The organism is Pseudomonas sp. P42 (assembly GCF_017973755.1).
Lineage (GTDB): Bacteria > Pseudomonadota > Gammaproteobacteria > Pseudomonadales > Pseudomonadaceae > Aquipseudomonas > Aquipseudomonas iridis.
Map to the genome: position 1 here is coordinate 453,757 of NZ_JACOPU010000001.1, position 55,890 is coordinate 509,646.

Below are 55,890 nucleotides of genomic sequence, written 5' to 3' on the forward strand. Positions count from 1 at the left end.
TTCATGGAGGCCGCCGGCCTGAAGAACGGCCTGCTGATCACCGCCGATCCGTATTCAAAAATCGTTGACCCGGAAGACCGCAACACCACCATGCTGTTCGGTGATGCGGCCACCGCGACCTGGATGGGTGAAAATCCGACCTGGGCGCTGGGCAAGGCCAAGTTCGGCACTGACGGTTCCGGCGCGCCACACCTGAAAGTCACCGATGGTGTGTTCTTCATGAACGGTCGTCAGGTGTTCAACTTTGCGCTGCTCAAAGTCCCGGCGCACTTGCACGAGTTGCTCGATGATTCCGGCCTCAACGCTGATGACATCGACGCCTTCTGCATTCACCAGGGCAGTGCGGCGATTGTCGATGCCGTGGCGCGACGCTTTGAAGGTGAGCCTGAGAAGTTCATCAAGGACATGGTCGAGACCGGCAACACCGTGTCGTCGAGTATTCCGCTGCTACTGGAAAAGCACGTAATCGATTCCGCCTGGCAGCGCGTCGCGCTCAGTGGTTTCGGTGTCGGTCTGTCGTGGGGCTCGGCGATCATCTTCCGCCCCTGAGCCTGATTAAAAACGGCGGATACAAAAATAGCGTTCAAGGTTAACCTTGAACGCTATTTTTTTGCCTGAAACGGAGCGCGAGGCGCCATGAGCGAGTTTTTCCAGGCCAACGCCGAAGTCCTTCAGCGCCGCTGGCCGGCGCTGTTCGAGCGCTTGATGGCCGAAGACAGTGCGGCGGTTCAGGCTGAGTTGGTGCAGGGGCTGGGTTCGACTCTGAGCGTCAATGGCGTTCAACTCACCAGTCGCCATGACCGTACTCACGAAGCTCGTGTTCAGGCAGTCAGCTTGGCGGATAAAGCGCAATTGCATGTCTACGGCACCGGCCTAGGCGATTTGCCTGCGGTGTTGCTGGAGCGCGCCGGGCTTGAGCGGTTGTATGTGCATATTCTCAATGGCGCTCTGTTTGCGCTGGTCGTGCAGTTGCTTGATCAGCGCCAGTGGCTGGACGATCCGCGCGTGGAACTGTTTTACGCCGGTGATCTGTCTGATATCTGCACGCCGTTTTTTGCCCTGCCGGCCGAGATGCTGCTGGCTGATGACTTCAACGCAAAGATCCGTGATCGACTGGTCAGTGAAGTGCACCTGAGCTTCAACAATCGTGAATTCGATCCGCGGTCGCCGGTCATTCAGCAACGCTTGCAGGATTGCTTGCCAATGCTGCTGGGCGATGACGATGTGGCGCAACTGTTCGGCACTTGCGTCGACCGGGACGTCTACGTGATCGCCACGGGGCCGACGCTGGAGGGGCATTTTGAACGGCTGGCGAAAGTGCGGGCTCAGGCGCAGCGTCCGCTGTTCATCTGTGTCGACACCGCTTATCGACCGCTGCGTGAGCACGGTGTGGTGCCGGATCTGGTGGTGAGCATCGATCAGCTCATCAGCTTCCGTCATCTGCCATTTGAACAGTCCGAAGGCATTCCTCTGGTCTATTTGCCGATGAGCGACCCCGAGGTTTTGCGCGCCTGGAAGGGCAAGCGCTACGGCGGCTATTCCGCCAGCCCGGTTTATGCCGCATTGCGCGAGGAATATCCGCGAGGCGAACTGCATGTCGGCGGCAGTGTGATTCATCCGGCGGTGGACCTTGCCGTGAAAATGGGCGCGACGCGCATCACTCTGTTTGGCGCCGACTTCGCCTTCCCGATGAACAAGACCCATGCTGGCTGGAATGACGGTGAACTTGGGCCGAGTGTGAATCAGGCGCGGCATTGGGTGCGTGACGGGCATGGTCAGCGCGTCAGCACACAACTGAACTTCCGTGGCTATTTATGTGTTCTGGAACGCTACATCGCCGCCCATCCCCAGGTTGAGTTTTTCAATAGCAGCAGAGCGGGCGCGCTGATCGCCGGCACACAATTCAATCAGGAGTTTGTGCAATGACGGCAATGGCGCAATGCATCAACGAGTGCCGCGAGTGCGCAAGTCTGTTTCGACTGGGACGTGACGTCGAGGCGGCGCTAAGCATGGTCGAGGTCTTCGAGGGTGCGCAGCAGTTACTGCAGTCCGCGCCTGCGGATGTCCAGCAGATGTGGGCGCAGGTGCTGACGCAAATGCTCGATTGTCAGGAGCGCCAGGACTGGTTGGGGCTGGCGGACTCCATGGAGTACGAACTGATCGAACTGCTGACGGCCATGCCAGCCTGAGGGCGGGCAACCGCGCTGGCCCGCAGGTTTGCGCAGTGGTCGGTTTTATGGCGTCATTTTTTCGAAAGTGAGGGGCGGCTAAGCCTTTGTTTTCTCTGGGGTGGCAGGGTGATGGCAAATATTTTTTAAAAAGCCCTCAAGCAACCTGCATTCCCGACGATAACTATTACGAAGGTTCTCTAGGCCATACCCGGCGGTTGCCAGGGCCGGAAGCCGCAGTACCCAACCAACGAGGAATTCGTCATGGCTTTAACAGTAAACACCAACACCACATCGTTGAACGTTCAGAAAAACCTGAACAAAGCTTCCGACGCTCTGTCGACTTCGATGCAGCGCCTGTCTTCCGGCCTGAAAATCAACAGCGCTAAAGACGACGCCGCTGGCCTGCAGATCTCCACCCGTATGCAATCGCAAATCCGCGGTGGCAACCAGGCTATCCAGAACGCCAACGACGGTATCTCCGTTGCTCAGACCGCTGAAGGCGCTCTGCAAGCTACTACCGACATCCTGCAGCGTATGCGTGAACTGGCTGTTAAAGCACGTACCGGCACCAACGGCACTGCTGACCAGAAAGCAACCAACCTTGAATTCGCCGATATGTCCGACGAAATCAGCCGTATCGCTGCTTCCACCAACCTGAACGGCAAAAACCTGCTGGACGGTTCGGCTGGTACTGTGACTCTGCAAGTTGGCGCAAACACTGGTACTGCCAACCACATCGACCTGGTACTGAGCTCCAAGTTCGACGCCGTGAGCCTGTCCGTAGACAAAGGTACTCTGGCTCTGACCGGTACTGACGCTGCTACCGCCGGTACCAATATCGACGCCGCTATCACTGCAATCGACGCTGCTATCGCTGCGATCGGTGATACCCGTGCCAGCCTGGGTGCTTCGCAAAACCGTCTGACCAGCACCATCTCCAACCTGCAGAACATCGTTGAGAACACCACTGCTGCACAGGGTCGTGTACAAGACACCGACTTCGCCGCAGAAACTGCTAACCTGACCAAGCAGCAAACTCTGCAGCAGGCTTCGACCTCCGTTCTGGCTCAAGCCAACCAACTGCCTTCCGCTGTACTGAAACTGCTTCAGTAATATCGGAACAAGTTTGGGCGGGGGAGTGCGCTAGTCGTGCTCTCTCGCCTTTTTACGTCAGGAGGTGATGAGCATGGACATGAGCGTGAAGCTTAACCTGTCTTATCCGGCTCCCAAGCCAGTAACGCCGGTTGCTGACAAACCGTCAGAGAGGCCTGAAGTTACCAAGGCTGAAGCTCCGGTCGCTGCCAAGAGTCAGGATACGGACGATGCCAAGTTGAAACTGGCAGTGCAGGAGATCGAGAAGTTTGTTCAATCGATCAAGCGCAATCTGGAGTTCTCCATCGATGAGCATTCCGGGAAGGTCATCGTCAAGGTGATCGCAAGCGAGACGGGTGAAATCGTTCGACAGATTCCCTCCGCAGAAGCCCTCAAGCTGGCAGACAGCCTCGCCAACGCAAGTCATGTGTTGTTCGACGCCAAGGCCTGATAGCTGGCATGAATAATGTTTGTACGTTCTCAAGATGCGTGTAACGGTCAAAAGAATGGCAACAATCTGAAGGGAGATGCACATGGCAAGTCCAATTCTACCGGGTTCCGGACTGGGTTCCGGCCTGGACATCGGGGCGATCGTTACTGCGCTGGTCAACGCCGACAAGGCACCAAAGCAGACGCAAATCGATACCGCGACCAAAGCCAACACGCTGAAGATTTCCGGTATCGGTTCGTTGAAGAGCGCGCTGACCGCGTTCCAGACGGCAATGACCAATCTGGGCAGCAAGACCAATCCTGCATTTGCCGGCTTCACCGCGACTTCGGCCAATACCGCCGTTTTGAACGCCACCGCCGATAGCACCGCGGTTTCGGGTAATTACAGTGTTGTCGTGAATCAGCTGGCCACCGGCTCGAAAGTCGCCAGTGCCTCTTTTGCCGGCGGCGCCGCCAGTGCCATTCCGACTGGTACCCTGAAAATCAGTCAAAATGGCACTGATTACAATGTGGACATCCCGGCCAATGCCACCTTGCAGACCACCCGTGACGCCATCAACAAGGCTCAGGGCGCCAACGGCATCTCCGCCAACATTGTGACCGACAGCACCGGTGCTTCGCGTCTGGTGATCAGTTCGAACAAGACCGGCGAAGGTTCCGACCTCACCGTCAGCGGTATTGCCGGTCTGGAAATTGATGGCACCAAGCCGCTGGGGACTAGTCCTGCGGCAGGTGCTGCGGGCGCCGTCAACGGCGTTGCACAAGATGCCAAGCTGACCATCGACGGTCTTCAGGTCAGCAGCAAGAGCAATACGGTGACCGGTGCAATCAGTGGTCTGACGCTGAATCTGACAACGGTCAGCGCTGGCGCGCCAGCGGCGGGCACCCCGACTGTTATCGGCGTGGATGCCAACACCAAGGGTCTGCAGGCCTCGATTCAGTCGTTTGTCGACGCTTACAACACGTTGAAAACTACCATCGACACCTTGTCCAAGGCGACGCCGGACGAAGATGGCAAGCTGACCGTACAAGCGGCTTTCACTGGCGATGCGATGCCGCGTTCGCTGATTGCCAGCGTTCGTGCCGAGTTGACGGCGCCGGGTGCTGGTGGTCCGCTGGCCGTGCTGTCCCAGCTGGGTGTGATGACCGACCGCAACACCGGTAACCTGACGTTTGATACCAGCGCGTTCACCAAAACCATGGCCCAGCCAGGCATGACTGGCGAGGTTCAACAATTGTTCTCCGGCACCGACGACACCAATGGTCTGTTGGCGCGTATGAGCAAAGCGGTGGACCCGTACCTCAAGCCGCCAGCGGACGATAAGCTCGGCACCGGTTTGCTTGATCAGCGCATGGCGATTCTCACCAAGAACACACGCAACCTGACCAACCAGCAACTGGCGCTGGACTTGCGTGTCGCCAACCTGACCAAGGTGTTGACTGCCAAGTACAATGCCATGGACTTGCTGGTAGGGCAGATGAAGGCCACAGCCAGCAACATCACGTCATTCTTTAGTACGCTGAACGCTCAGCAATCCGCGAAGTAACAGGCAAGCACGACAAAAACCCGGCTACGCTTTATCGGCGTGTGCCGGGTTTTTGTCTTATTGATCTAAAGTTCTGTGACTCGTTGGCGATACACTGGTTATACGAGTCATTGTGGCAATGAGGTAGAACATGAACCCAATGTTAGCCCTTCGGCAATATCAGAAAGTCGGCGCGCATGCGCAGACGTCCGAAGCGAGTCCGCACCGTCTGGTGCAAATGCTGATGGAAGGCGGCCTGGAGCGCATCGCTCAGGCCAAAGGCGCCATCGAGCGCAAGGACATTTCTGCCAAATGCACGGCCATCAGCAAGGCCGTTGGCATTATCGGCGGCTTGTGTGAAGGCCTGGATCTGGAAAATAGTGCCGATTCGGTGGGTGAGCTCAACCAGCTTTACATCTACATGATGAAGCGACTTGCCGAAGCCAACGTCAAGAGTGATCCGCAGATTCTCGACGAAGTTGCCGGCCTGCTGCGCACCGTAAAAGAAGGCTGGGACGGCATCGCTCCATCAGGCCCCCAGTTCTAAGGAGATCACCATGAGTCTTGTATTGCAGCGAATTGCCGATACCCGTGAAGCATTGGTCAGTGCCTTGGCCGAGCGCAATTGGGAAGCCATTGGCGAGTTGGATCTGGCTTGCCGTTCCTGCATGGAAGACGTCTTGAGTGAGGCTTCGATGGACGAGGTCGCGTTGCGCGATAACCTTGAGGAGTTGCTCCATGTCTACAAGGAGCTTCTTGAGGTGGCCATGGGGGAGCGGCAGGCGATAGCCAACGAGATGTCGCAGATCACCCAAGCGCAGAAGGCGGCAAAGGTTTACCATCTGTTTGGCTAATTAACCTCCAGTTAATCCAGGCATGTGCGCCATAAATTTGACTGTGCACGGTTTTTTGACTTAACTAGTGGCTGTTTTCAGATTTCAGGCGTCTACAGGCACATGGTGTCCTGCAAGCGTGTCGCTTGCCCCATTTTTCGGGCATTGAGTTGACTAGGGAAGTTGCTATTGCATGTGGCGTGAAACCAAAATTCTGCTGATCGATGACGATAGCGTTCGCCGCCGCGACCTGGCGGTGATTCTAAATTTTCTCGGCGAAGAAAATTTACCCTGCGGCAGCCATGACTGGCAGCAGGCAGTCGGCTCTTTGTCGTCTAGTCGTGAGGTCATTTGCGTACTGATCGGGACTGTAAATGCTCCTGGCGCGCTTTTGGGCTTGCTAAAGACACTCTCAACCTGGGATGAGTTCCTTCCGGTTTTGTTAATGGGCGATAATTCTTCCATCGACTTGCCTGAAGACCAGCGTCGCCGAGTACTTTCGACCCTCGAAATGCCGCCCAGCTACAGCAAATTGCTCGACTCTCTGCACCGTGCCCAGGTCTATCGCGAGATGTACGACCAGGCCCGCGAGCGTGGCCGTCATCGCGAACCCAATCTGTTTCGCAGCCTCGTCGGCACCAGCCGGGCAATTCAGCACGTGCGTCAGATGATGCAGCAAGTGGCCGACACCGATGCCAGCGTGCTGATCCTCGGCGAGTCGGGCACCGGCAAGGAAGTGGTCGCGCGCAACCTGCATTACCACTCCAAGCGCCGCGACGGGCCATTCGTACCCGTCAACTGCGGGGCGATCCCGGCCGAGTTGCTGGAAAGCGAACTGTTCGGCCACGAGAAGGGCGCCTTCACTGGCGCCATCACCAGCCGAGCCGGCCGTTTTGAGCTGGCCAACGGCGGTACGCTGTTCCTCGACGAAATTGGCGACATGCCGCTGCCGATGCAGGTCAAACTGCTGCGCGTGCTGCAAGAGCGCACCTTCGAGCGCGTGGGTAGCAACAAGACCCAGAGTGTCGACGTGCGCATCATTGCCGCGACCCACAAGAATCTCGAAAGCATGATCGAGATCGGCACATTCCGCGAAGATCTCTACTACCGCTTGAACGTGTTCCCGATCGAGATGGCGCCGCTGCGCGAGCGTGTCGAAGACATCCCGCTGCTGATGAACGAACTGATCTCGCGCATGGAACACGAAAAGCGCGGTTCGATCCGTTTCAACTCGGCGGCAATCATGTCGCTGTGCCGTCACGGCTGGCCGGGCAACGTCCGCGAACTGGCCAACCTGGTGGAGCGCATGGCGATCATGCATCCGTACGGGGTGATCGGCGTGGTCGAGTTGCCGAAGAAATTCCGCTACGTCGACGACGAAGACGAGCAATTGGTCGACAGCCTGCGCAGCGATCTTGAAGAGCGCGTGGCAATCAACGGTCATACGCCGGACTTCACCGCCAACGCCATGTTGCCGCCGGAAGGCCTGGACCTGAAGGACTACCTCGGTGGTCTGGAACAGGGCCTGATTCAGCAGGCGCTGGACGATGCCAATGGTATTGTGGCGCGCGCGGCAGAGCGCTTGCGCATTCGGCGTACCACGCTCGTGGAGAAGATGCGCAAGTACGGCATGAGCCGGCGCGACGGTGACGAACAGGCGGAGGATTGACGCCTGTTTTTCAACTGCTTCATTTATAAGCAGTTTTTTTTAGGCACGGGTATTGCTACATCCCTCGCAACGTTCCGTTTAACTGACGGTCAGCCAAGCGAGAGAGCACAATGCCCCAAGCCGCCCAGATCTCTGCCTCCAATCCCGAGGGGCAACCTTCGTCCGTAGAGCAGGCAAGCCGCCAGGGTCTTGAGCAGGCTTTCGAGCTGTTCAGTCAGATGTCGAGCCAACTGACCGACTCCTACAGCATGCTTGAAGCGCGGGTCACCGAGCTTAAGGGTGAACTGGCCGTGGTCAGTGCCCAGCGCATGCAGGAGCTGGCGGAAAAAGAACGTCTGGCCAACCGTCTGCAAAATCTCCTTGATCTGTTACCCGGTGGCGTCATCGTAATTGATGGTCACGGCATCGTGCGCGAAGCCAATCCTGCCGCCATCGACTTGCTCGGTCTGCCGCTGGAGGGCGAGTTGTGGCGCCATGTCATCGCTCGCTGCTTCGCCCCGCGTGAAGACGACGGTCACGAAATCTCCTTGAAAAACGGTCGACGCCTGTCGATTGCCACGCGTTCGCTGGATGCCGAGCCTGGGCAATTGGTGTTGCTCAACGACCTGACAGAAACCCGTCATCTGCAAGATCAACTGGCGCGCCACGAACGTCTGTCCTCGCTGGGGCGAATGGTGGCCTCGCTGGCTCATCAGATCCGCACGCCATTGTCCGCCGCTTTGCTCTACGCCAGTCATTTGACTGAGCAGGAGTTGCCGGTTGCCACTCAGCAACGTTTCGCCGGGCGTCTTAAAGAGCGCCTGCACGAGCTGGAGCATCAGGTGCGCGACATGCTGGTGTTCGCTCGCGGCGAATTGCCGTTGACGGATCGCCTCACACCCAATGCCTTGATGCAGGCGCTGCAAGCTGCGGCCCTGACCCACGTACAGGATCTGCCGATTCGCTGGCAGTGCGACAGCCATGCCGGGGAGCTGCTGTGCAACCGTGACACATTGGTCGGCGCGCTTTTGAATCTGATCGAAAACGCGATTCAGGCCAGCGCCGGCGAGGTGCGCCTGAAAGTGCATTGCTACACCCGCGACAACACACTGCGTCTGTGCATCAGCGATTCCGGTAGCGGGATCGAGCCTGCGGTGCTGGCGCGACTCGGCGAGCCATTTTTTACCACGAAGGTCACCGGCACTGGCCTGGGCCTGACCGTGGTCAAAGCGGTGGCGCGAGCACATCAGGGAGAATTGCAGCTGCGCTCGCGAGTCGGGCGCGGCACGTGCGCGCAGGTGATCCTGCCGCTGTTTTGCGCTGTCCACGGAGCTGAGTAAAAGACATGGGCATCAAGGTTTTACTGGTCGAGGATGACCGTTCGTTGCGCGAAGCGCTGGCTGATACGTTGCTGTTGGCCGGCCATGATTACCACGCGGTCGGCAGCGCTGAAGAAGCGTTGACGGCGGTGGCGCGCGAAGCGTTCAGCCTGGTGATCAGTGACGTGAACATGCCCGGTATGGATGGTCATCAATTGCTCTCGTTGCTGCGAGTGCGTCAGCCGCAATTGCCGGTGTTGCTGATGACTGCCCACGGCGCCGTCGAGCGTGCCGTCGATGCGATGCGCCAGGGTGCTGCGGATTATCTGGTCAAGCCGTTCGAGCCCAAGGCCTTGCTCGATCTGGTGTCGCGACATGCGCTAGGCAGCATCGGTGCAACTGACGTCGAAGGCCCGATTGCGGTTGAGCCGGCCAGTGCCCAGCTTCTGGAGCTGTCGGCGCGAGTGGCCCGCAGTGATTCCACGGTGCTGATCTCCGGTGAGTCCGGTACCGGCAAGGAAGTGCTGGCGCGCTACATTCACCAGCAATCCCATCGTGCCACTCAACCGTTCATCGCAATCAATTGCGCCGCGATCCCCGACAACATGCTCGAAGCCACACTGTTCGGTCACGAAAAAGGCTCGTTCACCGGCGCCATCGCTGCGCAGCCGGGCAAGTTTGAGCAGGCGGATGGTGGCACCATTCTGCTCGACGAAATTTCCGAAATGCCTCTCGGCCTGCAAGCCAAGCTGCTGCGAGTGCTGCAAGAGCGTGAAGTCGAACGGGTCGGCGGGCGCAAGCCCATTACCCTTGATATCCGTGTGGTCGCCACGACCAACCGTGATCTGGCCGCAGAAGTGGCGGCAGGGCGCTTCCGTGAAGATCTTTTCTACCGTCTGTCGGTTTTCCCCCTGGCGTGGCGTCCACTTCGCGAGCGCACTGCCGATATCTTGCCGCTGGCTGAGCGGTTGCTGACCAAACACGTCAATAAAATGAAGCATGCAGCGGCGAAACTTTCGCTAGAGGCGCAAGCGTGCCTGACCGCGTACCCGTGGCCGGGCAATGTGCGTGAGCTGGATAACGCGATTCAGCGTGCGTTGATCTTGCAGCAGGGCGGCGTGATTCAGCCGCAGGATTTCTGCCTGGCCGGGCCGGTGATGTTTGCTGCGTTACCTGTGTCAGTGCCGACGCCTGCGGTCATTCGTGAGGTCGAAATCGATGCTGATTCGGCCGGTGCCTTGGGCGATGACCTGCGCCGCCGGGAGTTTCAGATGATCATCGACACCTTGCGCAGCGAGCGCGGCCGACGCAAGGAGGCCGCGGAAAAACTCGGCATCAGTCCGCGCACCCTACGCTACAAGCTGGCGCAAATGCGCGATGCCGGGATGGACGTCGAAGGTTATCTATTCGCCACTTGATCGCTGGCGCAATGTTTGAAAACGCTTTTCTGAAAGGGCCGGCCATGAGCTGGCACCCTTGTTGCTAATACCTGTGTACCCGCCGAGTGAGTGTCAAAAAATTGCGGGCCGCCCAAGAGAGTAGACCATGAGCCAAGGTATTGAATTCAATCGATTGATGATGGACATGAAGGCTATGAAAATAGACGCCATGTCTGCGCCGAAATCGACTGCCGCTGTCCCTGAATTGGCGGGCAGCAGCTTTTCCGACATGCTCGGTCAGGCGATCAACAAAGTCAGCAATACCCAGCAGGCGTCGACTCAGTTGGCCAACGCCTTTGAAGTGGGCAAGAGCGGCGTCGATCTGACGGACGTGATGATCGCTTCGCAAAAAGCCAGCGTGTCGTTCCAGGCTCTGACCCAGGTGCGCAACAAACTGGTTCAGGCTTATCAAGACATCATGCAGATGCCGGTATAAGGACGAGATTGAGTCATGGCAGAAGCAGTCGCCGATAACGTTCCGGCCAAGGCCACCCCGATAGACGGCAAACCGCCGTTGTTCGGCCTGTCCTTCCTGGAAAACCTCTCCGAGATGACCGTGCTGCGTCAGGTGGGCCTGTTGGTCGGCCTGGCTGCGAGCGTGGCGATTGGCTTTGCTGTGGTGCTGTGGTCGCAGCAGCCGGATTACCGTCCGTTGTATGGCAGCCTTGCCGGCCTGGACGCCAAGCAGGTCATGGAAACACTGGCCGCCGCCGACATCCCTTACAACGTCGAACCTAACTCCGGTGCCTTGCTGGTCAAGGCCGATGACTTGTCCCGTGCGCGGCTCAAGCTCGCAGCCGCTGGTGTCACTCCCAGCGACGGCAACATCGGTTATGAAATCCTCGACAAGGAACAGGGTCTGGGTACCAGCCAATTCATGGAGGCGACCCGTTACCGTCGCGGCCTCGAAGGTGAACTGGCGCGAACCATTTCCAGCCTGAACAACGTCAAGGGTGCCCGCGTGCACCTGGCGATTCCGAAGAGCTCGGTATTCGTTCGCGATGAGCGCAAGCCAAGTGCTTCTGTTCTGGTCGAGCTGTATTCCGGTCGTTCGCTGGAGCCGGGTCAGGTGGTAGCGATCATCAATCTGGTGGCGACTTCCGTACCAGAGTTGAGCAAATCGCAGATCACCGTCGTCGACCAGAAGGGCAACCTGCTCTCTGATCAGGCGGAAAACTCCGAAATGACCATGGCCGGCAAGCAGTTCGATTACAGCCGCCGCATGGAAAGCATGCTGACCCAGCGCGTCCACAACATTCTGCAACCGGTGCTGGGCAACGATCGCTACAAGGCTGAGGTTTCGGCCGATATCGATTTCAACGCCGTCGAGTCGACTGCCGAACAGTTCAACCCGGATCAACCGGCGTTGCGCAGCGAGCAGTCGGTCAGCGAGCAACGCACCGCCAGCAATGGCCCGCAAGGTGTGCCGGGTGCCTTGAGCAACCAGCCGCCGTCGCCGGCTTCGGCGCCGCAAACCACCGCGGGTGCAGCCGCTCCGGCCGCCATGGTGCAGCCAGGTCAGCCGCTGGTTGACGCCAACGGCCAGCAGATCATGGACCCGGCCACCGGGCAGCCGATGCTCGCGCCGTACCCTGCAGACAAGCGTCAACAATCCACCAAGAACTTCGAGCTCGATCGTTCCATCAGCCACACCAAGCAGCAGCAGGGTCGCCTGAATCGCCTGTCGGTGTCGGTAGTGGTCGACGATCAGGTCAAGGTCAACGCGGCCAACGGTGAAACCACCCGCGCGCCGTGGACCGCCGACGAACTGGGCCGCTTTACGCGTCTGGTGCAGGACGCGGTCGGCTTCGATGCCAGCCGTGGCGACAGCGTCAGCGTGATCAACATGCCGTTCTCCGCCGAGCGCGGTGAAGTGTTTGCCGAAATTCCGTTCTACTCCCAGCCTTGGTTCTGGGACATCGTCAAACAAGTGCTGGGTGTATTGTTCATCCTGGTGCTGGTGTTTGGTGTGCTGCGTCCGGTACTCAACAACATTACCGGCGGCGGCAAAGGCAAGGAGCTGGCCGGTTTGGGCAGCGACGTGGAACTCGGAGGCATGGGCGGCCTGGATGGCGAACTGTCCAACGACCGCGTGAGCCTCGGTGGTCCGCAGAGCATTCTGTTGCCGAGCCCGAGCGAGGGTTATGACGCGCAACTGAATGCAATCAAGAGCCTGGTGGCCGAAGATCCGGGTCGTGTGGCTCAGGTCGTGAAAGAGTGGATTAACGCAGATGAGTGATAACCGAGCCGCAACCGTCAAGCTGACCAAGGTCGACAAAGCTGCGATTCTGCTGCTGTCACTGGGTTCGACCGATGCTGCGCAAGTGCTGCGCCACATGGGCCCCAAAGAGGTTCAGCGTGTAGGTGTGGCCATGGCCCAAATGGGCAACGTCCATCGTGAGCAGGTCGAACAGGTCATGAGCGAGTTCGTCGACATCGTCGGCGACCAGACCAGCCTGGGCGTCGGTTCCGACGACTACGTGCGCAAAATGCTCACCCAGGCATTGGGCGAAGACAAGGCCAACGGCCTGATCGACCGCATCCTGCTCGGTGGCAACACCAGCGGTCTCGACAGCCTGAAATGGATGGAGCCGCGCGCCGTTGCCGACGTGATCCGTTACGAACACCCGCAGATTCAAGCGATCGTGGTCGCCTACCTCGACCCCGATCAGGCGGGTGAAGTGCTCGGCAACTTCGACCACAAGGTGCGTCTGGACATCATCCTGCGCGTCTCCTCGTTGAACACCGTGCAACCGGCGGCATTGAAAGAACTCAACCAGATTCTCGAGAAGCAGTTCTCCGGCAACTCGAATGCCTCGCGCACCACCCTGGGCGGCATCAAGCGTGCGGCCGACATCATGAACTTCCTCGACAGCTCGATCGAAGGCCAGCTCATGGACTCGATCCGCGAAGTCGACGAAGACCTGTCCGGTCAGATCGAAGACCTCATGTTCGTGTTCAACAACCTCGCCGATGTCGACGACCGCGGGATCCAGGCGCTGCTGCGCGAAGTGTCCTCCGACGTGCTGGTCCTGGCCCTCAAGGGTTCGGACGAAGGCGTCAAGGAGAAGATCTTCAAGAACATGTCCAAACGTGCCGCCGAACTGTTGCGCGACGACCTCGAGGCCAAAGGCCCGGTGCGCGTCAGCGACGTCGAAACCGCGCAGAAGGAAATCCTCACCATCGCCCGCCGTATGGCCGAAGCCGGAGAAATCGTGCTCGGTGGCAAGGGCGGCGAGGAAATGATCTAAGCCCATGGACAAGCACGACGACGATGTGACGGATCTGATCCGTGCCCGCGATGTCCGCGGTTTCGAGTCCTGGGCGATGCCCAGCTTCGATCCGCCAAAACCGGAACCCGAGCCTGAGCCAGAGCCCGAACCGCCGGAAATGGAAGAAGTGCCGCTGGAAGAAGTCCAGCCACTGACCCTGGAAGAACTCGAAAGCATCCGTCAGGAGGCTTATAACGAAGGCTTCGCGACCGGCGAAAAAGAAGGTTTTCACAGCACCACTTTGAAGGTGCGCCAAGAGGCTGAAGTCGCCTTGGCGGCGAAACTGGCCAGCCTTGAGCAATTGATGGCGAACCTGTTTGAGCCCATCGCCGAGCAAGACACACAGATCGAAAAATCGTTGGTTGATCTCGTTCAGCACATCACCAAGCAGGTGATCAAGCGCGAACTGTCCATCGATTCGAGCCAGATCGAACACGTCATGCGCGACGCCCTCAAGCTGTTGCCGCTGGGTGTCGACAATGTCCGCCTGTTCGTCAATCCGCAGGACTTCGAACAGGCCAAAGCCCTGCGCGAACGTCACGAAGAAACCTGGCGCATTGTCGAGGATGAAGCGCTGATGCCGGGCGGTTGCCGGGTTGAGACGGCGCACAGCCGCATCGATGCAAGCATTGAATCGCGTGTGACGCAGGTCATGGACAAACTGTTCAATCAGTTGCACGAACAGTCCCTGCACCCGGCGGCGGCGGACTTGAGTCTGGACATTGCCGAAGACGTCAAACCGGCTGCCGTGACTGACGAGCCGCTCGCGGACGCCGACGATGCGCCTTGAACGCACCAGCTTCGCCAAGCGCCTGAGCACTTACACCGAGGCTACTGAAATTGCCGGGGCGCCAATTCTTGAAGGTCGCCTGCTGCGCATGGTCGGCCTCACGCTGGAAGCCGAGGGCCTGCGCGCCGCCATGGGCACGCGCTGCCTGGTGATCAACGACGACAGCTACCATCCTTCGCAGGTGGAAGCCGAAGTCATGGGCTTCTCCGGCAGCAAAGTCTTTCTGATGCCGGTTGGCAGCGTCGCCGGTATTGCCCCGGGCGCCCGCGTGGTGCCTTTGGCCGATACCGGTCGCCTGCCGATGGGCATGAGCATGCTCGGTCGTGTGCTCGATGGCGCCGGTCGTGCGCTGGATGGCAAGGGCGGCATGAAAGCCGAAGACTGGGTGCCGATGGACGGCCCGACGATCAACCCGCTCAACCGTGACCCGATCAGCGAACCGCTGGACGTCGGCATCCGTTGCATCAACGGTTTGCTGACGGTCGGTCGTGGCCAGCGTCTGGGTCTGTTCGCCGGTACCGGTGTCGGTAAATCGGTGCTGCTGGGCATGATGACTCGCTTCACCGAGGCCGACATTATCGTCGTCGGCCTGATCGGTGAGCGGGGTCGGGAAGTGAAAGAATTCATCGAGCACAGCCTTGGTGAAGAAGGCCTCCAGCGCTCGGTGGTGGTCGCGTCGCCTGCGGACGACGCACCATTGATGCGTTTGCGCGCGGCGATGTACTGCACACGTATCGCCGAGTATTTTCGCGACAAGGGCAAGAACGTCCTGTTGCTGATGGATTCGCTGACCCGTTTCGCCCAGGCCCAGCGGGAAATCGCCTTGGCCATCGGCGAACCGCCAGCGACCAAGGGTTATCCGCCGTCGGTATTCGCCAAACTGCCGAAACTGGTGGAGCGCGCCGGTAATGCCGAGAAGGGCGGGGGTTCGATTACCGCGTTTTACACCGTGTTATCAGAAGGCGATGACCAGCAGGACCCGATTGCCGACTCGGCGCGGGGCGTGCTCGACGGTCACATCGTGCTGTCGCGGCGTCTGGCCGAGGAAGGTCACTACCCGGCCATCGATATCGAAGCGTCGATCAGCCGGGTAATGCCGGCGGTGGTCTCGGCCGAGCACATGCAGCGCGCGCAATATTTCAAGCAGCTGTGGTCGCGTTATCAGCAGAGTCGCGACTTGATCAGCGTCGGTGCCTATGTCGCCGGTGGCGACCGCGAGACCGACCTGGCGATTTCCCTGCAAGCGCAGTTGGTCAGGTATCAGCGTCAGGGGCTGAACGACAAAATCAACATGGGCGAAAGCCAGGCGTATCTCGAAACCCTGTTCGCCCCTGCGGCGGGCGGGTAACCGTTTATGGCCGTCAGCCGAGCCGCGCGCCTGGCGCCGGTGGTGGACATGGCCGAGAAGGCCGAGAAAACCGCCGTGCAGCGCCTTGGGTACTTTCAGGGTCAGGTCAAGGTCGCTGAAAGCAAACTTGCCGACCTGAACGCCTTTCGTCTGGATTACTCCGAGCAGTGGATCGTGCGCGGCAGCACTGGCGTGAGCGGGCAATGGTTGCTCGGCTTTCAGGGGTTTCTCGCGCAACTCGATACGGCTGTTGATCAGCAGCGCCAGAGCCTGGTCTGGCACCAGAACAATCTCGACAAGGCGCGTGACGAATGGCAGAAAGCGTTCGCCAAGGTCGAAGGCCTGCGCAAACTGGTCCAGCGGTATCGCGAAGAGGCGCAACGCCTGGAAGACAAGCGCGAGCAGAAGTTGCTGGATGAGTTGTCCCAGCGTTTGCCACGGCATGATCCGTTTTAAACCACTGCGATATCCCCTGTGGGAGCGAGCCTGCTCGCGAATGCAATCGGCCAGTTGGCTGAAATGTCGACTGACACGACGCCTTCGCGAGCAGGCTCGCTCCCACATTTGATCCTGCGTTGCACCTTGCCCCTGCGTCTACCAAGTGCTAAACCTTGTAGACGTTTGTTAATGACAAGGAAGCCAGTCAATGTCAGTCGTTACAGAAGTCTCTCCCGATGGTCACAAACTGACGATTTCAGTCAAAGGGCGGTTCGATTTCGGTCGTCATCAGGAGTTTCGCGAGTCCTACGAGCGACTCAATCAAAAGCCCGAGTCCATCGTGGTCGACCTGAAAGACGCCACTTACCTGGACAGTTCCGCGCTTGGGATGCTGCTGCTTTTGCGTGATCACGCTGGCGGAGACGACTCGCAGATCCGCGTCGTCAACTCTAACTCCGACGTGCGCAAAATCCTCGCCATCTCCAACTTCGACAAGCTCTTTGATATCAGTTGACGGCCATGCAGGCGCAAGAGCCGCTGATAATCCTGATCGCCGAAGACAGCGCCGCTGACCGGTTGCTGCTGTCGACTATCGTCCGCCGCCAAGGTCATGAGGTACTGACGGCGGCCAACGGGGCCGAAGCCGTCGATATATTTCGCCAGCAGCAACCGAGTCTGGTGCTGATGGACGCGATGATGCCGGTGATGGACGGCTTCGAGGCTGCGCGGCAGATCAAGGCGCTGGCCGGGGAAACGCTGGTGCCGATCATCTTCCTTACGTCGCTGACTGAAAGTGAAGCGCTGGCCCGTTGTCTGGAGGCTGGCGGCGACGACTTTCTGGCGAAGCCCTACAACCAGGTGATCCTTGCCGCCAAAATCAAGGCGATGGACCGCTTGCGCCGCTTGCAGGCCACGGTGTTGCAACAGCGCGACCTGATCGCCAAACATCACGACTACCTGCTTAATGAGCAACGTGTTGCCAAAGCGGTATTCGATAAAGTCGCGCATTCCGGTTGCTTGGGTGCGCCGAACATCCGTTATCTGCAATCCCCCTACGCGCTGTTCAATGGTGATTTGTTGCTGGCGGCGTACACACCGGCGGGCGACATGCACGTGCTGCTCGGCGATTTCACCGGGCACGGCTTGCCGGCTGCGGTGGGGGCCATGCCGTTGGCGGAGGTGTTTTACGGCATGACAGCCAAGGGTTACGGCTTGTCCGAAACCCTGCGCGAGATGAATGCCAAGCTCAAACGCATTCTGCCGGTAGACATGTTTTGCTGCGCGACGCTGCTGTCCCTGAGCTTTCAGCGGTGCTCGGTTGAGGTGTGGAACGGCGGCATGCCGGACGGTTATCTGCACCGGATCGCCAGCGGTGAACGCATACCGTTGACGGCAAGGCATTTGCCACTGGGTGTGCTCAGCCCGCAAGCATTTGATGACGGTACGCAGGTGCACCCGATGGCCGTTGGTGATCGGGTCTTTCTGTTGTCTGACGGGGTGATCGACACCAGCGATGCCAACGATCAATTGTTCGGTGTCGAGCGTTTACAGCAAGTATTTGCCGCCAACCGTGAGCCGGACCGGCTGTTCGAGGATATCGAGCGGGCGCTGCAGGATTTTCGCGGCGAGGCTCGCGACGATGTCAGCATGGTCGAGGTCAGTCTGCTGGAGCCTGAGCAGGTTCAGCCGCCGGCGCCCATGTATTCCGACAGCGGCCAATTGAGCCCGCTGGACTGGTCGGTGAGCTTCGAATTCCGTGGCGCTACGCTCAGGCGTTACAACCCTTTGCCCTACCTGCTGCAATTGCTGTTGGAAGTGCACGGCCTGCGCACGCAAAGCGGCGCGCTGTACAGTGTGCTCGCGGAGTTGTATTCCAATGCGTTGGAGCACGGGGTGCTGGGGCTCGATTCCAGCCTCAAGCGCGATGCCGCAGGGTTCGCCCGCTATTATGAACAGCGCAACGCGCGTCTGGAGGTCTTGCAGGACGGCTATGTGCGTGTGCATTTGCAGGTCAGGCCGCAAGGCGCGGGCGGCTGTCTGGTCATTCGTGTCGATGACAGCGGCAAGGGATTTGATGTGGCACGGGTGATGGAACGACCGCTGGACGGTGTCCGTTTGTCGGGGCGTGGTGTCAGCTTGGTCCGGCAATTGGGGCGCAACGCCCGTTGGTCGGACGAAGGTCGTAGTGCCCACGTGGAGTTTTTCTGGGAGGTTGAGGCATAATCCGCGCAATTCTTGATCAAGGAGTGAACAAGTGGCAGATAAACAAGTTGATCGCGAGGTACTCGATACCTTGCGCGAAGTGATGGAAGACAGTTATCCGGACCTGCTGGATACCTTCCTGAGCGATTCCGAAAGCCGTTTGCATGAGCTGCAAAAGACCGCTGATGCCAGGGTTCTTTCGGAGGTTGCGCACAGCTTCAAGGGCAGCGCCAGCAATATGGGGGCTGTTCGACTGGCAGCGCTGTGCCAGGAGCTTGAATCGGACGCAAAAAACAAGAGCCCGGCAGAAAACGTCAAACTGGTGGCTGAAATCAGCGGCGAATTTGCCAATGTGCGCCCTGTTTACGAAAACGAACGACAGCACATCCACCTCCACTGATTCTTCCGTTCGGCACTTTTCTCAAGTGTGGGGCAAATATGGCCCGGCGCTTGCTAATAACTCCATAACTGTACCTACGATCCAGTGCAGCGGAGACCGTTTCATGCCTGCGACCCCCAACATTCTTCTTCAGAACGCCGCCCAGGCCAAGGCTCAGGCCGCGTCTGCCAAATCGTCGGCAATGGCCGCAGACGCTGGGGAAAAGGCTTCAAGCTTCGCCAAAGTATTCGCCGATCAGGGCTCGAACAAGCCTGCGGTCTCTGCTGATAATTCGGTGAAATCGGGGCGCCACAAGGTTGCCGATACCGGTGGCAAAAAGGACGTCGGCACTGATCAGTCTGCCGCTCCCAAGCCGGTGGTTGCCGATAGCGGCAAGGCGTTGCCTGCTGATACAGCGGCATCGAGCGACGACAAGGCTGCCAGCGACGATGGCGCGCAGACGCCGGTAGCCGACGCCACTGTCGGTGACGCCGCAGTGGTTGACCCGGCCCTGGATCCGGCGTTGGCTGCCATCGTGCAGCCGGCCGTGACGGCGCCCGTCGTAGCGGCTCCAGCGGCCGCACCGGCCCAGGACGAAACTCCGGAAGTTGCCGTGCTGGCGAGTATGGTCAAAGACCCGGCGGCCAGCGCCGACAGCGATTTCGACCCTTCGGCCGATCCGCTTGATTCACTGCCTGCCGTGCGTATGGCGATGGAGCAGGGTGGTCATATTTCCGCCGCTAGTCAGGCGCAGCCCAAAGCTGCGCCAGCGCAGACCGACGGTGAATTGACCTCGGCGCAGACTTTTGCCGCGGGCATGGCAAGCATGCTCGACGTGCAGACCGACAAGGACAGCACCAGTCAGCAGGGCGGTGACAAAGCCTTCAGCGGTCTGCTCGATGACGGCCTCAAAGACCTCAAGTCCGCTACCAGCGATACCCGCGTCGATGACTTCGCTAACCGTCTGGCAGCGCTGACCCAGGCCGCTACACCGAAGACCGCGAACGCAGTGCCGGTCAATCAGCCGATTGCCATGCATCAGAGCGGCTGGACCGAAGAAGTGGTCAACCGCGTCATGTATCTGTCGAGCGTCAATCTCAAGGCGGCGGACATTCAGTTGCAGCCGGCCGAATTGGGTCGTCTGGATATCCGCGTAAACATGGTCCCGGACCAGCAAACCCAAGTGACGTTCATGAGTGCGCACCCGAGTGTGCGTGAAGCGCTCGATGGGCAGATGCATCGCCTGCGTGAGATGTTCAACCAGCAGGGCATGGGCCAGGTCGACGTCAATGTGTCCGACCAGAGCCGTGGCTGGCAGGGTCAGCAAGGTCAGGAACAGGCGCAACAAGGTCAGAGCGGGCGCACCAGCGCTGGCGGTGGTCGACTGGATTCGGCAGATGACGAACTGGCGGCTGCCGCTGTTGCTGAGGCAGCCGTTCAAACCACCAGCGTGATCGGTACCAGCGCAGTCGATTATTACGCCTGATAAAGCACTGATCGCCCTTGTGGGAGCGAGCCTGCTCGCGAATGCGGTTTAACATTCAACTTTTATGTCGACTGTTACATCGCTTTCGCGAGCAGGCTCGCTCCCACAGTTGTTTTATGGTGTCCGTCCTCCCCTCCAACACTTCTGGCATAACACTTGCTCTTGCCTTGCCGTGCGACTGTGAAAACCCGAATAGTGACGGATTATTGGCATGGCGAAGAGCGAAACAGCAGCAGTAAAAGACCCCGCAACCAAAGGCAAACTCAAGCTGATCATCGTGATCGTGCTGGCGTTGTTGTTGGCCATTGGTGCGTCCGTGGGGGCGACCTGGTTCTTCATGCACAGCGCTCAGAGCAAGCCTGCCGATGCCGCCCAAGCAGCGCCGGTCGGCAAGCAGCCGGCGATTTTCGAGCCGATGGCCCCCGCCTTTGTCGCCAACTACAACCAGAACGGCCGTCAGCGCTACATGCAAGTGAGCATCACCATGCTGGCGCGTAACCAGGCCGACCTGGAAGCGCTGAAAGTGCACATGCCGGTGATCCGCAACAATCTGGTAATGCTCTTCTCCGGTCAGGACTTCGCCACCTTGGCGACCCCGGTCGGCCAGGAAATGTTGCGCCAGAAGGCCACCGCCAGCGTCCAGGAAGTGGCGCAGAAAGAGCTGGGCAAAGTGGTGATCGAACAGTTGCTTTTCACTAATTTCGTACTGCAGTAGGAACACGACATGGCCGTGCAGGATCTGCTGTCCCAGGATGAAATCGATGCGCTGTTGCATGGCGTCGACGATGGTCTGGTACAGACCGATAACGCTGCCGAACCCGGCAGTGTCAAAAGCTACGACCTGACCAGCCAGGATCGCATCGTCCGTGGACGCATGCCGACTCTGGAAATGATCAACGAGCGTTTTGCCCGCTACACCCGCATCAGCATGTTCAACATGCTGCGCCGCTCGGCGGACGTTGCCGTCGGTGGCGTACAGGTGATGAAGTTCGGCGAATACGTGCACTCGTTGTATGTGCCGACCAGTCTCAACCTGGTCAAGATCAAACCCCTGCGCGGCACCGCGCTGTTCATCCTCGACGCCAAACTGGTGTTCAAACTGGTGGACAACTTCTTCGGCGGCGACGGCCGTCACGCCAAGATCGAAGGGCGTGAATTCACCCCGACCGAACTGCGCGTGGTGCGCATGGTGCTGGAGCAGGCCTTCGTCGATCTGAAAGAAGCCTGGCAAGCGATCATGGAAGTCAATTTCGAGTACATCAACTCGGAGGTGAACCCGGCCATGGCCAACATCGTCGGCCCGAGCGAAGCGATTGTGGTCTCCACCTTCCACATCGAACTCGATGGCGGTGGCGGCGACCTGCACGTGACCATGCCGTACTCGATGATCGAGCCGGTGCGGGAAATGCTCGACGCCGGTTTCCAGTCGGACCTCGACGATCAGGACGAGCGCTGGGTCAACGCCCTGCGCCAGGACGTGCTCGATGTCGACGTGCCGATCGGTGCCACCGTGGCCCGCCGCCAGTTGAAGTTGCGCGACATCCTGCACATGCAGCCGGGGGATGTGATCCCGGTCGAGATGCCGGACGAAATGATCATGCGCGCCAACGGCGTGCCGGCCTTCAAGGTCAAGATGGGCTCGCACAAAGGCAACCTCGCGTTGCAGGTGATCGAGCCGATCGAGCGTCGCTGAAGCAGCGCTTTTACCCCCACATTTAGCTGAATTTTTGCCCGCCGAGGACAAATGATGAACGACGATATTAACGCCCAGGACGATCAGGCACTGGCTGACGAATGGGCTGCTGCCCTGGAAGAGACCGGTGATGGTCAATCCGAAATCGACGCACTGCTGGCGGCCGACGCATCCAGCGGCTCGCGTCTGCCGATGGAAGAGTTCGGCAGCGTGCCGAAGAACAACGATCCAGTGACACTGGACGGCCCGAACCTGGACGTGATCCTCGACATCCCGGTGTCCATCTCGATGGAAGTCGGCAGCACCGACATCAACATCCGCAACCTGCTGCAACTCAACCAGGGTTCGGTGATCGAGCTTGATCGCCTGGCCGGTGAGCCGCTGGACGTGCTGGTCAACGGCACGCTGATCGCTCACGGCGAAGTAGTGGTGGTCAACGAGAAGTTCGGCATCCGCCTGACCGACGTGATCAGCCCAAGTGAACGCATCAAGAAGCTGCGCTGAGTGAAAAGGTTTCTCTGGGCTCTGCTGGCCTTGCCCCTGAGCGTGTTGGCCGCCGAACCGGTGGCTGGCCACGCCGCGCCTGCCGCTGCTACCGCACCGATGGTCAACAGTGGCGTGGCTGGGCAATTGACGCAGCTGGTGTTCGGCCTGCTGCTGGTGCTGGGGTTGATCTTCTTCCTCGCCTGGCTGTTGCGTCGGGTGCAGCAGGCGGGGCCTGCGGGCAAAGGGCAGGTGATCGAGCTGATTGGCTCGCGCGCGCTCGGCCCGCGTGACCGTCTGATGCTGGTGCAGGTCGGCAATGAGCAGATTCTGCTCGGCTTGAGCCCCGGCACCATTACCGCGCTGCACGTGCTCAAGGAACCGGTCGAGGTGCCGAGCACCAGCGAGAAAGCGACGCCGGAATTTGCCCAGCATCTGCTGAGGATTCTCGGCAAGGATCAGAAGGATAAGAAGTAATGGGTGCGCTACGCATCGTCTTGACGCTGGCCCTGATGCTGGCCGCGCCGCTGGCGTTCGCCGCCGATCCGTTGTCGATCCCGGCGATCACGCTGGGCACCAACGCCGACGGCGCGCAGGAGTATTCGGTCAGTCTGCAGATCCTGCTGATCATGACCGCGCTGAGTTTTATCCCGGCGGCGGTCATCCTGATGACCAGTTTCACGCGGATCATCATCGTCTTCTCTATCCTGCGTCAGGCCCTGGGCTTGCAGCAGACGCCGTCGAACCAGATCCTCACCGGCATGGCGCTGTTTCTGACGATGTTCATCATGGCGCCGGTGTTCGACCGGGTGAACAAAGATGCGCTGCAACCGTATCTGGCGGAGACACTTACCGCCCAGCAAGCGGTGGAAAAAGCCCAGGTGCCGATCAAGGACTTCATGCTCGCCCAGACGCGCACCAGTGATCTTGAGTTGTTCATGCGCCTGTCCAAGCGCACCGACATCGCCACCCCGGATCAGGCACCACTGACAATTCTGGTGCCGGCGTTCGTCACGTCCGAGCTGAAAACGGCGTTCCAGATCGGCTTCATGATCTTCATTCCGTTCCTGATCATCGACCTCGTCGTGGCCAGTGTGCTGATGGCGATGGGTATGATGATGCTCTCGCCGCTGATCATCTCGCTGCCGTTCAAGATCATGCTGTTCGTGCTGGTGGATGGCTGGGCGCTGATTATCGGCACCTTGGCCAGCAGTTTCGGAGGTGTCTCGCCATGACGCCGGAAGTCGCGGTCGATATCTTTCGTGAGGCGCTGTGGCTGACCACACTGATGGTCGCGATTCTGGTGGTGCCGAGCCTGTTGGTGGGCTTGCTGGTGGCGATGTTTCAGGCGGCCACGCAGATCAACGAACAGACCTTGAGCTTTCTGCCGCGTCTGCTGGTGATGCTGGTGACCCTGATCGTCGGTGGTCCGTGGATCGTGCAGACCTTCATGGAATACATCATCGAGCTGTACAAAAACATCCCGATGGTCATCGGCTAAGCCATGCAGTCGCTGCTTCAGCTGACCGACACCCAGATCAGTTCCTGGGTGGCGACGTTCATGTTGCCGCTGTTTCGCGTGGCCTCGATGCTGATGGTCATGCCGGTATTCGGCACGACCCTCATCCCGCGGCGCGTGCGCCTGTATTTCGCCGTCGCAATCACCGTGGTGATTGTCCCGGGCCTGCCGCCGATGCCGGCGGTGAGTCCGCTCGATCTCAGTGGCTTGCTGCTGATTGCCGAGCAGATTCTGATCGGCGCCGTGCTTGGCTTTTCCCTGCAGCTGTTTTTCCAGGCATTTGCCGTGGCCGGGCAGATTGTCGCGATCCAGATGGGCATGGGCTTCGCCTCGATGGTCGACCCGGCCAACGGCGTTTCGGTGGCGGTGATCGGGCAGTTCTTCACCATGCTCGTGACGTTGTTGTTCCTATCGATGAATGGCCATCTGGTGGTATTTGAAGTCCTCACCGAGAGCTTCACTACGTTGCCGGTGGGTAGCGGGTTGATGACCGCGCATTATTGGGAGCTGGCCGGCAAACTCGGCTGGGTCCTGGGGGCGGCGTTGCTGTTGGTGCTGCCGGCAGTGACCGCGTTGCTGGTGGTCAACATCGCTTTCGGCGTAATGACCCGCGCCGCGCCGCAACTGAACATTTTCTCCATCGGTTTTCCGCTGACCCTGGTGCTCGGGCTGTTCATCGTCTGGGTCGGTCTGGCGGATATTCTCAATCAGTATCAGCCGCTGGCCACCGAGGCCTTGCAGTTGCTACGCGAACTCGCACGGGCGCGCTGAGTCATGGCAGAGAGCGAAAGCGGTCAGGACAAAACAGAAGACCCCACGGAGAAACGTAAAAAGGACTCCCGTGAGAAGGGCGAGATTGCCCGCTCCAAAGAACTCAACACCCTTGCTGTAATGATGGCCGGTTCCGGCGCGCTGCTGGTGTTCGGCGGCATGCTTGCCGAAGACCTGATGGACCTGATGCGCCTGAACTTCACGCTGTCGCGCGAAGTGATCATGGACCAGGGCTCCATGGGCGCGTTTCTCTTGCAGTCAGGGAAACTCGCTTTGGTGGCGATTCAGCCGATCATGATCACGCTGCTGCTGGCCGCGCTGATCGGGCCGATTTCCCTCGGTGGCTGGCTGTTCGCAGCAGGCTCCATGGCGCCCAAGTTCAGCCGGATGAACCCGGGAGCCGGCCTGAAGCGGATGTTCTCGATGAAGGCCATCATCGAACTGCTCAAGGCGCTGGCCAAGTTTTTGATCACCTTGTCCGTGGCCTTGATGGTGTTGGCTGCGGACGTCGATGACTTGCTGCGTATTGCCCATGAGCCACTCGAGCTGGCGATCATTCACAGTGTGGTGCTGGTCGGCTGGAGCACGCTGTGGCTGGCCTGTGGCCTGATCATCATCGCGGCGGTCGATGTCCCGGTGCAGATCTGGGAGAGCATGAAAAAGCTCAAGATGACCAAGCAGGAAGTGCGCGACGAGCACAAGGATCAGGAAGGTCGCCCGGAGGTCAAACAGCGCATCCGCCAGACCCAGCGCGAAATGTCCCAGCGACGCATGATGGCTGCCATTCCCGACGCTGACGTGGTCATCACCAACCCGACCCACTACGCCGTGGCGCTGAAATACGATTCGGAAAAGGGCGGGGCGCCGATACTGCTGGCCAAGGGCAGTGATTTCCTGGCACTGAAGATCCGCGAAATTGCCGTGGCCAATAACGTCATGCTCCTCGAATCGCCGGGGTTGGCGCGTTCGATCTACTACTCGACCGAACTCGATCAGGAAATCCCTGGTGGACTTTACCTGGCCGTTGCCCAGGTATTGGCCTACGTCTATCAGATCCGCCAATACCAGGCGGGCAAGGGTAAGCGTCCGGATCCGCTCAAGGATGATTTGCCGATTCCGCCAGATCTGCGGCGCGATTCCTGACATTACTGTGATGAAACAAAAAAACCGCCGTCCCGATTGAAAGGAACGGCGGTTTTTTTATGCCTGAAGGCAGCTCCTACAGGGAAATATCTGTGTAATTAAACCCCGTGTTCAGGGCTCAGCCCGGCAATTGCGGATTATCCAGCACGCGATTCACCGCCAGCTCCCCAAGCATGATCAGTTGCGCAATCCCCAGCAGCGTCCTGCGCTGTGACGCTGGCAAGAGGCGGGCGAAGTCTTGGGCGATGGTTTTGGCCGAAGCGAGTGTTTCGCAGGCATCGACCAGCAGTTCCTCGTTTTTGAAATCGGCGGTAACGGCGTACATCCGGCGGGTTTGGCGGGGCGGTGGCGTGGAGCCGGGTGGGCAGAGGTAGTGATCGAGGGCGCGGTCGGCGGCGTCGTTGAGTTTTTTTGAATCGAGGGATTCGTAGGGAGAGGTGGGGTCGGTTTCGGGTGGGTTGGGTGTTGGTTTGATCATGGTGAAGCCTCTAGAGTAATGAAGCTGCCACTGTTCGCTGCTAACGAAAGGGGTGGCGGCTATACGCGGGTTAGCAGACCAGGACTCTAGAACCCGGCGCACCGAAGTGCCCCACGCAAAGCCGCCATAACGGCAACGGACTTGTGCGTCTAGAGAAAACCCAGGCTGCTAAACCCGATCACTGAGAAATCAGCGACGGCTCAACAATAGAGTCCACCCCCAAGGCGCACAAGCCGGCGGATTCTGGCGTAGCTGTAGGCAAAGGCGCAAGGATTCGTAGCCTGGAACCCGTGTCTGCAAGTGTCTTTTAAACACCTTCGTTTAAATCAAAGAATCGCGCCGGATTTTATGGCCCCTTCGCGAGCAGGCTCGTTCCCACGGTTGGAATGCATTCCACGCCCACATCTGGTTTTCATTTCATTCTCATAATTGGAATGCAGTTTCCTGTGGGAGTGAGCCTGCTCGCGAATGGGTAGTCCCGGTCAGTAAAAAACTCACGGTCAAAACCTCCCTGTTCGATCATTGGCAAAAGTTGGAAGGTTTCTTGCAATAGCCGCCGTACGTCCGTTCTGGGCGTCAAAAGTTTGCTTTAAAGGAACGGGGAAAACCGGTGGATCGCTCTCAGTTACTCAACAGTGCTCGCTCAAACGTTGCCGACCTCAGTCGAGGCAATCTGGGCGTGCCGTTGTTGCTGCTGGTCATGTTGGCAATGATGATGTTGCCGATTCCGCCGTTCCTGCTCGACGTGTTTTTCACCTTCAACATTGCCTTGTCCATCGTCGTGCTGCTGGTGTGCGTTTACGCCCTGCGGCCACTGGATTTTGCGGTGTTCCCGACCATCCTGCTGGTGGCGACGCTGATGCGCCTGGCGTTGAACGTGGCATCGACGCGGGTGGTGATGCTCCACGGTCAGGACGGCCACGCCGCCGCCGGTAAGGTGATCCAGGCCTTCGGTGAGGTGGTGATCGGCGGTAACTACGTGGTCGGTATCGTGGTTTTCGCGATTTTGATGATCATCAACTTTGTCGTGGTGACCAAGGGTGCCGGGCGGATTTCCGAGGTGAGCGCACGTTTCACCCTCGATGCGATGCCCGGCAAACAAATGGCAATCGACGCCGACCTCAACGCCGGTCTGATCGACCAGAACCAGGCCAAGTCGCGCCGTCAGGAAGTCGCGCAAGAGGCCGAGTTCTACGGTTCCATGGACGGTGCGAGCAAATTCGTCCGTGGTGACGCCATCGCCGGCCTGCTGATTCTGTTTATCAACCTCATCGGCGGTATGGCCGTCGGTATCTTCCAGCACAACATGAGCTTCGGTGACGCTGGCCGGGTTTATGCCTTGCTGACCATCGGTGACGGTTTGGTGGCGCAATTGCCATCACTGTTGTTATCAACAGCGGCGGCGATCATGGTGACCCGTGCTTCCGGTTCGGAAGACATGGGCAAGCAGATCAACCGCCAAATGTTCGCCTCGCCGAAAGCGCTGGCAGTGGCTGCCGGGTTGATGGCGGTCATGGGCCTGGTGCCGGGCATGCCGCACTTCTCGTTCCTGAGCATGGCCGCACTGGCTGGCGGCGCCGCGTACCTGTTCTGGAAAAAACAGAACGTGGCCAAAGTCGTCGCGCTGGAAGAGGTCAAGCGTCAGCAGGAATTGCTGCCATCACCGGCCCGCGCCATGGAAACCAAAGAGCTTGGCTGGGACGACGTGACCCCGATCGACATGATCGGCCTGGAAGTCGGCTATCGCCTGATCCCGCTGGTTGATCGCAATCAGGGCGGGCAATTGCTGGCGCGGATCAAGGGCGTGCGCAAGAAGCTGTCGCAGGATCTGGGCTTCCTGATGCCCACTGTGCACATTCGTGACAACCTCGATCTGGCCCCGAGCGCGTATCGTCTGACCTTGATGGGAGTGATCCTGGCCGAGGCCGAGATTTACCCTGATCGCGAACTGGCGATCAACCCCGGTCAGGTCTACGGCGCGCTCAACGGTATCAACGCCAAAGATCCGGCTTTCGGTCTGGAAGCGGTGTGGATCGAAATCAGCCAGCGCGCGCAGGCACAATCGCTGGGTTATACCGTTGTGGATGCGAGCACCGTGGTCGCGACGCACTTGAACCAGATTCTGTACAAGCACTCCAGCGAGCTGATTGGCCACGAGGAAGTGCAGCAACTCATGCAATTGCTGGCCAAAAGCTCGCCAAAACTGGCGGAAGAGTTGGTGCCGGGCGTGGTTTCGTTGTCGCAGTTGCTCAAGGTGCTGCAAGCGTTGCTGGCCGAGCATGTCCCGGTACGCGATATCCGCAGCATTGCCGAAGCCATCGCCAACAACGCCGCGAAGAGTCAAGATACCGCCGCGTTGGTGGCTGCTGTGCGGGTCGGCGTATCTCGCGCAATCGTCCAAAGCATTGTAGGCACGGAGTCTGAGCTACCTGTTATCACTCTGGAGCCAAGGTTGGAACAGATATTGCTCAATAGTCTGCAGAAGGCAGGACAAGGCTCGGAAGAGGGCGTTCTGCTGGAGCCAAGCATGGCCGAGAAGCTGCAGCGTTCGCTGATCGAAGCGGCGCAGCGGCAGGAAATGCAAGGTCAGCCGGTCATCCTATTGGTAGCCGGCCCGATCCGCGCGATGCTCTCGCGCTTTGGCCGCCTGGCAGTCCCTGGATTGCACGTGCTGGCCTACCAGGAAATACCGGACAACAAGCAAGTGACGATCGTTGCGACAGTAGGGCCCAACGGCTGAGGTAGTGGTTTATGCAAGTTAAGCGTTTTTTCGCCGCCGATATGCGTCAGGCCATGAAGCTGGTTCGTGATGAGCTGGGCGCTGATGCCGCCATCATTGGCAACCGCCGCATTGCCGGCGGCGTCGAACTGACGGCGGCGCTGGATTACAAGTTGTCGGCGCTCGCGCCACGGGTTCCGAACATGGAACTCGAAGACGAGCTGCGCAAGACCCAGTCGCGCATCGTCACCGCCCAGGCCGAATTGAGCCTGCGGGGCGAAGCCGACGGCGACACCAATCGGCAGCTGTTCGCCGGTTTGCCAATGACGGCCGGCCTGCCGCTGACCGCTGCCGAACCGTTGAGCGAGCCGACTTACGCGGCCCCGGCGCGTCCGGCCCCGGCACCTGCGCAATCGTCAGGCGGGATTGATCCGCGTGCACTGGATTCGATGCGTTTTGAATTGAACAGCCTGCGCGAGCTGATGGAAGTTCAGCTCGGCACCCTCGCCTGGAACCAGCTGCAAGGCAGCCGCCCGGCGCAAGCCAACCTGTATCGCCGTCTGCAACGGATCGGCCTGTCCGGCCCGTTGTCGCGCGACCTGCTGGCGATGATCACCGATATCGAAGAGCCTCGTCAGGCCTGGCGCATGCTGCTGGCGCACCTGGCGCGGATGATTGCCGTACCGGAAGTCGAGCCGCTGGAAGAGGGCGGTGTGATTGCCATGGTCGGCCCTGCCGGCATGGGCAAGACCACCACGCTTGCCAAGCTTGCTGCCCGCTACGTGCTCAAGTACGGCGCGCAGAATGTCGCGCTGGTGAGCATGGACAGCTTCCGCATCGGCGCTCAGGAACAACTGAAGACCCTGGGCCGGATTCTCAACGTGCCGGTAACGCACGTCGATCCGGGTCAGTCGCTGGTGCAGGCCCTGGACCCGCTGCTGCGCAAACGCGTGGTGCTGATCGATACCGCCGGCCTGCAGGCCAGCGATCCGGCACTGCGTATGCAGCTCGAAAGTCTGGCCGGGCGTGGCATCCGTTCAAAAAATTATCTCGTGCTGGCAACCACCAGCCAAAAACAGGTTCTAACCGCCGCTTATCACAGTTACAAGCGTTGCGGGCTCGCCGGGTGCATCCTGACTAAACTGGATGAAACGGCCAGCCTCGGCGAAGTGTTGAGCCTGGCGATCAGTCATGAATTGCCGGTCGCGTATCTGACCGATGGCCCACGGATTCCGGATGATTTGCATCTGCCGCGCCGTCATCAACTGGTCAGCCGCGCCGTCAGCGTGCAAATGCAGGAAGAACCCAGCGAAGAAGCCATGGCTGACATGTTCGCTGATATCTATCACAGCCCGACCAAGCAGGTAGGCTGAGGTAATCATGAACAGTTTTTGTACCTACATCGATGGTCTGCCATGCATTGTTCCGTTTGTGAACGCGCAGCCAGTAATGTGGCCTCCGTCTATGCAAGACAAGGTAAAGAAATAACATGGGCAGCATGCATCCCGTACAGGTTATCGCGGTGACTGGCGGCAAAGGTGGCGTCGGCAAGACTAATGTGTCAGTGAACTTGTCTCTGGCGCTGGCAGAGCTTGGCCGTCGGGTCATGCTGCTGGACGCCGATCTGGGGCTGGCGAACGTCGACGTTCTGTTGGGTTTGACGCCCAAACGCACCTTGGCCGACGTGATCGAAGGCCGCTGTGAATTGCGCGACGTGCTGTTGCAAGGCCCGGGCGGAATTCGCATCGTGCCGGCTGCATCGGGCACTCAGAGCATGGTGCATCTGAGCCCGGCTCAGCATGCCGGTCTGATTCAGGCGTTCAGCGACATCGGCGACAATCTCGACGTACTGGTGATCGACACCGCTGCGGGCATTGGTGACTCGGTAGTCAGTTTCGTACGCGCCGCGCAAGAAGTGTTGCTGGTGGTCTGCGACGAGCCGACTTCGATTACCGACGCTTACGCGCTGATCAAGTTGCTCAACCGCGATTACGGCATGAACCGCTTCCGCGTCCTGGCCAACATGGCGCAGAGCCCGCAGGAAGGGCGCAACCTGTTCGCCAAGTTGACCAAGGTCACTGATCGCTTTCTTGACGTGGCCCTACAATACGTCGGCGCTGTGCCTTACGACGAAAGCGTGCGCAAGGCCGTGCAGAAGCAACGTGCGGTCTATGAAGCCTTCCCGCGTTCCAAGTGCGCACTGGCGTTCAAGGCAATCGCACAGAAGGTCGATACCTGGCCGCTGCCTGCCAACCCGCGCGGCCACCTTGAATTCTTCGTCGAGCGCCTCGTGCAGCAAACGGCAGGGCCTGTCATATGACCGCAAGCGGTATGAACTACTACAAAAAGTCGGCACGTGATGCGCAGTACGAGTTGATCGAGCGTTATGCGCCACTGGTCAAACGCATTGCCTACCACTTGCTGGCACGGTTGCCGGCGAGTGTGCAGGTCGAGGATCTGATCCAGGCCGGGATGATCGGCCTGCTCGAAGTCTCGACCAAATATGACGCCAGCAAAGGCGCCAGTTTCGAAACGTATGCGGGCATTCGAATCCGCGGCGCGATGCTCGACGAAGTGCGCAAAGGAGACTGGGCGCCACGCTCGGTTCACCGCAATACCCGTATGGTCAGCGACGCAATTCGCTCGATTGAAGCTAAAACCGGCCGTGATGCTAAAGATCACGAAGTTGCGGCCGAACTCCAATTGAGTCTCGACGATTATTACGGGATTTTGAATGACACCCTGGGCAGCCGCTTGTTCAGTTTCGACGATCTGTTGCAGGACGGCGAACACGAAGGGCTGCACGAGGATGGCGCGAGTGCTCATCTTGAGCCGTCACGCGATCTGGAAGATGAACGCTTCCAGGCAGCGCTGGCGGACGCGATTGCCAATTTGCCGGAGCGTGAGCGACTGGTGTTGGCGCTGTACTACGACGAAGAGCTGAACCTCAAGGAGATCGGTGAAGTCCTTGGCGTCAGTGAGTCGCGGGTCAGCCAGTTACACAGCCAGTGCGCGGCCCGTTTGCGGGGGCGTTTGGGGGAGTGGCGAGCGCGCTGAAGGCAGTGTGGGGACACTGCGAACGAGGCTGGTGCGGTGATGAACGGCACCGGTCTTGCTCTGTTGTGCTCCAGACAGTCTTTGAGTGTTACGCCGGATTGAATGAAATGGCGCGTCCAGGTGCTGGGCGCGTTTAAGACTGCTTGGAGGTCGAATTGGACAAGAACATGAAAATCCTCATCGTTGATGACTTCTCAACGATGCGGCGGATCATCAAGAACCTGCTGCGCGATCTGGGGTTCACCAACACCGTCGAGGCTGACGATGGCATTACCGCCATTCCGGTTCTCAACAGCGGCAGCATCGACTTTCTGGTAACGGACTGGAACATGCCGGGCATGACCGGTATCGACCTGCTGCGTCACGTGCGCGCCGATGAAAAACTCAAGCACCTGCCAGTGCTGATGGTGACCGCTGAAGCCAAGCGCGAGCAGATCATTGAAGCAGCCCAGGCCGGTGTAAACGGCTATGTGGTGAAACCCTTCACGGCCCAGGCGTTGAAAGACAAAATCGAGAAGATTTTCGAACGCATCGGTTGAGAAACTGCGCCACGGGGGAGCTATGGACCACAAAGAATCTTCACAGGGCGATTTTGAATCGACCCTGAAAAAACATGCGGTCGAACTGGTCGAAAGCCTTGAAAAGGGCAGGTTCGGTGACGCTGTGCAATTGATCCATGAGCTCAATCAGACCCGTGACCGTGGCCTGTACCAGGAAGTTGGCAAGCTCACACGTGAACTGCACAGTGCGATCGTCAATTTCCAGATTGATCCGAACATGCCGCAGGCCGAGGAAGTGTCGCAAATTACCGACGCCACCGAACGCCTGGGCTATGTGGTCAAGCTGACGGAAGCCGCGGCCAACCGCACCATGGATCTGGTGGAAAGCGCCACGCCGGTGGTCAATGGTCTGGCTGATGAAGCTCAGGCCTTGAGTACCGATTGGGGTCGCTTCATGCGTCGTGAGGTCGGGGCCGAAGAGTTCCGCGAACTGGCGCGCCGGGTCGACGGTTTTCTGTCACGCAGCAGCACGGGCAACCGTGCGGTGTCGAGCAATCTGAACGACATCCTGCTGGCTCAGGATTACCAGGACCTCACCGGTCAGGTGATCAAGCGTGTGACCCAACTGGTCACCGAAGTCGAAAGCAATTTGCTCAAACTCGTGCTCATGGCCAGTCAGGTGGACCGCTTTGCGGGCATCGAACATGACCGTGCGGCGATGCTCGCTGAAAAAGATCCACAAAAACATCTCTCGCAGGGTGAAGGTCCGCAGATTCATGCCGATAAACGAGAAGACGTTGTGTCCGGTCAGGACGATGTGGACGATTTGCTATCCAGCCTTGGATTTTGAGTTTTAGGTTTTTAGACCTGTAGGAGCACCCCCTTAATGAGCTTCGGCGCCGATGAAGAGATCCTTCAGGATTTCCTGGTTGAGGCCGGCGAGATTCTTGAGCAGCTGTCAGAACAATTGGTCGAGCTGGAAAGCCGGCCGGATGATGCTGATCTGCTCAACGCAATTTTTCGCGGTTTCCACACTGTAAAAGGGGGCGCCGGCTTCCTTCAGCTCAATGAGCTGGTTGAGTGCTGTCACATCGCCGAAAACGTGTTCGACATCCTGCGAAAGGGTGAGCGTCGCGTTGATTCAGAACTGATGGACGTTGTGCTTGAAGCGCTGGATGCGGTGAACGGCATGTTCACCGAAGTGCGCGAGCGCAGCCCGATTACGGCGGCTACGCCTGAGCTGCTGGCCGCCCTGGCGCGTCTGGCCGAACCGCAATCGGCTGAAGCCGAAGCGGTTGAAGAAGTCGTCGAGGCACCGGTTGCCGAAAGCGATTCGGGCGACATCACCGATAACGAATTTGAACAGTTGCTGGACTCGCTGAACGCCGTCAAGGCTCAGGCCGAAGCCCCGGCGGCTGCCGCTGCGCCTGCTGCAACTGAAGCGGCCAGCGATGAAATTACCGATGCCGAGTTCGAGTCGTTGCTCGATCAACTGCACGGCAAAGGCCAGTTCGCGGTTGATGCTGTGGCCCCTGCGGCGGCGGCTCCTGCGGCACCGGCCAAGGGCGACAGCTCGGACATCACCGACGACGAATTCGAAGCGCTGCTCGATCAGTTGCACGGCAAGGGCAACTTTGCCGTTGATGCGCTGGAATCGGCGATTGCCGCGGTGCCTGCGCCTGCTGCTCCGGCAGCGGCTGCGGCCGGCAGCGATTTGATCAGCGATCACGAATTCGAATCGCTGCTCGACGAACTGCACGGCAAAGGCAAGTTCACTGAAGTAGGGACCGCGTCTGCCGGCAGCACTGCCGCCGTCGCAAAACCTGCCGCCAAGGCCCCGGCCGCAGCGCCCAAGCCTGCGCCGAAAGCCGAATCGCCAAAACCTGCCGCCGCTGCTGCACCGGCTCCGGCCCGTGCGCCAGCGGCGCCACCGCCGGAAAAACCGGCCAGCGAAGCCGAAACCACCGTACGGGTCGACACCGCGCGTCTCGACGAAATCATGAACATGGTCGGCGAGCTGGTGCTGGTGCGTAACCGTCTGGTGCGCCTGGGTCTGAACAGCGGCGACGAAGCCATGCAAAAGGCTGTGTCGAACCTCGACGTGGTCACGGCTGACTTGCAGACCGCGGTGATGAAAACGCGGATGCAACCGATCAAGAAGGTCTTCGGGCGCTTCCCGCGTCTGGTTCGCGATCTGGCTCGTCAGCTCAAGAAAGAAATCAATCTGGAACTGGTCGGCGAAGAAACCGACCTCGACAAAAACCTTGTCGAGGCCTTGGCCGATCCGCTGGTCCACTTGGTGCGCAACGCGGTCGACCACGGCATTGAGTCGCCGGAAGAACGCGAAGCTTCGGGCAAGGCCCGTGGCGGCAAAGTGGTGTTGGCCGCCGAACAGGAAGGCGATCACATCCTGCTGTCGATTTCCGATGACGGCAAAGGCATGGACCCGAACGTCCTGCGCGCCATCGCGGTAAAACGCGGTGTGATGGACAAGGACGCAGCCGATCGCCTGAGCGATACCGAGTGCTACAACCTGATCTTTGCCCCTGGGTTCTCGACCAAGACCGAGATCTCCGACGTGTCTGGCCGCGGTGTCGGCATGGACGTGGTGAAGACCAAGATTTCCCAGCTCAACGGTTCGATCAACATCTACTCGACCAAGGGCCAAGGCTCGAAAATCGTCATCAAGGTGCCGTTGACCTTGGCGATCATGCCGACGCTGATGGTCATGTTGGGCAATCAGGCGTTCGCGTTCCCGCTGGTCAACGTCAACGAAATCTTCCACCTCGACCTGTCGACCACCAACGTCGTCGACGGTCAGGAAGTGGTGATCGTGCGGGACAAGGCCTTGCCATTGTTCTACCTCAAGCGCTGGCTGGTCAGCTCCGCCGCTCACGAAGAGCAGCGCGAAGGCCATGTGGTGATCCTTTCGGTGGGCACCCAGCGGATCGGCTTCGTCGTCGATCAACTGGTCGGCCAGGAAGAAGTGGTCATCAAGCCATTGGGCAAAATGCTTCAGGGCACTCCGGGCATGTCCGGCGCCACCATCACTGGTGACGGCCGTATCGCGCTGATCCTTGATGTTCCGAGCATGCTCAAGCGTTACGCCGCACGGCGTATTTGAATCCGGGGCGGCGGGGCGATGACGCTCCGCTGCACCTAATGGAGTGTTTATGGCAGTCAAAGTCCTGGTGGTGGACGATTCGGGTTTTTTCCGCCGCCGCGTCTCGGAAATTCTTTCAGCAGATCCGAGCATCCAGGTTGTCGGTACGGCAACCAACGGTAAAGAGGCGATCGATCAGGCCATGGCGCTCAAGCCTGACGTGATCACCATGGACTACGAGATGCCAATGATGGACGGCATCACGGCAGTGCGGCACATCATGCAGCGCTGCCCGACCCCGGTGTTGATGTTCTCCTCGCTGACCCACGAAGGCGCCCGGGTAACCCTGGATGCGCTGGACGCCGGCGCGGTGGATTTCCTGCCGAAGAATTTCGAAGACATCTCGCGTAATCCCGAGAAGGTCAAGCAACTGCTGTGCGAAAAGGTGCATAGCATCTCGCGCAGTAATCGTCGTTTCAGTGCTTACAGCGCACCTGCGCCTGTTGCTGCTCCAGCCCCTGCGCCGACTCCGGCCTCGGCTGCATCGAGTTTCAGTAGCCAAAGCAGCCACACCAGCAGCACACCGGCACGCCCGGCACCTGCTCCGGCGCCGACCCGCACGCCGGCTGCAAGTGCTTCGTCGCCGGCACCGAAACGCAAGGCCTACAAACTCGTCGCTATCGGTACATCGACAGGTGGCCCGGTTGCGCTGCAACGCGTGCTGACGCAGTTGCCGGCGAATTTCCCGGCGCCGATCGTGCTGATCCAGCACATGCCGGCGGCGTTCACCAAAGCCTTTGCCGAGCGTCTGGACAAGCTCTGCCGCATCAGCGTCAAGGAAGCCGAGGATGGCGACATCCTGCGTCCGGGCCTGGCGCTGCTGGCACCGGGTGGCAAGCAAATGATGATCGACGGCCGTGGGGCGGTGAAAATCCTGCCGGGCGACGAGCGTCTGAACTACAAGCCGTGCGTGGACATCACCTTCGGTTCTGCAGCCAAGTCGTACGGCGACAAAGTTCTGGCGGTCGTGCTGACCGGCATGGGCGCCGACGGCCGTGAAGGCGCGCGCCTGCTCAAGCAGGGCGGCAGTTCGGTGTGGGCACAGGATGAGGCAAGCTGCGTGATCTACGGCATGCCGATGGCCATCGTCAAAGCCGACCTCGCTGACGCGGTGTACGGTCTGGACGACATCGGCAAGCACATCGTCGAGGCGTGTATCTGATGGATGTTCTAAGCCTTATCGGGATCATCATGGCGTTCGTCGCCATCATCGGCGGCAACTACCTGGAAGGTGGTCACCTCGGTGCGCTGGCCAACGGCCCGGCGGCACTGATCGTAATAGGCGGCACCATCGGTGCCGCGCTGTTGCAATCGCCGATGAGCGCGTTCAAGCGCGCGATGCAGATCCTCGCGTGGATCTTCTTTCCGCCACGCGTGGACCTGGCTGGCGGCATCGACCGCGTGGTCAATTGGAGCCTCACTGCGCGCAAGGAGGGCTTGCTCGGGCTGGAAGGGGTGGCTGACGCCGAACCTGACAACTACTCGCGCAAAGGCCTGCAACTGCTGGTCGATGGCGCCGAGCCGGAAGCGATCCGCAGCATCCTCGAGGTGGATTTTTACACCCAGGAAGCGCGCGATATCGAAGCCTCCAAAGTCTTTGAAAGCATGGGTGGCTACGCGCCAACCATCGGCATCATCGGCGCGGTGATGGGCCTGATCCACGTGATGGGCAACCTCGCCGACCCGACGCAACTGGGCAGCGGCATCGCCGTGGCGTTCGTTGCGACGATCTATGGTGTGGCCAGTGCCAACCTGATCCTGTTGCCGGTAGCGGCCAAACTGAAGTCCATCGCGTTGCGGCAGTCGCGTTATCGCGAAATGTTGTTGGAAGGGATCTTGTCGATCGCCGAAGGTGAAAACCCGCGCTCTATCGAGCTGAAGCTTCAGGGCTTCATGGATTGATGGGGGTAATGGACTATGGCTCGTCGCAGGCATCAGGAAGAACACGTTAATCACGAGCGCTGGCTCGTGTCCTACGCCGACTTCATTACGCTGCTGTTCGCTTTCTTCGTGGTGATGTACTCGATTTCGTCGATCAACGAAGGCAAGTACAAGGAAATTTCCGAAGCGCTGGTCGGGGTCTTTACCGACTCCGACCGCGCGCTCAAGCCGATCCAGATTGGCGACGAGAGACCGAAGACCGTGACCCCGGCCAAACCGCTGGTCAAGGACGCCGAGCAGGTTGACGCCGGTATCGCCGGCGCCAGCGATCCGCTGAAAAGCATTGCCGACGACATCAGCGCCGCATTCGGTGACCTGATCAGCTCCAACCAGATGACTGTGCGCGGCAATGAGTTGTGGGTCGAAATCGAACTCAACTCCAGCCTGTTGTTCGGCAGCGGCGACGCCATGCCGAGCGACATCGCCTTCAACATCATCGACAAGGTTGCAGCGATCCTCAAACCGTTCGACAACCCGATCCACGTCGAAGGTTTTACCGACGACCAGCCGATCCGCACCGCGCAGTACCCGACCAACTGGGAGCTGTCCTCGGCGCGCTCGGCGAGCATCGTGCGCATGCTGGCGATGCAGGGCGTCAATCCCGGTCGGCTGGCCTCGGTGGGCTACGGCGAATTCCAGCCAGTAGCGAATAACGCCACCGCCGAAGGCCGGGCGAAAAACCGTCGCGTGGTGCTGGTGGTGTCGCGCAATCTGGATGTGCGCCGCAGCCTGACGGGTACCGGAACCGCTCATGCGCAACCGGACGCCGCACTGAAGCGCGCTGGCACACAAACTGCACCGACCCCGGTCAAGACGCCGGGACGCGAGAGTGCCGTCAATTCTCCGTCACCCGCATTAATACGCTGAGCCATGTCTCGGCCGAGCATCTCGGTCGGGAGGAACGAACTGAATGAGAGTCTGGGCAGTCGCCAATCAAAAGGGTGGGGTCGGTAAAACCACCTCTTCCATCGCTTTAGCCGGATTGCTGGCCGAGGCGGGCAAGCGCGTGGTCGTGGTCGATCTCGACCCGCACGGCTCGATGACCAGCTATTTCGGCTACGATCCCGACAGCCTGGAACACAGCAACTACGACCTGTTCCTGCACAAGGGCAGCGTGCCGCAAGGCTTGCCCGGGCAGTTGCTGCTGTCGACCAGTGACGAACGCATTTCCCTGCTGCCCTCGAGCACCGCACTGGCGACGCTTGAGCGCCAGTCGCCTGGGCAAAGTGGCCTGGGGCTGGTGATCGCCAAGAGTCTGGCGCAGTTGTGGCAGGACTTTGATTACGCGGTCATCGACAGCCCGCCGTTGCTCGGCGTGCTGATGGTCAACGCCCTCGCGGCGAGCCAGCAGTTGGTGATCCCGGTACAGACCGAGCACCTGGCCGTTAAAGGCCTGGAGCGCATGGTCAACACGTTGGCGATGATCAACCGCTCACGCAAACAGGCGCTGCCGTTCAGCATCGTACCGACGTTGTTCGACCGCCGTACTCAAGCGTCGATGAGCACCTTGCGCGTGCTGCGCGACAAATTTCCCGACGATATCTGGCAGGGCTACATCCCGGTCGATACCCGTCTGCGCGACGCCAGCCGCGCGGGTGTCACGCCGTCGCAATTCGACGGCAAGAGTCGTGGCGTGCTGGCTTACCGCGCGCTGCTCAAGCATCTGTTGGCGCAACAACTTGTTGCGCAGGTGGCTTGAGATGATTTTGCCCTGTGTAGGAGCTGCCGCAGGCTGCGATCTTTTGATCGGGTTTTGTGGCGCTTCTGAAAAGATCAAAACATCGCAGCGTTCCGCAGCTCCTACAGGGGGTTGTGTATGAATCGGCCGGTGAAGATGACCTCCAAGCCGCAGATGGCGTTGCAGTCCTATCTGGACAGCTTGTTGGAGGAGATCCCGGACGAGTTGCCAGTGCAGGTCGCTTCCCAGCCCGAGGTGATTGAAAGCGCCGAAGCGCTGGATGAATTCCAGGCGGCGGTGCTTGAAGAGCAGGCGCGCGATGCCGAGAAAGCAGCCAGAGCTGTTGCGCCGGTCGCTGCGCCCGCCCCGGTGGCCAGGGCGCCCGTGGTGTTGCTCGAAACGGCTGAACCTGTGCGCGTGGTATCGACCCTTGCGCCGCTGCTGCAAACGCAGTTGCTGCAAGCTGTGCCTGAACCCATCGAGCCAGAGCCAGTGCCAGAAGCGCCAGCGGCCGAACCGGTTGTTCAAGCGCTCGTCACGCCGCTGGTGGAAGTGCATCTGCCGCCAAGCAACACACCGCCGCCGGTCGACACCGACGGCCGTCCGGCCTGGGCCTCCGAAGCTTTCGAATGCCTGCTGTTCGATGTCGCCGGGTTGACCCTGGCCGTGCCATTGGTGTGCCTGGGCTCGATCTACTCGCTGGCCGGTCACGAGTTGACGCCGCTGTTTGGTCAGCCGGAATGGTTCCTCGGGATTCTGCCGAGCCAGGCCGGCAACCTGAAAGTTCTGGACACCGCGCGCTGGGTCATGCCGGATCGCTATCGCGATGATTTCCGTCAGGGCTTGCAGTACGTGATTTCGGTACAAGGTTACGAGTGGGGCCTGGCGGTGCATCAGGTCAGTCGTTCGTTGCGTCTTGATCCGAATGAAATCAAATGGAGAAGTCACCGGGGTCAGCGGCCATGGCTTGCCGGCACCGTGATTGAACACATGTGCGCCTTGCTCGATGTCGCAGCTCTTGCGGAGTTGATCGCCAGCGGCGGGGCAAAGCACATGCCCGGCAGTAAGCCGAACCACAAACCGATTTAACACTTACATAACAGACAAGCACCGGCATACGTATGGCGGGGCACGGAACATACACCGCCAGTGGCGGTACTTCGAGGGGCTAGGGTATGAACGACAAGGCGACGGCGGCAAAGGGTTCTGAAGATCCGATCCTGCAATGGGTGACCTTCAAGCTGGACAACGAAACCTACGGCATCAACGTGATGCGCGTTCAGGAAGTGCTGCGCTACACCGAGATCGCTCCGGTGCCGGGTGCGCCAAGCTACGTGCTGGGCATCATCAACCTGCGCGGTAACGTGGTCACCGTGATCGACACCCGTCAGCGCTTCGGCCTGAGCACCGGCGAGATCAGCGACAACACCCGTATCGTCATCATCGAAGCCGACAAGCAAGTCGTCGGCATCATGGTCGACAGCGTGGCCGAAGTGGTTTACCTGCGTCAGTCGGAAATCGAAACGGCGCCAAACGTCGGTAACGAAGAGTCGGCCAAGTTCATCCAGGGCGTGTGCAACAAGAACAACGAGTTGCTGATCCTGGTCGAGCTGGACAAGATGATGAGCGAAGAAGAGTGGTCGGACCTGGAGAACATCTGATTGATTCTCGAAGTTGCGGTCATTGTCCTGTTCCTCTTCTGGGCAGGCACGCTGGCAATGTTTCTGGCGTACATCAAGGCGCAGCGGGTGATCGCTGCGCAACAGGCCGAGGGTGATGCGCTGCGTGATCAGCGCATCAAGGAACTGGCCAAGCGCGTTGACGATTATCAGAACGGTAATGTGCGCATGGGCGAAGCCCTGCACGAGCTGCGGGCGGTAGTCGGTCCGTTGCCGGACAAAATCGTTCAGCTGGAACAGCGTGATCCATCCAGCCTGTCGTTCGCCCAAGCGGCGAAACTGGTGGGGATGGGCGCGAGCGTTGATGAGCTGACTCAGTCCTGTGGCTTGACCCAGGCTGAGGCGGAGTTGATGCGTAAGCTACACAAGAACTGAAGCAAGCAAGATCAAAAGATCGCAGCCTTCGGCAGCTTCTACATCGGAATTCGCATTTCCCTGTAGGAGCTGCCGAAGGCTGCGATCTTTGCTTTTACGGCTTAATAATCATCGCCGCGCTCGGTGATGTCCTTCTCGACCATCGGTGCATCCGGGTCGTGTCCCTCGGGGAATTTCCCCTTCAGATTCCACGCAAACGCGATGATCTCGGCGATGGTGCGGTACAGCTCTTCGGGAATGCTGTCGCCCAATTCCATTCGCGCCAACAGTCGCACCAGTTCGGCGTTCTCATAGATCGGCACTTCACAGTCGCGGGCGATCCGCAGGATTTCTTCGGCCAGTTCGTCATCACCTTTGGCGGTGAGCGTCGGGGCGTGGTTGCCGTCGTACTTGAGGGCGATGGCCTGGCGTGGAGCGGTGGCGTCATTCATGCGGTTTCATCAACCCAGCGGTGGTCGAGACGGGTTTGATTGCCTTGCGGCGGGGTGCCGTGGTGGCAGTCGATATCACCAACGTTGAGCCCACGATCCAGCAGGCGCTGGCGCAGCGCGAACAGGTTGTTTTCGATCAGATCAGCGGTGTACGGCCGTTCAGCCCACAACTGGCCCGACAGGCTGCCGGCGATCAGTTGCGCCTGAATCTGCATCGGCCCGAGCGGCTCCATGTCGAACGCCAGATCGACGCGCCACAGTTGTTGTTTCGGCTCGCGTTCGTCGCGGCGCTCGTTCGGTTGCGGTTCTTTCTCCGGCGCTTCTTCGCGCTGGAACTTGACCTGCAACGGCACGATGTCTTGCAGGTTGCGCATGGGGATTTCCAGCTGCCAGGTGCTGAGCAGCCGCCCGTCATCGGTGACGCCAGTCTGTTCCAGGCTCGACAACTGATGGCTTTGCAAACGCGAGATGGCAGCAGCAGCGAGGCGCAGCAAATGCTCCAGATCACCTTCGCCGTCCTGGCTTTGCAGCAAACGGTCGGGCAGCGGGAAGCTGCTGGGTAGCGGTTTGGCGCTGACCTGGCCCAGCATGCCGAGGGCGTTGCGTACGAAACTCGGCATCGCCTGTGCGAGGGTGTTGGCGGCGATGATGGCGTTGAAACTGGTGCTGCTCGGCAGGCCCGGTGTCAGTTGCGCGACCAGTTTGAGCAGATCGGCTTTCATGTCCGGTGCCAGCGTCGGGGTTTGTCCGGTCAGCAGTTTGGCTTCGAGAAACATGCCGCTGTTGGCCAAGGCCTGTGCGACGCCTTTGGCGGTGCTCAGCTGTTGCACGTTCGGCAGGCTGGCGAGCAGGCGATCTACCGCAGCGCGTAAATCTGTCGACGTTTGATCGGTGTTGGCTGGCAGGTTTTGCAGCGCGTTCAGCAAACCGGTCAATGAAGCCTGACGACCTTGCTGGCCGACCAGTTGCTGGCTCACCGCCAATTGCTCCTGACGACTGCTCAGCGGCAGGAATTTCAACGTTTGCGAATCTTCTACCAACGCCGAGAGCAGGGTGCCGATGCGCAGTGGCTGCGGGCTGTCGATGGTCAATGTGCTGCCGCTCAAGGCGGTGTTGAGCATGCTGACCATCGAACGAAACACCGTCGCTTGCCCCGGCGTTTGCGGGAGCACCTGCGAAGTCAGCACCTTGCCTTGCAGCAGGGTGCCCACCGGCAATTGCGCCGTATCGATGCGGGTGAGGGCGGCAACGCTGCTGGCAATGGCCTGTTGCACGGTAATCGCCAGGTTTCCCGCAGACGGCTGAGTGATCGCCAGACTGGTGCCTTGCGCCAGCGGTAGATTGCTGGTCGCTTGCACCGTGGTTTGGCGACCGCTGTCCAGCGTTACCTTGAGCAGCAGTTCAAACGTCTGATCCGCCTGCTTGAGCGACAACACCTCAGCCTTGGCGCTCTGGCCGGTCCCGATCAAGCCTTCGACCGGTGTCAGCAGCTTGAGCAACTCGCCGACCTGCGGGCGAACGGTCGCCGGGGTGGTCGTCGGGAGCGGGAGGATGTTCATTTCGCCTGTCATACGCGGACACAACCTGAGGAAATTGCACTCTTGAGAGTAAGGCACGACATGTATAATGCCGCCCGTCTTGCGCTTCGTTCAAAAAACATAGCAATTGTTTGACGCAGCTCTCTAGATCGAGCCGTCATTGCATTTATGCTGCATCTCTTTAACGGCCGCGCCAGAGCCGACTTGAACCGTATAAGGCCCGTGATCCCTTGACCAGTCCTGTCCTGCAAACCGTTGCCCTCGCGTGTGAACGTGACCTGAGGCTGCTCTTCGAAAATCTCGAATTGCGACTCGTCAGCGGCAATATGGTGCAGATCAGCGGCCCCAACGGCAGTGGTAAAACCAGTTTGCTGCGTTTACTGGCCGGTCTGATGCAGCCGACCGAAGGTCAGGTCTTGCTCAATGGTCAGCCATTGACCGAGCAACGCAGTGAACTGGCGCGCAATCTGTTGTGGATCGGCCATGCCGCCGGGATCAAGGACTTACTGACCCCGGAAGAGAACCTGTCGTGGCTCTGCGCCCTGCATCATCCCGCCGAACGCGATGCGATCTGGCAAGCACTGGCAGCGGTAGGATTGCGCGGATTCGAAGATGTTCCCTGCCACAGTCTTTCTGCCGGTCAACAACGCCGCGTGGCGCTGGCGCGTCTGTATCTCGATAGCCCGCCGCTGTGGATTCTCGATGAGCCGTTTACCGCCCTCGACAAGCAGGGCGTGGCGCAACTTGAAGAACATCTGGCCGGACACTGTGAGCGCGGCGGTCTGGTGGTGTTGACCACGCACCACACCCTGACACGGATGCCTTCGGGTTATCGCGACATTGATTTGGGGAACTGGGCAGTATGAGCGTGTTCGGCCTGCTGGTTGCCCGTGAATCCCGACTGCTGTTTCGCCGCCCGGCGGAGCTGGCCAATCCACTGATTTTCTTTGCCATCGTCATCGCCTTGTTCCCGCTGGCCGTCGGCCCGGAAACTCAAGTGTTGCAAAACCTGTCCCCGGGGTTAGTCTGGGTGGCGGCGCTTTTATCCGTGCTGCTCTCGCTGGACGGGCTTTTCCGCAGTGATTTCGAAGACGGCTCTCTGGAGCAGTGGGTCCTTTCGTCGCACCCGCTGCCACTTCTGGTTTTGGCCAAGGTGCTGGCACACTGGCTCTTTTCCGGGCTGGCGCTGGTTTTGCTCTCACCCTTGCTGGCGTTGATGCTCGGCTTGCCTGCTGCCTGTCTGCCGGTATTGCTGCTGTCATTGCTGCTGGGTACCCCGGTGCTGAGCTTGCTCGGCGCGGTGGGCGCGGCGCTGACTGTGGGTTTGAAGCGTGGCGGCCTGTTGCTGGCGCTGCTGATTCTGCCGTTGTACATCCCGGTGTTGATCCTCGGCAGTGGCGCCTTGCAGGCAGCCTTGCAAGGCATGCCGGCGACCGGTTATCTGCTGTGGCTTGGGAGCCTGACCGCCCTGGCGATAACCCTGACACCCTTTGCAATAGCGGCTGGCCTGAAGATCAGCGTCGGCGAATAATAATGAGGTCTGGTTAAAAATTAACCGCTTTTTTCAGGAAAGGCATGACCCAAATGCCAGCTCACACCGATGAGCGGCACCCGTGATGGATACAGTATGAACTGGACCTGGTTTCACAAGCTCGGCTCGCCCAAGTGGTTCTACGGCATCAGCAGCAAGTTTTTGCCGTGGTTGAGCATTGCAGCGTTGCTGCTGATTGGTGTCGGCGTTGTCTGGGGCCTGGCTTTCGCGCCGCCGGATTATCAGCAAGGCAACAGCTTTCGCATCATCTACATTCACGTGCCCGCCGCGATGCTCGCTCAGTCGATTTACGTGATGCTGGCGGTGTGCGGTGTGGTCGGTCTGGTGTGGAAGATGAAACTGGCCGACGTCGCCCTGCAATGCGCCGCACCGATCGGCGCGTGGATGACCGCCGTGGCGCTGGTCACCGGGGCGATCTGGGGCAAACCGACGTGGGGCTCATGGTGGGTCTGGGATGCGCGCCTGACTTCGATGCTGATTCTGCTGTTCCTGTATTTCGGCCTGATCGCGCTGGGCAACGCGATCAGCAACCGCGACAGCGCCGCCAAGGCCTGCGCGGTGTTGGCCATCGTCGGCGTGATCAACATCCCGATCATCAAATACTCGGTGGAGTGGTGGAACACCCTGCACCAGGGCGCGACTTTCACCCTCACCGAAAAACCGGCAATGCCCGTCGAAATGTGGCTGCCGCTGCTGCTGACGGTGTTGGGTTTCTACTGCTTCTTCGGCGCCGTGTTGTTGCTGCGCATGCGCCTCGAAGTGCTCAAGCGCGAAGCCCGCGCCAGTTGGGTGAAAGAAGAAGTGCAGAACAGTCTGGAGGGCGCGCGATGAGTTTTGCTTCATTCGGCGACTTCCTCGCCATGGGCCATCATGGCCTGTATGTCTGGTCGGCCTACGGCATCTGTCTGGCGGTACTGGTCCTCAACGTCGCGGCGCCAATTGCCGCCCGCAAGCGCTATCTGCAACAAGAGGCGCGTCGTCTGCGCCGGGAGAACGGCAAGTGAATCCGCTGCGTAAAAAGCGTCTGATCATCATTCTGGCAATTCTGGTCGGGGTCGGCACTGCTGTCGGCCTGGCCTTGAGCGCGCTGCAGGAAAACATCAACCTGTTTTACACGCCAACCCAGATCGCCAATGGCGAAGCACCGCAGGGTACGCGCATTCGCGCTGGCGGCATGGTGGAGGCCGGTTCCCTGCAACGCTCCCCGGACTCGCTGGACGTCAGATTCGTCGTTACCGATTTCAAGAAATCCGTGACCATCACCTATCGCGGCATCCTTCCAGACCTGTTTCGCGAAGGGCAGGGCATTGTTGCCCTGGGCAAGATCAACGCCGACGGTGTAGTCGTCGCTGATGAAGTGCTGGCCAAGCATGACGAGAAGTACATGCCGCCGGAAGTGACCAAAGCGTTGAAAGACAGCGGTCAATCCGCCCCGACCCCAGCGAAGGAGAGTTGATTGATGACTTCCGCAATCTTTATTCCCGAGCTCGGCCATCTGGCGATGATTCTGGCGCTGTGTTTTGCGCTGGTGCAGGCCGTGGTGCCATTGGTCGGTGCCTGGCGCGGTGACCGTTTCTGGATGAGTCTGGCCCAGCCGGCCGCGTGGGGGCAGTTCGCGTTTCTGCTGTTCGCCTTCGGCTGCCTGACCTACGCGTTCATGGTCGATGACTTCTCCGTGGCTTATGTGGCCAATAACTCCAACAGCGCGTTGCCGTGGTATTACAAATTCAGCGCGGTGTGGGGTGCCCACGAAGGCTCGTTGCTGCTGTGGGCAATGATCCTTGGCGGCTGGACGTTCGCCGTGTCGGTGTTCTCGCGCCAGTTGCCGCAAGTGATGCTCGCCCGTGTGCTGGCGGTGATGGGCATGATCAGCATCGGTTTTCTGCTGTTCCTGATCCTCACCTCCAACCCGTTTCAACGCATCCTGCCGCAAATGCCCAGCGATGGCGCCGACCTGAATCCCTTGTTGCAAGACATCGGCCTGATTGTTCATCCGCCGATGTTGTACATGGGTTACGTCGGGTTTTCGGTGGCGTTCGCGTTCGCCATCGCGGCATTGATGGGCGGTCGTCTTGATGCGGCGTGGGCGCGCTGGTCGCGTCCCTGGACCATCGTTGCCTGGGCCTTTCTCGGTATCGGTATCACCCTCGGATCGTGGTGGGCTTACTACGAGCTCGGCTGGGGCGGCTGGTGGTTCTGGGACCCGGTGGAAAACGCCTCGTTCATGCCATGGCTGGTCGGCACCGCGCTGATTCACTCGCTGGCGGTTACCGAGAAACGTGGCGTGTTTAAAAGCTGGACGGTGTTGCTGGCGATTGCCGCTTTCTCGCTGAGCCTGCTCGGTACGTTCCTGGTACGTTCCGGTGTGCTGACTTCGGTGCATGCATTTGCGTCCGACCCGGAGCGCGGCGTGTTCATCCTGATCTTCCTGCTGTTTGTCGTCGGTGGTTCGCTGACCCTGTTCGCGTTGCGCGCACCGGTCGTAAAAAGCCAGGTCGGGTTCAACCTGTGGTCGCGTGAAACACTGCTGCTGGGCAACAACCTGGTACTGGTCGTGGCGGCGTCAATGATCCTGCTTGGCACCTTGTATCCGCTGATTCTTGATGCCTTGAGCGGCGCCAAACTGTCGGTCGGCCCGCCGTACTTCAACGCGCTGTTCATTCCGTTGATGGCGTTGTTGATGATGGTGATGGCAGTGGGCATGCTCGTGCGCTGGAAAGACACTCCGGTGAAATGGCTGTTGAACATGCTGGCCCCGGTGCTGCTCGGCAGCGTTGCTTTGGCCGTGATCGCCGGTATTGCTTACGGCGATTTCAACTGGGCGGTGATCGCCACCTTCCTGCTCGCCGCGTGGGTATTGCTCGCCGGTGTGCGCGACATCTTCGACAAGACGCGCCACAAAGGCCTGATCAAAGGCCTGCCAACGCTGACTCGCAGCTATTGGGGCATGCAGATCGCTCACCTCGGTATCGCCGTTTGCGCGTTGGGCGTGGTGTTGTCGAGCCAAAACAGTGCCGAGCGAGACCTGCGTCTGGCACCGGGCGAGTCGATGGATCTGGGCGGATATCAGTTTGTGTTCGAAGGCGCCAAGCACTTCGAAGGGCCGAACTTCACGTCCGACAAAGGCACAATCCGGGTGATCCGCGACGGCAAGGAAATCAGCGTGCTGCACCCTGAGAAGCGTCTGTATACGGTGCAGAATTCGGTGATGACCGAAGCCGGAATCGACGCCGGTTTCACCCGTGACCTCTACGTCGCATTGGGTGAACCGCTGGAAAACGGCGCCTGGGCGGTGCGCGTACACGTCAAACCGTTCGTGCGCTGGATCTGGTTCGGCGGCTTGCTGACAGGTTTCGGCGGGTTGCTGGCGGCGATGGATCGACGCTATCGAGTCAAGGTTAAAGCCCGTGTGCGTGAAGCGCTGGGCATGGAAGGAGCGGCTGCATGAGACGTTGGTTGATGCTGGTGCCCCTGGCGATTTTTCTGCTGGTGGCGGTATTCCTTTATCGCGGTTTGTACCTCGATCCGGCGGAACTGCCGTCGGCCATGATCAACAAGCCATTTCCGGAGTTTTCCCTGCCAAACGTGCAGGGTGATAAAACCCTGACCAAAGCCGATGTTCTCGGCAAACCGGCACTGGTCAACGTCTGGGGCACCTGGTGCATTTCCTGCCGGGTCGAGCATCCAGTGCTGAACAAGCTCGCCGAGCGCGGGGTGGTGATCTACGGCATCAACTACAAGGACACCAACGCCGATGCCTTGAAGTGGCTGGCCGAGTTCCACAATCCTTATCAGCTCGATATCCGTGACGACGATGGCTCGCTGGGCTTGAACCTCGGTGTTTATGGTGCGCCGGAAACCTTTTTCATCGACGCCAAGGGCATCATCCGCGACAAGTACGTCGGTGTGATCGACGAGCAGGTCTGGCGCGAAAAACTCGCGGCCAAGTACCAGGCGCTGGTCGATGAGGCCAAGCCATGAAGCGCTTTTTGGCTGCCCTGGTGCTGGGTTTGAGTCTGGTCGGCGTGGCTCACGCCGCCATCGATACTTACGAGTTTGCCAAAGAAGGTGATCGCGAGCGCTTCCGCGAATTGACCAAGGAACTGCGTTGCCCCAAGTGCCAGAATCAGGACATCGCTGACTCCAATGCACCGATTGCCGCTGACCTGCGCAAAGAGATTTTCCGCATGCTGGGCGAGGGCAAGGACAATCAGCAGATCATCGACTTCATGGTCGATCGCTACGGTGATTTCGTCCGCTACAAACCCGCGCTGAACGCCAAGACCGCGCTGCTGTGGTTTGGCCCGGCCGGTCTGCTGCTCGGTGGTTTTGTGGTGATCGCCGTGATCGTCCGCCGCCGTCGCGGACAACGCGCCGAGACACCGCAATCGCTGTCTGCCGAAGAACGTCAGCGCCTCGACCAACTGTTGGATAAAACCAAGAATGATTGATTTCTGGCTCGCCGCAGGGCTGTTGCTACTGGTCGCCCTGAGTTTTCTGCTGATCCCGGTATTGCGTGAACGTCGCGCCCAGCGTGAAGAGGATCGAACTGCCCTGAACGTCGCGCTCTATCAGGAGCGCGTTGCCGAGTTGCAAACGCAACAGGCCGAAGGCGTACTCGATGCCGTGCAAATGGACAGCGGCCGCGCTGAAGCCGCGCGTGAACTGCTCGCCGATACCGAAGGCGTCGTTGCGCCGCGGGTGTCCCGACTGGGCAAGCCGTTGCCGCTGCTGGCTGCCGTGTTGGTGCCGGTATTGGGCCTGGCGCTGTACTTGCACTTTGGCGCCGCCGACAAGGTTGAACTGACCCGCGAATTCGCCCAGGCGCCGCAGTCGATGGAAGAGATGACCCAGCGTCTGGAGCGCGCCGTTGCGGCGCAACCGGATTCCGCTGAAGGCCTCTACTTCCTCGGCCGTACCTACATGGCTCAGGAGCGTCCCGCGGACGCGGCGAAGATGTTCGAGCGCGCTGCCAACCTCGCCGGTCGCCAACCGGAGTTGCTTGGTCAGTGGGCGCAGGCACAGTATTTTGCCGACGGTAAAAAGTGGTCGGACAAGATTCAGGCCCTGACCGACGAAGCACTGAAGGCTGATCCGAAAGAAGTGACCAGCCTCGGCCTGCTCGGCATCGCCGCGTTTGAAGGCGAGCGTTATCAGCAAGCCATCGATTACTGGAACCGCTTACTGGCGCAACTGCCGCCGGACGACAAATCCCGGGCCGCGCTGCAAGGCGGAATCGAGCGTGCATCCGAGCGTCTCAAGGCCAGTGGCGGCACAGTCGCTGAGGCCACAGCGCCGAAAGCCGCGTTGTTGAAGGTCAGCGTCGATCTGGCCAGCGAACTCAAAGGCAAGGTGCAACCGGGCGACAGCGTGTTCATTTTCGCCCGCGCTACGTCCGGTCCGCCGGCGCCATTGGCGGCCAAGCGCCTGACCGTGGCTGATCTGCCAGTGACTGTTGAGCTAGGCGATGCCGATGCGATGATGCCGCAGTTGAAACTGTCGAACTTCCCTGAAGTCCAACTGGTAGCGCGCGTCTCCCGTGCCGGCCAGCCAACTGCTGGCGAATGGGTCGGTCGCAGCGGGCCTTTGCCCAGCAGCACCACCGCACTGCAAAAACTGACCATCGACAGCCCGGATAAATAACCGGAACCAGAGGAAAGCACCGACATGCACACCATCGCCCGAATCACAGTCCTCACACTGGCCCTGGGCATGAGTGCATGTGCGGTGCAGCAACGACCGGAACCGACCACCAACCTGCCGCCGATTCCGCCATCACAGCCAAGCCCGACCCCGTCGACTTCGCCGACCCCAGGCAAAAGCATCCCGGCCAAACCGGCAAAACCCGTCCCGCGCACCTCGTCCAGCTTCGCCCCACCACCGGGCGGCAACAGCCACTGGGATCAGAAACTCGGCGTCTACGTCCTCGACGATCAGACCAATACGTTCTATCGCCAGCGCACCTACTACCGCTGGAACAACGGCTGGAGCCGCGCCGTCAGCCCCAACGGCCCATGGGAAGACACCAACATCCACGGCGTGCCTCCGGGGTTGGGCAAGAAATTCGGGCAGTAAATGAAAACGGCGATCTTCGGATCGCCGTTTTGCTGTGTGTCTGTTGGGAGCTCACAGAATCGCGCGATAGCTTGCAAGTTCCTGAACCGATCGGGACAGCCCCTGCCGTTGCAGAAGATTCAGAAACGAATCGATATCCATGACAGGGTTTTTCAGTTGCTGGCGCTGACGCTGAGCGGCTGCAACAACGGCTGACGGATCCAGATGAAATAGATTTTCGACAAACTCATCTGGATGTTGCGCCTCGATGCCAAAAGGAGCCAAGAGCTCATCGGGAAAGTCTTTAAGGTTAAAGGTCACGATCACACCCGCTCCACAACGTATGGCGGCCGCCAGAACATGGCGGTCATCTCTGTCTGGCAATGTCAGTCCCGTGACGAGATCCTCATAGTCAATGACGCAGGCTTCGGGGATCGCACGATCCATTAGGTCCGATGTTCGATCCAGTTGCTCCATTGTCAGGTCAGTTCGGTTCTTCAATAGATTGCGTTTCCATTCGCAGTGAATCTCCTTCGTCCATCGCGCTCGAAACCTGCCGGAGAGCACGAGCCACATCAGAAAGTCTCTCAACGGAGCCGGGTACAAAACACATGCATCGTATACAGCGGTGAAAGAGGAGTGCCTCACTCGTATCCTGTCCTTAGTGCCTGTGCCTGCTCTGCGAGAAGCTTCATTGCCTGCTCGCTGGCGGTGTCTCGCCGGGTTTTATAGTCCATCAAATCGGCAAAACGCACACGTCGGTGCTTGCCTGTTTTGTGGTAGGACAACTCGCCGCTTTCCAACAGCTTTATCAGGTGCGGGCGTGAGACGTTAAGCAGGTCGGCAGCTTCCTGCGTGGTCAATTCAGCGTGGATCGGTACTACCTTGACGGCATTGCCTTCTGCCAGCGCAGCAAGGATGTCGACCAAAAGGCGCAGGGCGGAGGTGGGCAATTCGACAAGGTGGGCTTCGTTCTGCTCATCGAAAATCTGGATGTGCTGGGTTTCGAATTGAGTTGCAAGGTAAGCGGCCAGCGCACGTTTGCCCTCGACGGCGGCTTTGACTTCGCGTTCAACGGGGAGGTTGATGGCGGGTTGAATGACTATCGACATAGGGATGTTCCAGCAATCTAAATGGAGATGCCAGAAACGTTATTCGAATTAAACGAAAATCGCAATAAACGAAAATTTATGTGACAGTCTTGAAATTGATTCAGCGTTAAATGGCATCGCGGGCGGATATGCCCGCTCTGCTCTTGCATTTTTACGCTGTCGCCAGCGACCGTCTTCGCGACGCACTCAAAAATCGCAGCAACGCCAGCAACGGAAATACGCTGCCGACAATCACGATCCATAACCAACCGCCATGCTCATACACCGCGCTGGCCACCGACGAGCCGAAAGCGCCGCCGATGAAGATACTGGTCATGTACAGCGCGTTCAGACGACCACGGCTTTTCGCGTCCAGCGAATACACCGCACGCTGGCCGAGCACCATGTTCATCTGCACGCAGAAGTCGAGGACGACGCCGGTCACGGCCAGGCCGATGACGCTGTAGGCCGGGTGGATGAAGGCGGGCAGGAAGCTCAGGCTGGCGAACAGCATGGCCAGCAAGGACGCGATTCGGGTGTGGCCGGCGTCGGCCAGGCGGCCGCTGATTGGCGCGGCGATGGCACCGATGGCACCGACCAGGGCGAAGATCGCAATCTCGGTTTGCGACAGGCCATGATTGCGCGCCAGTTCCAGCGGCACTGCGGTCCAGAACAGGCTGAACGCGGCGAACATGCAGCCCTGATAAAACGCACGCTGACGCAGCACCGGTTGCTGGCGCAGCAGCGTCCACAGCGAGCCGAGCAGTTGTCCATAGGACGCGCTGTGATCCGGTTGACGCTTGGGGACTGTCAGCGCCAACACTACGCTGATCGCCGCCATCAGCGCCGCCGCGATCATGAACATCGCGCGCCAGCCCAAGTGGTCGGCCACCACGCTCGATACCGGCCGCGCCAACAGGATGCCCAGCAACAAACCGCCCATGATTGCGCCGACAACGCGACCGCGAGACTCCTCAGGCGCCAGATGCGCGGCCAATGGAATCAGGATCTGCACCGACACCGAACTGAAGCCCACCAGCAACGAGATCAGCAGAAACAGGTTGGGTTGATCGGTGAACGCCGCAGCCAGCAGGCTGGCGATAGCGACTATCGTGGTGATGATCATCAACCGCCGGTTTTCCAGCAGGTCCGCCAACGGCACCAGAAAGAACAGGCCCAGCGCGTAGCCGATCTGCGTCAGCGAGACGATGAAACTGGCCATGGTGTCGGTCAGACCGATGTCCGGCGCGATCAGGCCGATGATCGGCTGCGCGTAGTAGATGTTGGCAACGATGGCGCCGCAGCAAAAAGCGAACAGCAGCACCATGCCTCGGGTCATTGCGTGAGTCGTGGCGGTCATAGGGTTTCTCGATCCAGCGAAAGGAATGCGGTGAGGCTATGGGACAAACCGGGCGGACAGAAGACGCCTTTGGTTGATATCAGTTATCAAGGTGCGCAATGTTGGGGTGTTTCAGCGTTTCATTCTGGATGGACTGGCGTCCGACTGGTGAGCGCCGATGATACATTCACTTACATCTGTTCGATAGCGTGCTTATGATCACACGCTCCCCCTCATCCCAGCCCTCTCCCTCGGGAGAGGGCTGGGATGAGGGGATGCTGGACACAAAAAAGGCGACCTGCCGAGGTCGCCTTTTTCATTGCTACTTAAGCCTTACTGCCCCGTGTAAATCTGATCAAACACCCCTCCGTCATTGAAGTGAGTCTTCTGCACGGTGCGCCAGTCACCAAAAGTCTTCTCCACCGACAGGAAATCGACTTTCGGGAAACGATCGGTGTACTTCGCCAGCACCGCCGGATCACGCGGGCGCAGGTAGTTGGCGGCAGCAATTTCCTGACCTTGTGGCGACCACAGGTACTTCAGATATTCATCAGCCGCCGCACGCGAGCCTTTCTTGTCGACGACTTTGTCGACCACGGAAACCGGTGGCTCGGCCTCAGCGGAGACACTTGGGTAGACGACTTCAAACTGATCACGGCCAAACTCGCGGGCGATCATTTCGGCTTCGTTCTCGAAGGTCACCAGCACGTCGCCGATCTGGTTGGTCATGAAGGTGGTGGTGGCGGCGCGACCACCGGTATCGAGCACCGGCGCTTGCTTGAACAGTTTGCCGACGAAGTCCTTGGCCTTGTTCTCGTCACCGCCGTTCTTCAGCACATAGCCCCATGCCGACAGGTAGGTATAGCGGCCGTTGCCCGACGTTTTCGGGTTCGGCACGATCACTTGTACGCCGTCCTTGAGCAGATCCGGCCAGTCTTTCAGGGCTTTCGGGTTGCCTTTGCGGACGATGAACACGGTGGCGGAAGTGAACGGCGCGCTGTTGTTCGGCAGGCGTGTGACCCAGTTCTCCGGCACCAGTTGGCCGTTGTCGGCGAGGGCGTTGATGTCAGTTGCCATGTTCATGGTGATGACGTCAGCCGGCAGGCCGTCGATCACCGATCGCGCCTGTTTGCTCGAACCGCCGAAGGACATCTGCACAGTGATGTTTTCGTTGTGCTCGGCTTGCCAGTGTTTCTGGAACGCAGTGTTGTAGTCCTTGTAGAAATCGCGCATCACGTCGTACGAAACGTTGAGCAGGGTCGGTGCGGCTTGAGCCACGCTGCCGAACGCGAGACCAGCGGCGAGAAGTGAGGCGCCAAAGAGTTTTTTCACTGCGCATTCCTTGTTGTGTCTGCTACAGGGGAGTGATGTTTAATTGCCACTGACTATAACGGGTCGGACATAGTCGTTTAAAGATTAAAAAACTCTTTGCTTATTCCCTTTTTTTGAACAGCGCGTTGCCACATCGCGAGCAAAACGCGGCGCCATGTTCGTGGCTGTTTTTCTTGCACACAGGGCAATCATGTTGCAGCTGTTCACCGCGCATGGCGTTGGCCAGTTCGGCGGTGAAAATCCCGGTAGGCACGGCGATGATCGAGTAACCGGTGATCATCACCAGCGACGAAATCACCTGACCCAGAGGTGTTTTCGGCACGATGTCGCCAAAACCCACGGTGGTCAGCGTCACGATAGCCCAATAGATGCCTTTGGGAATGCTGGTGAAACCGTGCTCCGGGCCTTCGATCACGTACATCAACGTACCGAACACCGTCACCAGCGTGCAGACACTGACCAAAAACACCACGATTTTCTGTTTGCTGCCGCGCAGCGCCGACATCAGGTAATTGGCTTGCTTGAGGTACGGACTGAGCTTGAGCACGCGGAAAATCCGCAACATGCGGATGATGCGAATAATCAGCAGATACTGCGCATCGCTGTAATACAGCGCGAGAATGCCCGGCACGATCGCCAGCAAATCCACCAGCCCGTAAAAACTGAACGCATAGCGCAGCGGCTTGGGCGAACAGTAAAGACGCAGGATGTACTCACCGAGAAAGATGATCGTGAAACCCCACTCGATGTAGGCCAGCACGTTGGCGTAGTTCTGGTGAATGCTGTCGATGCTGTCGAGCATCACGATCACCAGACTGGCGAGGATGATCAACAGCAAAATGCCGTCGAAGCGCCGTCCGGCGAGGGTGTCGCTCTGGAAAATCATGACGTAAAGCCGTTCACGCCAGTTGCTGCTGCTGTCCATGAATAATGCCTGAATCAAAGATCAGCGCAGCCTAGG

General features: G+C 59.5%; 62 protein-coding genes (2 of these 62 cut by a window edge). 53 read left to right on the forward strand and 9 right to left on the reverse strand.

Annotation, left to right across the window (positions count from 1 at the left end):
- The 29 genes from H8B20_RS02190 to flhB form a co-directional block, all read left to right on the forward strand.
- Positions 1–549 carry the 3' portion of a ketoacyl-ACP synthase III gene (locus tag H8B20_RS02190; protein ID WP_210622233.1) on the forward strand. 378 nt of this gene lie to the left of the window's left edge, so the window shows 549 of its 927 coding nt (coding positions 379–927); its start codon lies beyond the left edge, outside the window; it ends in the stop codon at positions 547–549.
- Positions 550–636: 87 nt separating this feature from the next.
- Positions 637–1,926, forward strand: coding sequence for a motility associated factor glycosyltransferase family protein (locus H8B20_RS02195; RefSeq protein WP_210622234.1), 1,290 nt, complete (start codon positions 637–639; stop codon positions 1,924–1,926).
- Positions 1,923–2,189: a hypothetical protein gene (locus H8B20_RS02200; RefSeq protein ID WP_210622235.1), complete on the forward strand. Its 267-nt coding sequence runs from the start codon at positions 1,923–1,925 to the stop codon at positions 2,187–2,189. The genes H8B20_RS02195 and H8B20_RS02200 overlap by 4 nt, the downstream gene beginning before the upstream one ends.
- A 243-nt stretch (positions 2,190–2,432) precedes the next feature.
- The gene (locus H8B20_RS02205; protein WP_210622236.1) at positions 2,433–3,284 is read left to right on the forward strand and encodes a flagellin domain-containing protein; all 852 of its coding nucleotides are present in this window, start codon (positions 2,433–2,435) and stop codon (positions 3,282–3,284) included.
- A gap of 73 nt (positions 3,285–3,357) precedes the next feature.
- The gene (locus H8B20_RS02210) at positions 3,358–3,714 is read left to right on the forward strand and encodes a flagellar protein FlaG (RefSeq protein ID WP_150594261.1); all 357 of its coding nucleotides are present in this window, start codon (positions 3,358–3,360) and stop codon (positions 3,712–3,714) included.
- 82 nt (positions 3,715–3,796) lie between these two features.
- The gene (fliD, locus tag H8B20_RS02215) at positions 3,797–5,260 is read left to right on the forward strand and encodes a flagellar filament capping protein FliD (protein ID WP_210622237.1); all 1,464 of its coding nucleotides are present in this window, start codon (positions 3,797–3,799) and stop codon (positions 5,258–5,260) included.
- Positions 5,261–5,390: 130 nt separating this feature from the next.
- The gene (gene fliS, locus H8B20_RS02220) at positions 5,391–5,786 is read left to right on the forward strand and encodes a flagellar export chaperone FliS (protein ID WP_150594259.1); all 396 of its coding nucleotides are present in this window, start codon (positions 5,391–5,393) and stop codon (positions 5,784–5,786) included.
- Positions 5,787–5,796: 10 nt separating this feature from the next.
- On the forward strand, positions 5,797–6,093 hold the full coding sequence (fliT, locus tag H8B20_RS02225) for a flagellar protein FliT (protein WP_042558214.1): 297 nt from the start codon (positions 5,797–5,799) through the stop codon (positions 6,091–6,093).
- Between the two features lie 172 nt (positions 6,094–6,265).
- A complete protein-coding gene (locus tag H8B20_RS02230) occupies positions 6,266–7,741 on the forward strand; it encodes a sigma-54 dependent transcriptional regulator (RefSeq protein ID WP_042558215.1) in 1,476 nt (491 codons plus the stop codon).
- A 110-nt stretch (positions 7,742–7,851) separates the two neighbouring features.
- Complete coding sequence (locus tag H8B20_RS02235) at positions 7,852–9,060, forward strand: sensor histidine kinase (protein WP_042558216.1); 1,209 nt, start codon at positions 7,852–7,854, stop codon at positions 9,058–9,060.
- A gap of 5 nt (positions 9,061–9,065) precedes the next feature.
- Positions 9,066–10,457, forward strand: a complete 1,392-nt coding sequence (locus H8B20_RS02240) for a sigma-54-dependent transcriptional regulator (RefSeq protein ID WP_210622238.1) — start codon at positions 9,066–9,068, stop codon at positions 10,455–10,457.
- A 127-nt stretch (positions 10,458–10,584) separates the two neighbouring features.
- Positions 10,585–10,914, forward strand: a complete 330-nt coding sequence (gene fliE / locus H8B20_RS02245) for a flagellar hook-basal body complex protein FliE (RefSeq protein ID WP_042558218.1) — start codon at positions 10,585–10,587, stop codon at positions 10,912–10,914.
- A 15-nt stretch (positions 10,915–10,929) separates the two neighbouring features.
- A complete protein-coding gene (gene fliF / locus H8B20_RS02250) occupies positions 10,930–12,717 on the forward strand; it encodes a flagellar basal-body MS-ring/collar protein FliF (RefSeq protein WP_047300263.1) in 1,788 nt (595 codons plus the stop codon).
- Positions 12,710–13,729, forward strand: coding sequence for a flagellar motor switch protein FliG (gene fliG, locus H8B20_RS02255; protein ID WP_016771079.1), 1,020 nt, complete (start codon positions 12,710–12,712; stop codon positions 13,727–13,729). The genes fliF and fliG overlap by 8 nt, the downstream gene beginning before the upstream one ends.
- Before the next feature lie 4 nt (positions 13,730–13,733).
- Positions 13,734–14,540, forward strand: coding sequence for a flagellar assembly protein FliH (gene fliH, locus H8B20_RS02260; RefSeq protein WP_210622239.1), 807 nt, complete (start codon positions 13,734–13,736; stop codon positions 14,538–14,540).
- On the forward strand, positions 14,530–15,888 hold the full coding sequence (gene fliI / locus H8B20_RS02265) for a flagellar protein export ATPase FliI (RefSeq protein WP_210622240.1): 1,359 nt from the start codon (positions 14,530–14,532) through the stop codon (positions 15,886–15,888). The genes fliH and fliI overlap by 11 nt, the downstream gene beginning before the upstream one ends.
- Positions 15,889–15,894: 6 nt before the next feature.
- Positions 15,895–16,344 carry a flagellar export protein FliJ gene (gene fliJ, locus H8B20_RS02270; protein ID WP_042558222.1) on the forward strand — a complete coding sequence of 150 codons (450 nt, stop codon included), beginning with the start codon at positions 15,895–15,897 and terminating at the stop codon, positions 16,342–16,344.
- A 190-nt stretch (positions 16,345–16,534) separates the two neighbouring features.
- Positions 16,535–16,840, forward strand: a complete 306-nt coding sequence (locus H8B20_RS02275) for an STAS domain-containing protein (RefSeq protein WP_042558223.1) — start codon at positions 16,535–16,537, stop codon at positions 16,838–16,840.
- Between the two features lie 5 nt (positions 16,841–16,845).
- Positions 16,846–18,549 (forward strand): ATP-binding SpoIIE family protein phosphatase, encoded by a 1,704-nt coding sequence (locus H8B20_RS02280; protein ID WP_210622241.1) that lies wholly within the window; start codon positions 16,846–16,848, stop codon positions 18,547–18,549.
- 31 nt (positions 18,550–18,580) lie between these two features.
- Entirely contained in the window at positions 18,581–18,928 is a 348-nt protein-coding gene (locus H8B20_RS02285; RefSeq protein ID WP_042558224.1) for an Hpt domain-containing protein, read from the forward strand.
- Between the two features lie 103 nt (positions 18,929–19,031).
- Positions 19,032–20,393 carry a flagellar hook-length control protein FliK gene (locus tag H8B20_RS02290; protein WP_210622242.1) on the forward strand — a complete coding sequence of 454 codons (1,362 nt, stop codon included), beginning with the start codon at positions 19,032–19,034 and terminating at the stop codon, positions 20,391–20,393.
- 211 nt (positions 20,394–20,604) lie between these two features.
- Positions 20,605–21,108: a flagellar basal body-associated protein FliL gene (gene fliL, locus H8B20_RS02295; RefSeq protein WP_042558226.1), complete on the forward strand. Its 504-nt coding sequence runs from the start codon at positions 20,605–20,607 to the stop codon at positions 21,106–21,108.
- A 9-nt stretch (positions 21,109–21,117) separates the two neighbouring features.
- Positions 21,118–22,086: a flagellar motor switch protein FliM gene (fliM, locus tag H8B20_RS02300; protein WP_007920032.1), complete on the forward strand. Its 969-nt coding sequence runs from the start codon at positions 21,118–21,120 to the stop codon at positions 22,084–22,086.
- A 54-nt stretch (positions 22,087–22,140) separates the two neighbouring features.
- Positions 22,141–22,590 (forward strand): flagellar motor switch protein FliN, encoded by a 450-nt coding sequence (gene fliN / locus H8B20_RS02305; protein ID WP_414704588.1) that lies wholly within the window; start codon positions 22,141–22,143, stop codon positions 22,588–22,590.
- On the forward strand, positions 22,591–23,046 hold the full coding sequence (fliO, locus tag H8B20_RS02310; protein WP_042558228.1) for a flagellar biosynthetic protein FliO: 456 nt from the start codon (positions 22,591–22,593) through the stop codon (positions 23,044–23,046).
- Positions 23,046–23,804, forward strand: a complete 759-nt coding sequence (gene fliP / locus H8B20_RS02315; protein ID WP_016984314.1) for a flagellar type III secretion system pore protein FliP — start codon at positions 23,046–23,048, stop codon at positions 23,802–23,804. The genes fliO and fliP overlap by 1 nt, the downstream gene beginning before the upstream one ends.
- Positions 23,801–24,070: a flagellar biosynthesis protein FliQ gene (fliQ, locus tag H8B20_RS02320; protein ID WP_042558229.1), complete on the forward strand. Its 270-nt coding sequence runs from the start codon at positions 23,801–23,803 to the stop codon at positions 24,068–24,070. The genes fliP and fliQ overlap by 4 nt, the downstream gene beginning before the upstream one ends.
- 3 nt (positions 24,071–24,073) lie before the next feature.
- Positions 24,074–24,859 carry a flagellar biosynthetic protein FliR gene (gene fliR / locus H8B20_RS02325; RefSeq protein ID WP_042558230.1) on the forward strand — a complete coding sequence of 262 codons (786 nt, stop codon included), beginning with the start codon at positions 24,074–24,076 and terminating at the stop codon, positions 24,857–24,859.
- Positions 24,860–24,862: 3 nt separating this feature from the next.
- On the forward strand, positions 24,863–26,002 hold the full coding sequence (gene flhB / locus H8B20_RS02330) for a flagellar biosynthesis protein FlhB (RefSeq protein WP_047300265.1): 1,140 nt from the start codon (positions 24,863–24,865) through the stop codon (positions 26,000–26,002).
- A 118-nt stretch (positions 26,003–26,120) separates the two neighbouring features.
- On the opposite strand, the gene H8B20_RS02335 is transcribed toward flhB, so the two are convergent.
- Complete coding sequence (locus tag H8B20_RS02335) at positions 26,121–26,480, reverse strand: DUF6124 family protein (protein WP_210622244.1); 360 nt, start codon at positions 26,478–26,480, stop codon at positions 26,121–26,123.
- A gap of 610 nt (positions 26,481–27,090) precedes the next feature.
- Between H8B20_RS02335 and flhA the strand changes: the two genes are divergently transcribed.
- The 14 genes from flhA (at position 27,091) to H8B20_RS02405 (ending at position 41,592) form a co-directional block, all read left to right on the forward strand.
- Positions 27,091–29,220 carry a flagellar biosynthesis protein FlhA gene (gene flhA / locus H8B20_RS02340; protein WP_042558242.1) on the forward strand — a complete coding sequence of 710 codons (2,130 nt, stop codon included), beginning with the start codon at positions 27,091–27,093 and terminating at the stop codon, positions 29,218–29,220.
- 11 nt (positions 29,221–29,231) lie between these two features.
- A complete protein-coding gene (flhF, locus tag H8B20_RS02345; RefSeq protein WP_047300277.1) occupies positions 29,232–30,572 on the forward strand; it encodes a flagellar biosynthesis GTPase FlhF in 1,341 nt (446 codons plus the stop codon).
- A 116-nt stretch (positions 30,573–30,688) separates the two neighbouring features.
- Positions 30,689–31,519 (forward strand): flagellar synthesis regulator FleN, encoded by an 831-nt coding sequence (gene fleN, locus H8B20_RS02350; RefSeq protein WP_016771060.1) that lies wholly within the window; start codon positions 30,689–30,691, stop codon positions 31,517–31,519.
- Positions 31,516–32,256 carry an RNA polymerase sigma factor FliA gene (gene fliA, locus H8B20_RS02355; protein ID WP_007920004.1) on the forward strand — a complete coding sequence of 247 codons (741 nt, stop codon included), beginning with the start codon at positions 31,516–31,518 and terminating at the stop codon, positions 32,254–32,256. The genes fleN and fliA overlap by 4 nt, the downstream gene beginning before the upstream one ends.
- 167 nt (positions 32,257–32,423) lie before the next feature.
- Positions 32,424–32,795 (forward strand): chemotaxis response regulator CheY, encoded by a 372-nt coding sequence (locus H8B20_RS02360; protein WP_008072643.1) that lies wholly within the window; start codon positions 32,424–32,426, stop codon positions 32,793–32,795.
- Between the two features lie 22 nt (positions 32,796–32,817).
- Positions 32,818–33,606, forward strand: a complete 789-nt coding sequence (locus tag H8B20_RS02365) for a protein phosphatase CheZ (protein ID WP_042558244.1) — start codon at positions 32,818–32,820, stop codon at positions 33,604–33,606.
- 36 nt (positions 33,607–33,642) lie between these two features.
- A complete protein-coding gene (locus tag H8B20_RS02370; RefSeq protein WP_042558245.1) occupies positions 33,643–35,880 on the forward strand; it encodes a chemotaxis protein CheA in 2,238 nt (745 codons plus the stop codon).
- A 49-nt stretch (positions 35,881–35,929) separates the two neighbouring features.
- The gene (locus H8B20_RS02375; RefSeq protein WP_210622245.1) at positions 35,930–37,081 is read left to right on the forward strand and encodes a protein-glutamate methylesterase/protein-glutamine glutaminase; all 1,152 of its coding nucleotides are present in this window, start codon (positions 35,930–35,932) and stop codon (positions 37,079–37,081) included.
- Entirely contained in the window at positions 37,081–37,821 is a 741-nt protein-coding gene (locus H8B20_RS02380; RefSeq protein WP_042558247.1) for a flagellar motor protein, read from the forward strand. The genes H8B20_RS02375 and H8B20_RS02380 overlap by 1 nt, the downstream gene beginning before the upstream one ends.
- Before the next feature lie 15 nt (positions 37,822–37,836).
- On the forward strand, positions 37,837–38,727 hold the full coding sequence (motD, locus tag H8B20_RS02385; protein ID WP_210622246.1) for a flagellar motor protein MotD: 891 nt from the start codon (positions 37,837–37,839) through the stop codon (positions 38,725–38,727).
- A gap of 43 nt (positions 38,728–38,770) precedes the next feature.
- A complete protein-coding gene (locus H8B20_RS02390; RefSeq protein ID WP_042558249.1) occupies positions 38,771–39,559 on the forward strand; it encodes a ParA family protein in 789 nt (262 codons plus the stop codon).
- A gap of 117 nt (positions 39,560–39,676) precedes the next feature.
- Entirely contained in the window at positions 39,677–40,627 is a 951-nt protein-coding gene (locus H8B20_RS02395) for a CheW domain-containing protein (RefSeq protein WP_210622247.1), read from the forward strand.
- Positions 40,628–40,713: 86 nt separating this feature from the next.
- On the forward strand, positions 40,714–41,199 hold the full coding sequence (locus H8B20_RS02400; RefSeq protein WP_042558251.1) for a chemotaxis protein CheW: 486 nt from the start codon (positions 40,714–40,716) through the stop codon (positions 41,197–41,199).
- A complete protein-coding gene (locus H8B20_RS02405) occupies positions 41,200–41,592 on the forward strand; it encodes a DUF2802 domain-containing protein (RefSeq protein ID WP_047300282.1) in 393 nt (130 codons plus the stop codon).
- Between the two features lie 101 nt (positions 41,593–41,693).
- Here the strand turns inward: H8B20_RS02405 and H8B20_RS02410 are convergent, their stop codons facing one another.
- Together H8B20_RS02410 and fliK are read right to left on the reverse strand one after the other, a co-directional pair.
- Positions 41,694–42,023 carry an EscU/YscU/HrcU family type III secretion system export apparatus switch protein gene (locus tag H8B20_RS02410; RefSeq protein WP_047300283.1) on the reverse strand — a complete coding sequence of 110 codons (330 nt, stop codon included), beginning with the start codon at positions 42,021–42,023 and terminating at the stop codon, positions 41,694–41,696.
- Positions 42,020–43,594 (reverse strand): flagellar hook-length control protein FliK, encoded by a 1,575-nt coding sequence (fliK, locus tag H8B20_RS02415; RefSeq protein ID WP_210622248.1) that lies wholly within the window; start codon positions 43,592–43,594, stop codon positions 42,020–42,022. Before fliK ends, H8B20_RS02410 begins: the two co-directional genes overlap by 4 nt.
- Before the next feature lie 197 nt (positions 43,595–43,791).
- Between fliK and ccmA the strand changes: the two genes are divergently transcribed.
- The 10 genes from ccmA to H8B20_RS02465 all read left to right on the forward strand — a co-directional run bounded on the left by ccmA (position 43,792) and on the right by H8B20_RS02465 (position 51,188).
- Positions 43,792–44,427 (forward strand): cytochrome c biogenesis heme-transporting ATPase CcmA, encoded by a 636-nt coding sequence (gene ccmA, locus H8B20_RS02420; protein WP_210622249.1) that lies wholly within the window; start codon positions 43,792–43,794, stop codon positions 44,425–44,427.
- Entirely contained in the window at positions 44,424–45,092 is a 669-nt protein-coding gene (ccmB, locus tag H8B20_RS02425) for a heme exporter protein CcmB (RefSeq protein WP_007919970.1), read from the forward strand. Before ccmA ends, ccmB begins: the two co-directional genes overlap by 4 nt.
- 96 nt (positions 45,093–45,188) lie before the next feature.
- Positions 45,189–45,944 (forward strand): heme ABC transporter permease, encoded by a 756-nt coding sequence (locus tag H8B20_RS02430; RefSeq protein ID WP_042558258.1) that lies wholly within the window; start codon positions 45,189–45,191, stop codon positions 45,942–45,944.
- Positions 45,941–46,117, forward strand: a complete 177-nt coding sequence (gene ccmD, locus H8B20_RS02435) for a heme exporter protein CcmD (protein WP_007959239.1) — start codon at positions 45,941–45,943, stop codon at positions 46,115–46,117. The genes H8B20_RS02430 and ccmD overlap by 4 nt, the downstream gene beginning before the upstream one ends.
- Entirely contained in the window at positions 46,114–46,569 is a 456-nt protein-coding gene (gene ccmE, locus H8B20_RS02440) for a cytochrome c maturation protein CcmE (protein WP_115147812.1), read from the forward strand. The genes ccmD and ccmE overlap by 4 nt, the downstream gene beginning before the upstream one ends.
- Before the next feature lie 3 nt (positions 46,570–46,572).
- The gene (locus tag H8B20_RS02445; RefSeq protein ID WP_210622250.1) at positions 46,573–48,561 is read left to right on the forward strand and encodes a heme lyase CcmF/NrfE family subunit; all 1,989 of its coding nucleotides are present in this window, start codon (positions 46,573–46,575) and stop codon (positions 48,559–48,561) included.
- The gene (locus H8B20_RS02450) at positions 48,558–49,094 is read left to right on the forward strand and encodes a DsbE family thiol:disulfide interchange protein (protein WP_210622251.1); all 537 of its coding nucleotides are present in this window, start codon (positions 48,558–48,560) and stop codon (positions 49,092–49,094) included. Before H8B20_RS02445 ends, H8B20_RS02450 begins: the two co-directional genes overlap by 4 nt.
- Complete coding sequence (locus H8B20_RS02455; protein WP_042558263.1) at positions 49,091–49,564, forward strand: cytochrome c-type biogenesis protein; 474 nt, start codon at positions 49,091–49,093, stop codon at positions 49,562–49,564. The genes H8B20_RS02450 and H8B20_RS02455 overlap by 4 nt, the downstream gene beginning before the upstream one ends.
- Positions 49,557–50,756 (forward strand): c-type cytochrome biogenesis protein CcmI, encoded by a 1,200-nt coding sequence (gene ccmI / locus H8B20_RS02460; protein ID WP_210622252.1) that lies wholly within the window; start codon positions 49,557–49,559, stop codon positions 50,754–50,756. The genes H8B20_RS02455 and ccmI overlap by 8 nt, the downstream gene beginning before the upstream one ends.
- A 24-nt stretch (positions 50,757–50,780) precedes the next feature.
- Entirely contained in the window at positions 50,781–51,188 is a 408-nt protein-coding gene (locus tag H8B20_RS02465) for a hypothetical protein (protein WP_210622253.1), read from the forward strand.
- A gap of 51 nt (positions 51,189–51,239) precedes the next feature.
- Here H8B20_RS02465 and H8B20_RS02470 read toward each other — a convergent pair whose 3' ends face one another.
- The 6 genes from H8B20_RS02470 to H8B20_RS02495 form a co-directional block, all read right to left on the reverse strand.
- Complete coding sequence (locus H8B20_RS02470) at positions 51,240–51,815, reverse strand: VapC50 family PIN domain-containing toxin (RefSeq protein ID WP_210622254.1); 576 nt, start codon at positions 51,813–51,815, stop codon at positions 51,240–51,242.
- Positions 51,812–52,279: a helix-turn-helix domain-containing protein gene (locus tag H8B20_RS02475; protein ID WP_042558267.1), complete on the reverse strand. Its 468-nt coding sequence runs from the start codon at positions 52,277–52,279 to the stop codon at positions 51,812–51,814. Before H8B20_RS02475 ends, H8B20_RS02470 begins: the two co-directional genes overlap by 4 nt.
- A 151-nt stretch (positions 52,280–52,430) precedes the next feature.
- Positions 52,431–53,618 carry an MFS transporter gene (locus H8B20_RS02480; RefSeq protein WP_210622255.1) on the reverse strand — a complete coding sequence of 396 codons (1,188 nt, stop codon included), beginning with the start codon at positions 53,616–53,618 and terminating at the stop codon, positions 52,431–52,433.
- Between the two features lie 312 nt (positions 53,619–53,930).
- Complete coding sequence (locus tag H8B20_RS02485) at positions 53,931–54,929, reverse strand: sulfate ABC transporter substrate-binding protein (RefSeq protein ID WP_210622256.1); 999 nt, start codon at positions 54,927–54,929, stop codon at positions 53,931–53,933.
- Between the two features lie 100 nt (positions 54,930–55,029).
- Positions 55,030–55,854 carry an ion transporter gene (locus H8B20_RS02490; RefSeq protein ID WP_210622257.1) on the reverse strand — a complete coding sequence of 275 codons (825 nt, stop codon included), beginning with the start codon at positions 55,852–55,854 and terminating at the stop codon, positions 55,030–55,032.
- A 21-nt stretch (positions 55,855–55,875) separates the two neighbouring features.
- Positions 55,876–55,890, reverse strand: partial view of an urea transporter gene (locus tag H8B20_RS02495; protein ID WP_210622258.1) — the 3' portion only. 900 nt of this gene lie beyond the right edge of the window; only the last 15 of its 915 coding nucleotides appear in the window; the start codon falls outside the window, past its right edge; its stop codon occupies positions 55,876–55,878.

Bases quoted from the DNA above. Each gene is read 5' to 3' on its own strand.
- H8B20_RS02475 (WP_042558267.1), bottom strand. From the start codon at position 52,279: ATGTCGATAGTCATTCAACCCGCCATCAACCTCCCCGTTGAACGCGAA.
- fliD (WP_210622237.1), top strand. From the start codon at position 3,797: ATGGCAAGTCCAATTCTACCGGGTTCCGGACTGGGTTCCGGCCTGGAC.
- H8B20_RS02465 (WP_210622253.1), top strand. From the start codon at position 50,781: ATGCACACCATCGCCCGAATCACAGTCCTCACACTGGCCCTGGGCATG.
- H8B20_RS02430 (WP_042558258.1), top strand. From the start codon at position 45,189: ATGAACTGGACCTGGTTTCACAAGCTCGGCTCGCCCAAGTGGTTCTAC.
- fliH (WP_210622239.1), top strand. From the start codon at position 13,734: ATGGACAAGCACGACGACGATGTGACGGATCTGATCCGTGCCCGCGAT.
- H8B20_RS02290 (WP_210622242.1), top strand. From the start codon at position 19,032: ATGCCTGCGACCCCCAACATTCTTCTTCAGAACGCCGCCCAGGCCAAG.
- H8B20_RS02390 (WP_042558249.1), top strand. From the start codon at position 38,771: ATGAGAGTCTGGGCAGTCGCCAATCAAAAGGGTGGGGTCGGTAAAACC.
- H8B20_RS02195 (WP_210622234.1), top strand. From the start codon at position 637: ATGAGCGAGTTTTTCCAGGCCAACGCCGAAGTCCTTCAGCGCCGCTGG.
- fliM (WP_007920032.1), top strand. From the start codon at position 21,118: ATGGCCGTGCAGGATCTGCTGTCCCAGGATGAAATCGATGCGCTGTTG.
- motD (WP_210622246.1), top strand. From the start codon at position 37,837: ATGGCTCGTCGCAGGCATCAGGAAGAACACGTTAATCACGAGCGCTGG.
- fliA (WP_007920004.1), top strand. From the start codon at position 31,516: ATGACCGCAAGCGGTATGAACTACTACAAAAAGTCGGCACGTGATGCG.
- H8B20_RS02395 (WP_210622247.1), top strand. From the start codon at position 39,677: ATGAATCGGCCGGTGAAGATGACCTCCAAGCCGCAGATGGCGTTGCAG.
- fliT (WP_042558214.1), top strand. From the start codon at position 5,797: ATGAGTCTTGTATTGCAGCGAATTGCCGATACCCGTGAAGCATTGGTC.
- fliQ (WP_042558229.1), top strand. From the start codon at position 23,801: ATGACGCCGGAAGTCGCGGTCGATATCTTTCGTGAGGCGCTGTGGCTG.
- fliK (WP_210622248.1), bottom strand. From the start codon at position 43,594: ATGACAGGCGAAATGAACATCCTCCCGCTCCCGACGACCACCCCGGCG.
- fliP (WP_016984314.1), top strand. From the start codon at position 23,046: ATGGGTGCGCTACGCATCGTCTTGACGCTGGCCCTGATGCTGGCCGCG.
- H8B20_RS02240 (WP_210622238.1), top strand. From the start codon at position 9,066: ATGGGCATCAAGGTTTTACTGGTCGAGGATGACCGTTCGTTGCGCGAA.
- flhF (WP_047300277.1), top strand. From the start codon at position 29,232: ATGCAAGTTAAGCGTTTTTTCGCCGCCGATATGCGTCAGGCCATGAAG.
- fliN (WP_414704588.1), top strand. From the start codon at position 22,141: ATGAACGACGATATTAACGCCCAGGACGATCAGGCACTGGCTGACGAA.
- H8B20_RS02205 (WP_210622236.1), top strand. From the start codon at position 2,433: ATGGCTTTAACAGTAAACACCAACACCACATCGTTGAACGTTCAGAAA.
- fliE (WP_042558218.1), top strand. From the start codon at position 10,585: ATGAGCCAAGGTATTGAATTCAATCGATTGATGATGGACATGAAGGCT.
- fliS (WP_150594259.1), top strand. From the start codon at position 5,391: ATGAACCCAATGTTAGCCCTTCGGCAATATCAGAAAGTCGGCGCGCAT.
- H8B20_RS02235 (WP_042558216.1), top strand. From the start codon at position 7,852: ATGCCCCAAGCCGCCCAGATCTCTGCCTCCAATCCCGAGGGGCAACCT.
- H8B20_RS02450 (WP_210622251.1), top strand. From the start codon at position 48,558: ATGAGACGTTGGTTGATGCTGGTGCCCCTGGCGATTTTTCTGCTGGTG.
- fliF (WP_047300263.1), top strand. From the start codon at position 10,930: ATGGCAGAAGCAGTCGCCGATAACGTTCCGGCCAAGGCCACCCCGATA.
- H8B20_RS02280 (WP_210622241.1), top strand. From the start codon at position 16,846: ATGCAGGCGCAAGAGCCGCTGATAATCCTGATCGCCGAAGACAGCGCC.
- H8B20_RS02370 (WP_042558245.1), top strand. From the start codon at position 33,643: ATGAGCTTCGGCGCCGATGAAGAGATCCTTCAGGATTTCCTGGTTGAG.
- H8B20_RS02360 (WP_008072643.1), top strand. From the start codon at position 32,424: ATGAAAATCCTCATCGTTGATGACTTCTCAACGATGCGGCGGATCATC.
- flhB (WP_047300265.1), top strand. From the start codon at position 24,863: ATGGCAGAGAGCGAAAGCGGTCAGGACAAAACAGAAGACCCCACGGAG.
- H8B20_RS02455 (WP_042558263.1), top strand. From the start codon at position 49,091: ATGAAGCGCTTTTTGGCTGCCCTGGTGCTGGGTTTGAGTCTGGTCGGC.
- H8B20_RS02445 (WP_210622250.1), top strand. From the start codon at position 46,573: ATGACTTCCGCAATCTTTATTCCCGAGCTCGGCCATCTGGCGATGATT.
- H8B20_RS02365 (WP_042558244.1), top strand. From the start codon at position 32,818: ATGGACCACAAAGAATCTTCACAGGGCGATTTTGAATCGACCCTGAAA.
- H8B20_RS02400 (WP_042558251.1), top strand. From the start codon at position 40,714: ATGAACGACAAGGCGACGGCGGCAAAGGGTTCTGAAGATCCGATCCTG.
- fleN (WP_016771060.1), top strand. From the start codon at position 30,689: ATGGGCAGCATGCATCCCGTACAGGTTATCGCGGTGACTGGCGGCAAA.
- ccmI (WP_210622252.1), top strand. From the start codon at position 49,557: ATGATTGATTTCTGGCTCGCCGCAGGGCTGTTGCTACTGGTCGCCCTG.
- fliR (WP_042558230.1), top strand. From the start codon at position 24,074: ATGCAGTCGCTGCTTCAGCTGACCGACACCCAGATCAGTTCCTGGGTG.
- H8B20_RS02335 (WP_210622244.1), bottom strand. From the start codon at position 26,480: ATGATCAAACCAACACCCAACCCACCCGAAACCGACCCCACCTCTCCC.
- H8B20_RS02200 (WP_210622235.1), top strand. From the start codon at position 1,923: ATGACGGCAATGGCGCAATGCATCAACGAGTGCCGCGAGTGCGCAAGT.
- H8B20_RS02375 (WP_210622245.1), top strand. From the start codon at position 35,930: ATGGCAGTCAAAGTCCTGGTGGTGGACGATTCGGGTTTTTTCCGCCGC.
- H8B20_RS02480 (WP_210622255.1), bottom strand. From the start codon at position 53,618: ATGACCGCCACGACTCACGCAATGACCCGAGGCATGGTGCTGCTGTTC.
- fliL (WP_042558226.1), top strand. From the start codon at position 20,605: ATGGCGAAGAGCGAAACAGCAGCAGTAAAAGACCCCGCAACCAAAGGC.
- fliI (WP_210622240.1), top strand. From the start codon at position 14,530: ATGCGCCTTGAACGCACCAGCTTCGCCAAGCGCCTGAGCACTTACACC.
- fliG (WP_016771079.1), top strand. From the start codon at position 12,710: ATGAGTGATAACCGAGCCGCAACCGTCAAGCTGACCAAGGTCGACAAA.
- H8B20_RS02410 (WP_047300283.1), bottom strand. From the start codon at position 42,023: ATGAATGACGCCACCGCTCCACGCCAGGCCATCGCCCTCAAGTACGAC.
- H8B20_RS02230 (WP_042558215.1), top strand. From the start codon at position 6,266: ATGTGGCGTGAAACCAAAATTCTGCTGATCGATGACGATAGCGTTCGC.
- H8B20_RS02490 (WP_210622257.1), bottom strand. From the start codon at position 55,854: ATGGACAGCAGCAGCAACTGGCGTGAACGGCTTTACGTCATGATTTTC.
- ccmD (WP_007959239.1), top strand. From the start codon at position 45,941: ATGAGTTTTGCTTCATTCGGCGACTTCCTCGCCATGGGCCATCATGGC.
- H8B20_RS02275 (WP_042558223.1), top strand. From the start codon at position 16,535: ATGTCAGTCGTTACAGAAGTCTCTCCCGATGGTCACAAACTGACGATT.
- H8B20_RS02380 (WP_042558247.1), top strand. From the start codon at position 37,081: ATGGATGTTCTAAGCCTTATCGGGATCATCATGGCGTTCGTCGCCATC.
- H8B20_RS02210 (WP_150594261.1), top strand. From the start codon at position 3,358: ATGGACATGAGCGTGAAGCTTAACCTGTCTTATCCGGCTCCCAAGCCA.
- fliJ (WP_042558222.1), top strand. From the start codon at position 15,895: ATGGCCGTCAGCCGAGCCGCGCGCCTGGCGCCGGTGGTGGACATGGCC.
- ccmB (WP_007919970.1), top strand. From the start codon at position 44,424: ATGAGCGTGTTCGGCCTGCTGGTTGCCCGTGAATCCCGACTGCTGTTT.